The 57,140-nt window shown below is 69.4% G+C and carries 51 protein-coding genes and 1 pseudogene (1 of these 52 running past the window's edge); 28 read left to right on the forward strand and 24 right to left on the reverse strand.

Annotated elements, in window-relative coordinates; all coding sequences use genetic code 11:
* A pseudogene (locus ACXMYJ_RS08420) lies at positions 1-136 on the reverse strand (2-keto-myo-inositol dehydratase); the annotation flags it as partial.
* A complete protein-coding gene (locus ACXMYJ_RS08425; RefSeq protein ID WP_460355354.1) occupies positions 133-1,542 on the reverse strand; it encodes a sugar porter family MFS transporter in 1,410 nt (469 codons plus the stop codon). The gene ACXMYJ_RS08425 and the pseudogene ACXMYJ_RS08420, both read right to left, overlap by 4 nt.
* A 165-nt stretch (positions 1,543-1,707) precedes the next feature.
* Here ACXMYJ_RS08425 and ACXMYJ_RS08430 point away from each other — a divergent pair, with 165 nt between their 5' ends.
* From ACXMYJ_RS08430 to ACXMYJ_RS08455, 6 genes are all read left to right on the forward strand, one after another.
* Positions 1,708-2,754: a LacI family DNA-binding transcriptional regulator gene (locus ACXMYJ_RS08430; RefSeq protein ID WP_460355522.1), complete on the forward strand. Its 1,047-nt coding sequence runs from the start codon at positions 1,708-1,710 to the stop codon at positions 2,752-2,754.
* On the forward strand, positions 2,751-3,329 hold the full coding sequence (locus ACXMYJ_RS08435) for a TetR family transcriptional regulator (RefSeq protein WP_443187579.1): 579 nt from the start codon (positions 2,751-2,753) through the stop codon (positions 3,327-3,329). The genes ACXMYJ_RS08430 and ACXMYJ_RS08435 overlap by 4 nt, the downstream gene beginning before the upstream one ends.
* Before the next feature lie 76 nt (positions 3,330-3,405).
* Complete coding sequence (locus ACXMYJ_RS08440) at positions 3,406-4,647, forward strand: amidohydrolase family protein (protein WP_460355357.1); 1,242 nt, start codon at positions 3,406-3,408, stop codon at positions 4,645-4,647.
* Between the two features lie 95 nt (positions 4,648-4,742).
* The gene (locus ACXMYJ_RS08445; RefSeq protein ID WP_460355360.1) at positions 4,743-5,516 is read left to right on the forward strand and encodes a cobalt-precorrin-4/precorrin-4 C(11)-methyltransferase; all 774 of its coding nucleotides are present in this window, start codon (positions 4,743-4,745) and stop codon (positions 5,514-5,516) included.
* Positions 5,513-6,148, forward strand: a complete 636-nt coding sequence (gene bluB / locus ACXMYJ_RS08450) for a 5,6-dimethylbenzimidazole synthase (RefSeq protein ID WP_460355363.1) — start codon at positions 5,513-5,515, stop codon at positions 6,146-6,148. Before ACXMYJ_RS08445 ends, bluB begins: the two co-directional genes overlap by 4 nt.
* Positions 6,149-6,243: 95 nt before the next feature.
* On the forward strand, positions 6,244-6,540 hold the full coding sequence (locus ACXMYJ_RS08455) for a hypothetical protein (protein ID WP_460355366.1): 297 nt from the start codon (positions 6,244-6,246) through the stop codon (positions 6,538-6,540).
* A gap of 3 nt (positions 6,541-6,543) precedes the next feature.
* On the opposite strand, the gene ACXMYJ_RS08460 is transcribed toward ACXMYJ_RS08455, so the two are convergent.
* From ACXMYJ_RS08460 to ACXMYJ_RS08480, 5 genes are read right to left on the reverse strand one after another with little or no spacing between them, the layout of a single operon-like run.
* Complete coding sequence (locus ACXMYJ_RS08460) at positions 6,544-7,068, reverse strand: bifunctional adenosylcobinamide kinase/adenosylcobinamide-phosphate guanylyltransferase (protein ID WP_460355369.1); 525 nt, start codon at positions 7,066-7,068, stop codon at positions 6,544-6,546.
* Entirely contained in the window at positions 7,065-7,808 is a 744-nt protein-coding gene (locus ACXMYJ_RS08465; protein ID WP_460355372.1) for a cobalt-precorrin-6A reductase, read from the reverse strand. Before ACXMYJ_RS08465 ends, ACXMYJ_RS08460 begins: the two co-directional genes overlap by 4 nt.
* Positions 7,808-9,280, reverse strand: coding sequence for a cobyric acid synthase (locus ACXMYJ_RS08470; RefSeq protein ID WP_460355374.1), 1,473 nt, complete (start codon positions 9,278-9,280; stop codon positions 7,808-7,810). Before ACXMYJ_RS08470 ends, ACXMYJ_RS08465 begins: the two co-directional genes overlap by 1 nt.
* A complete protein-coding gene (cobF, locus tag ACXMYJ_RS08475) occupies positions 9,277-10,041 on the reverse strand; it encodes a precorrin-6A synthase (deacetylating) (protein ID WP_460355377.1) in 765 nt (254 codons plus the stop codon). The genes ACXMYJ_RS08470 and cobF overlap by 4 nt, the downstream gene beginning before the upstream one ends.
* A 23-nt stretch (positions 10,042-10,064) precedes the next feature.
* Positions 10,065-10,934 (reverse strand): LysR family transcriptional regulator ArgP, encoded by an 870-nt coding sequence (locus tag ACXMYJ_RS08480; RefSeq protein WP_460355380.1) that lies wholly within the window; start codon positions 10,932-10,934, stop codon positions 10,065-10,067.
* 54 nt (positions 10,935-10,988) lie between these two features.
* Here ACXMYJ_RS08480 and ACXMYJ_RS08485 point away from each other — a divergent pair, with 54 nt between their 5' ends.
* Positions 10,989-11,222: a hypothetical protein gene (locus ACXMYJ_RS08485; protein ID WP_460355383.1), complete on the forward strand. Its 234-nt coding sequence runs from the start codon at positions 10,989-10,991 to the stop codon at positions 11,220-11,222.
* Positions 11,223-11,281: 59 nt separating this feature from the next.
* On the opposite strand, the gene ACXMYJ_RS08490 is transcribed toward ACXMYJ_RS08485, so the two are convergent.
* Positions 11,282-12,022: a cutinase family protein gene (locus tag ACXMYJ_RS08490; RefSeq protein ID WP_460355386.1), complete on the reverse strand. Its 741-nt coding sequence runs from the start codon at positions 12,020-12,022 to the stop codon at positions 11,282-11,284.
* Between the two features lie 92 nt (positions 12,023-12,114).
* Positions 12,115-13,920, reverse strand: a complete 1,806-nt coding sequence (locus tag ACXMYJ_RS08495) for an alpha/beta hydrolase (protein WP_460355389.1) — start codon at positions 13,918-13,920, stop codon at positions 12,115-12,117.
* Positions 13,921-14,012: 92 nt separating this feature from the next.
* Here ACXMYJ_RS08495 and ACXMYJ_RS08500 point away from each other — a divergent pair, with 92 nt between their 5' ends.
* On the forward strand, positions 14,013-14,693 hold the full coding sequence (locus tag ACXMYJ_RS08500; protein WP_443187568.1) for a TetR/AcrR family transcriptional regulator: 681 nt from the start codon (positions 14,013-14,015) through the stop codon (positions 14,691-14,693).
* Here ACXMYJ_RS08500 and ACXMYJ_RS08505 read toward each other — a convergent pair.
* The 3 genes from ACXMYJ_RS08505 to ACXMYJ_RS08515 all read right to left on the reverse strand — a co-directional run bounded on the left by ACXMYJ_RS08505 (position 14,600) and on the right by ACXMYJ_RS08515 (position 17,534).
* Entirely contained in the window at positions 14,600-15,640 is a 1,041-nt protein-coding gene (locus ACXMYJ_RS08505) for an NAD-dependent epimerase/dehydratase family protein (RefSeq protein ID WP_443187588.1), read from the reverse strand. The two genes, ACXMYJ_RS08500 and ACXMYJ_RS08505, sit on opposite strands and share 94 nt — an antisense overlap.
* 103 nt (positions 15,641-15,743) lie before the next feature.
* Entirely contained in the window at positions 15,744-16,553 is an 810-nt protein-coding gene (locus tag ACXMYJ_RS08510; protein WP_460355393.1) for a DUF5718 family protein, read from the reverse strand.
* 27 nt (positions 16,554-16,580) lie between these two features.
* Positions 16,581-17,534, reverse strand: a complete 954-nt coding sequence (locus ACXMYJ_RS08515; protein WP_460355396.1) for a helix-turn-helix transcriptional regulator — start codon at positions 17,532-17,534, stop codon at positions 16,581-16,583.
* Between the two features lie 150 nt (positions 17,535-17,684).
* Between ACXMYJ_RS08515 and ACXMYJ_RS08520 the strand changes: the two genes are divergently transcribed.
* Positions 17,685-17,825 (forward strand): hypothetical protein, encoded by a 141-nt coding sequence (locus tag ACXMYJ_RS08520; RefSeq protein WP_460355399.1) that lies wholly within the window; start codon positions 17,685-17,687, stop codon positions 17,823-17,825.
* 29 nt (positions 17,826-17,854) lie between these two features.
* Here ACXMYJ_RS08520 and ACXMYJ_RS08525 read toward each other — a convergent pair whose 3' ends face one another.
* Both ACXMYJ_RS08525 and ACXMYJ_RS08530 read right to left on the reverse strand, forming a co-directional pair.
* Entirely contained in the window at positions 17,855-18,151 is a 297-nt protein-coding gene (locus tag ACXMYJ_RS08525; RefSeq protein ID WP_460355401.1) for a DUF3618 domain-containing protein, read from the reverse strand.
* Positions 18,135-18,512 carry a phage holin family protein gene (locus tag ACXMYJ_RS08530; protein WP_460355525.1) on the reverse strand — a complete coding sequence of 126 codons (378 nt, stop codon included), beginning with the start codon at positions 18,510-18,512 and terminating at the stop codon, positions 18,135-18,137. Before ACXMYJ_RS08530 ends, ACXMYJ_RS08525 begins: the two co-directional genes overlap by 17 nt.
* Before the next feature lie 269 nt (positions 18,513-18,781).
* On the opposite strand from ACXMYJ_RS08530, the gene ACXMYJ_RS08535 reads away from it, so the two are divergent.
* The 9 genes from ACXMYJ_RS08535 to ACXMYJ_RS08575 all read left to right on the forward strand — a co-directional run bounded on the left by ACXMYJ_RS08535 (position 18,782) and on the right by ACXMYJ_RS08575 (position 25,996).
* Positions 18,782-19,345 (forward strand): LysE/ArgO family amino acid transporter, encoded by a 564-nt coding sequence (locus ACXMYJ_RS08535; protein ID WP_443187587.1) that lies wholly within the window; start codon positions 18,782-18,784, stop codon positions 19,343-19,345.
* A 51-nt stretch (positions 19,346-19,396) separates the two neighbouring features.
* Positions 19,397-19,921 (forward strand): hypothetical protein, encoded by a 525-nt coding sequence (locus ACXMYJ_RS08540; protein ID WP_443187563.1) that lies wholly within the window; start codon positions 19,397-19,399, stop codon positions 19,919-19,921.
* A gap of 53 nt (positions 19,922-19,974) precedes the next feature.
* Positions 19,975-20,901 (forward strand): ABC transporter substrate-binding protein, encoded by a 927-nt coding sequence (locus ACXMYJ_RS08545; RefSeq protein WP_443187586.1) that lies wholly within the window; start codon positions 19,975-19,977, stop codon positions 20,899-20,901.
* A 14-nt stretch (positions 20,902-20,915) separates the two neighbouring features.
* Positions 20,916-21,602, forward strand: a complete 687-nt coding sequence (locus tag ACXMYJ_RS08550; RefSeq protein ID WP_443187562.1) for a queuosine precursor transporter — start codon at positions 20,916-20,918, stop codon at positions 21,600-21,602.
* 171 nt (positions 21,603-21,773) lie between these two features.
* Positions 21,774-22,517: a 5-oxoprolinase subunit B family protein gene (locus ACXMYJ_RS08555; RefSeq protein WP_460355405.1), complete on the forward strand. Its 744-nt coding sequence runs from the start codon at positions 21,774-21,776 to the stop codon at positions 22,515-22,517.
* Entirely contained in the window at positions 22,514-23,416 is a 903-nt protein-coding gene (locus tag ACXMYJ_RS08560; RefSeq protein WP_460355408.1) for a 5-oxoprolinase/urea amidolyase family protein, read from the forward strand. Before ACXMYJ_RS08555 ends, ACXMYJ_RS08560 begins: the two co-directional genes overlap by 4 nt.
* 75 nt (positions 23,417-23,491) lie before the next feature.
* Positions 23,492-24,034, forward strand: coding sequence for a GNAT family N-acetyltransferase (locus tag ACXMYJ_RS08565; protein WP_260756384.1), 543 nt, complete (start codon positions 23,492-23,494; stop codon positions 24,032-24,034).
* Positions 24,035-24,149: 115 nt separating this feature from the next.
* Positions 24,150-25,292, forward strand: a complete 1,143-nt coding sequence (locus tag ACXMYJ_RS08570; RefSeq protein ID WP_260756383.1) for a uroporphyrinogen-III synthase — start codon at positions 24,150-24,152, stop codon at positions 25,290-25,292.
* Positions 25,289-25,996: a sirohydrochlorin chelatase gene (locus tag ACXMYJ_RS08575; RefSeq protein ID WP_460355412.1), complete on the forward strand. Its 708-nt coding sequence runs from the start codon at positions 25,289-25,291 to the stop codon at positions 25,994-25,996. The genes ACXMYJ_RS08570 and ACXMYJ_RS08575 overlap by 4 nt, the downstream gene beginning before the upstream one ends.
* Positions 25,997-25,999: 3 nt before the next feature.
* On the opposite strand, the gene fdxA is transcribed toward ACXMYJ_RS08575, so the two are convergent.
* The 3 genes from fdxA to nirB form a co-directional block, all read right to left on the reverse strand.
* Entirely contained in the window at positions 26,000-26,353 is a 354-nt protein-coding gene (fdxA, locus tag ACXMYJ_RS08580) for a ferredoxin (RefSeq protein ID WP_443187559.1), read from the reverse strand.
* Positions 26,354-26,494: 141 nt separating this feature from the next.
* Positions 26,495-26,842, reverse strand: coding sequence for a nitrite reductase small subunit NirD (gene nirD, locus ACXMYJ_RS08585; RefSeq protein WP_260756379.1), 348 nt, complete (start codon positions 26,840-26,842; stop codon positions 26,495-26,497).
* 7 nt (positions 26,843-26,849) lie between these two features.
* Positions 26,850-29,408: a nitrite reductase large subunit NirB gene (nirB, locus tag ACXMYJ_RS08590; protein WP_260756378.1), complete on the reverse strand. Its 2,559-nt coding sequence runs from the start codon at positions 29,406-29,408 to the stop codon at positions 26,850-26,852.
* Positions 29,409-29,550: 142 nt separating this feature from the next.
* Here nirB and ACXMYJ_RS08595 point away from each other — a divergent pair, with 142 nt between their 5' ends.
* Complete coding sequence (locus ACXMYJ_RS08595; RefSeq protein ID WP_260756377.1) at positions 29,551-29,982, forward strand: hypothetical protein; 432 nt, start codon at positions 29,551-29,553, stop codon at positions 29,980-29,982.
* Positions 29,983-30,002: 20 nt separating this feature from the next.
* Here ACXMYJ_RS08595 and ACXMYJ_RS08600 read toward each other — a convergent pair whose 3' ends face one another.
* A complete protein-coding gene (locus ACXMYJ_RS08600) occupies positions 30,003-30,761 on the reverse strand; it encodes an isocitrate lyase/PEP mutase family protein (protein WP_460355418.1) in 759 nt (252 codons plus the stop codon).
* A 103-nt stretch (positions 30,762-30,864) separates the two neighbouring features.
* On the opposite strand from ACXMYJ_RS08600, the gene ACXMYJ_RS08605 reads away from it, so the two are divergent.
* The 6 genes from ACXMYJ_RS08605 to ACXMYJ_RS08630 all read left to right on the forward strand — a co-directional run bounded on the left by ACXMYJ_RS08605 (position 30,865) and on the right by ACXMYJ_RS08630 (position 35,502).
* A complete protein-coding gene (locus ACXMYJ_RS08605; RefSeq protein WP_260756375.1) occupies positions 30,865-31,170 on the forward strand; it encodes a hypothetical protein in 306 nt (101 codons plus the stop codon).
* A gap of 61 nt (positions 31,171-31,231) precedes the next feature.
* Positions 31,232-32,053: a hypothetical protein gene (locus ACXMYJ_RS08610; RefSeq protein ID WP_260756374.1), complete on the forward strand. Its 822-nt coding sequence runs from the start codon at positions 31,232-31,234 to the stop codon at positions 32,051-32,053.
* A gap of 33 nt (positions 32,054-32,086) precedes the next feature.
* Entirely contained in the window at positions 32,087-34,009 is a 1,923-nt protein-coding gene (locus ACXMYJ_RS08615; RefSeq protein ID WP_260756373.1) for a fumarate reductase/succinate dehydrogenase flavoprotein subunit, read from the forward strand.
* Between the two features lie 2 nt (positions 34,010-34,011).
* Positions 34,012-34,767 carry a succinate dehydrogenase/fumarate reductase iron-sulfur subunit gene (locus ACXMYJ_RS08620; RefSeq protein WP_443187558.1) on the forward strand — a complete coding sequence of 252 codons (756 nt, stop codon included), beginning with the start codon at positions 34,012-34,014 and terminating at the stop codon, positions 34,765-34,767.
* 60 nt (positions 34,768-34,827) lie between these two features.
* Positions 34,828-35,268 carry a hypothetical protein gene (locus ACXMYJ_RS08625; protein ID WP_443187557.1) on the forward strand — a complete coding sequence of 147 codons (441 nt, stop codon included), beginning with the start codon at positions 34,828-34,830 and terminating at the stop codon, positions 35,266-35,268.
* Positions 35,269-35,340: 72 nt separating this feature from the next.
* Positions 35,341-35,502, forward strand: a complete 162-nt coding sequence (locus ACXMYJ_RS08630) for a hypothetical protein (protein ID WP_260756371.1) — start codon at positions 35,341-35,343, stop codon at positions 35,500-35,502.
* 32 nt (positions 35,503-35,534) lie between these two features.
* Here the strand turns inward: ACXMYJ_RS08630 and ACXMYJ_RS08635 are convergent, their stop codons facing one another.
* A complete protein-coding gene (locus ACXMYJ_RS08635) occupies positions 35,535-36,035 on the reverse strand; it encodes a flavin reductase family protein (RefSeq protein WP_260756370.1) in 501 nt (166 codons plus the stop codon).
* A gap of 147 nt (positions 36,036-36,182) precedes the next feature.
* Between ACXMYJ_RS08635 and ACXMYJ_RS08640 the strand changes: the two genes are divergently transcribed.
* Positions 36,183-36,848, forward strand: a complete 666-nt coding sequence (locus tag ACXMYJ_RS08640) for a GAP family protein (RefSeq protein ID WP_460355424.1) — start codon at positions 36,183-36,185, stop codon at positions 36,846-36,848.
* Positions 36,849-36,851: 3 nt separating this feature from the next.
* On the opposite strand, the gene pe is transcribed toward ACXMYJ_RS08640, so the two are convergent.
* The 4 genes from pe to ACXMYJ_RS08660 all read right to left on the reverse strand — a co-directional run bounded on the left by pe (position 36,852) and on the right by ACXMYJ_RS08660 (position 44,298).
* Positions 36,852-37,979 carry an acyltransferase PE gene (pe, locus tag ACXMYJ_RS08645; protein ID WP_443187555.1) on the reverse strand — a complete coding sequence of 376 codons (1,128 nt, stop codon included), beginning with the start codon at positions 37,977-37,979 and terminating at the stop codon, positions 36,852-36,854.
* A gap of 69 nt (positions 37,980-38,048) precedes the next feature.
* The gene (locus tag ACXMYJ_RS08650) at positions 38,049-39,818 is read right to left on the reverse strand and encodes an AMP-binding protein (RefSeq protein ID WP_460355428.1); all 1,770 of its coding nucleotides are present in this window, start codon (positions 39,816-39,818) and stop codon (positions 38,049-38,051) included.
* Positions 39,819-39,858: 40 nt separating this feature from the next.
* Positions 39,859-42,852, reverse strand: a complete 2,994-nt coding sequence (locus ACXMYJ_RS08655) for an MMPL/RND family transporter (RefSeq protein ID WP_460355430.1) — start codon at positions 42,850-42,852, stop codon at positions 39,859-39,861.
* 24 nt (positions 42,853-42,876) lie between these two features.
* A complete protein-coding gene (locus ACXMYJ_RS08660; protein WP_460355433.1) occupies positions 42,877-44,298 on the reverse strand; it encodes a condensation domain-containing protein in 1,422 nt (473 codons plus the stop codon).
* 236 nt (positions 44,299-44,534) lie between these two features.
* Here ACXMYJ_RS08660 and ACXMYJ_RS08665 point away from each other — a divergent pair, with 236 nt between their 5' ends.
* Entirely contained in the window at positions 44,535-55,484 is a 10,950-nt protein-coding gene (locus ACXMYJ_RS08665) for a type I polyketide synthase (RefSeq protein ID WP_460355436.1), read from the forward strand.
* A 96-nt stretch (positions 55,485-55,580) separates the two neighbouring features.
* Positions 55,581-56,372: an SDR family oxidoreductase gene (locus ACXMYJ_RS08670; protein ID WP_460355439.1), complete on the forward strand. Its 792-nt coding sequence runs from the start codon at positions 55,581-55,583 to the stop codon at positions 56,370-56,372.
* On the opposite strand, the gene ACXMYJ_RS08675 is transcribed toward ACXMYJ_RS08670, so the two are convergent.
* Positions 56,369-57,140 carry the 3' portion of an NAD(P)H-dependent amine dehydrogenase family protein gene (locus ACXMYJ_RS08675; RefSeq protein ID WP_460355442.1) on the reverse strand. 317 nt of this gene lie beyond the right edge of the window, so only the last 772 of its 1,089 coding nucleotides appear in the window; the start codon falls outside the window, past its right edge; the stop codon is at positions 56,369-56,371. The genes ACXMYJ_RS08670 and ACXMYJ_RS08675 overlap by 4 nt on opposite strands.

The following is a 57,140-nucleotide window of genomic DNA, read 5'->3' on the forward strand; positions in this document are numbered from 1 at the left end:
AGGGGCCCAGCTCGATCCACTCATAGCCCGACTCGGCGACCTCGTCGAGGAAACGGGTGTAGGGCGTCTGCTGCGGATCGTCGGGAAACCACACCCCCCACGAATCCGGCGCGGAGCCAACACGAATGCTGCTCATACAGGTGTCCTTTCGATGGTCGATGTCGGGGCGCCCTGGCTTTCCAGACGTTCCTCGAGTTCTTCGAGGGTGGTGCCCTTGGTCTCGGGCACCAGGCGGTGCACGAAGATCCAGGACCCGATGTTCACCAGGACGAAGAGGGCGAAGGTTCCGGTGGACCCGAGTGCGTTGTTCAGCAGCGGGAACAGGAACGAGATGACCGCGTTGGTGCACCACAGCACGAAAACCGCTATGCCCATGGCGAAGCCGCGCACCGACAGCGGGAAGATCTCCGAGAGCAGCAGCCACACACAGGTTCCGATGAACATCTGCACGAAGCCGACGAACAGCACCATGCAGGCGAGGATCACGTAGCTGCGAGTGGTGTTCTCCGGCAACAGGAACACAGCGGCGAGCGCCGCCTGCGATGCGGCCACCCCGGCGAATCCGATGAGCAGCATGGTGCGCCGGCCGATGTAGCCGAGCAGGATGATGCCGATGATCGTGGTGATCACCGACGTGACGCCGACGGCGATGGTCGCGACCAGCGCGGCGCTGACCCCGAGACCGCTCTGCTCGAGGATGGTCGGTGCGTAGTAGTTCACGGTGTTGATTCCGGTGGCCTGCTGCACGATCGCCAGTCCGCACCCGATCAGCACGACGCGGCGGATCCACGGCACATCGCGGATCACAGAGAACGGCGTGCTGGTGCTCTTGAGCATGTGGCTGGTGTGGTCCACCACGATCGCGTACTCGGTCTCGGCCTCGACCGGATTGCGACTGAGCTGCAACACCTTCCGGGCTTCGGGGAGTCGGCCTTTGAGCGCGTACCAGCGCGGGGAATCCGGCAGCACCAGCATCCCGATCAGCAGCGCGACCGCCGGGACGGCGGCCACCGCGAGCATGGTCCGCCATACGTGCGGATCGCGGACGAGGTGGTCGAGCAGCGCGTTGATGGCGAAGGCCAGCATCTGTCCGGTGACGATCATCAGTTCGTTGATCGTGACCATGCGGCCACGCCGCTCGGCCGGCGCCATCTCGGCCAGGTACAGCGGGCACGTCACGGCGGCAGCGCCGACTCCGAGGCCCAGCACGATCCGCGCGGCGACCATGATCTGGACGTTGGGCGCCAGCGCGCAGCCGATCGCGCCGACCAGGAACAGACCCGCGCAGACCAGCAGCGAGCGCTTGCGCCCGATCCGGTCGGCGACCCGTCCGCCGAACAGCGCTCCGAATGCCGCGCCGGGGAACAGCAGCGAGCTGACCACGGTGGCCTCACCGAAGGGCGACAACGCCAGGTCGTCCTTCATGTAGAGCAGGGCGCCGGAGATGACGCCGGTGTCGTAGCCGAACAACAGACCGCCGAGGGTGGCGATGACGGTGAGCTTCGTCAGGAAGCGACCCGACTGATCGCGTGGGGTTGACACAGACACCGGGAACCTCGCTTCGGGAACTAACGCGCGTTAGTAACGCGCGTGAGGTCTACTATGAACCGGGCGGTCCGAATGTGTCAACCGTCACTCGTCGAAAGGACCCCGCTCGTGCCCACACCGCGCCGACGCCCCCCCGGCGCCGCGCCACGCCGGCCCACGATGGCCGACGTCGCCGAACGCGCCGGGGTGTCGCGCACGCTCGTGTCCTTCATCCTGGACGGCAAGCCCGGCGCCAGCGACGAGACGCGGCAGCGGGTGCTCGCGATCGCCGACGAGATCGGCTACCGGCCCGACTCCGCGGCCCGGTTGCTCGCTCAGGGCCGCAGCCGCACCCTGGGCGTGATGAGCGACATCCGGCAGCTGTTCGAGGCCGAACTGATCACCCACATCTATCCGGCCGCCGAACGACTCGGCTACGAGGTGCTGCTGTCGGCGAACCTGCCCGGCCGCACCGAGGCCACTGTCGTCGACTCCCTGCTCAGCCACCGGTGCGGGGCACTGATCCTGCTCGGCCCGAGGTCCGACGAGGACTTCTACGCCCGGCTGGCCGCGCGGGCGCCGGTGGTGGTCGCGTGCCGGCGCCTGACCGGCGTGGACGGCGAGCTGCCGCTGGCCACCGTGCGCACCGATGACGCCAAGGGCATCCGGCAGGCGATCGATTATCTGGTCGGGCTGGGCCACCGCCGTATCCACCACGTCGACGGCGGCAAGGATCCCGGGTCGGCCGACCGGCTGCGCGCATACCGGGGCGCGATGAGCGCGCACGGACTGGCCGACGAGATCGTGGTGATCCCCGGTGCCCACAATGAGGAGGCCGGCGCCGCCGCGGCACACACCATGCTGGCGGCGCCGCGGCTGCCGACCGCGGTGCTGGCCGGCAACGACCGCTGCGCGCTCGGCGTTCTCGACGTCTTCACCCGCGCAGGCGTGGATGTCCCCGGTCGAGTGTCGCTGATGGGATACGACGACAGCCGGCTGTCGGAGAACCCGCGAATCGACCTGACCACCATTCACCAGGATGCGGGCGAGATCGCTCGGCGCTCGGTGGAGCTGGCGATTCAGCTGCTCGTCGAAGGGTCGTCGCGCGCAACCGATGTGGTGCTGGAACCGACGCTGATCGTGCGCGGAACGACCGCGCCGCCGTCGCCGGATCGTCACGGACGGCCCAGCTCGCACTCAGGTGCCGCTGCCACAATCGAGAGATGAACTCCGACGAGCGGCCCAGTCTGCGGGAGCGCAAGAAGACGCGCACCCGCGAGACCGTGCGCCGCGAGGCGTTCCGGCTGTTCGAACGGCACGGCTACGCGCAGACCACCGTCGAACAGATCGCCGAGGCCGCGGAGGTCTCTCCGCGCACGTTCTTCCGGTACTTCCCTACCAAAGAATCGGTGCTGTTCTCCGACGACCTGTTCGCGCCGATCATCGAGGCGTTCCTGGCAGCGCCGGCGGAACTGTCGCCGGTGGCCGCGTACCGGCACGCCGCCGCCGAGGTGTTCGCCGCGATGGCGGGCACGGAATTCGACTACGTGATCGCCCGGCAGCGGCTGCTGTACTCGCTCCCCGAGGCCAAGGGGGCGCTGTGGAACGAGCACGTCAAGGCGATCCGGCGGCTCACGACGGCGATCGCCCAGCGGCTCGACCGGCCTGAGGACGACGACCAGATGCGCGTCACCGCCGGGGCCATCATGGGCGTGTTCATGGCCGCCTCCGACGACGCGCCGATGTCCGGCGAGGCCTTTCTCAACGCACTCGACGTCCTCGACAGGGGCCTGCCGGAGTAGCGGGCCGACACACTTACCGTCGCTATTACAGTAATATCGCCCAGGACGCCCTCGGACGGGCGACCGGAAGGTGACGATGGCAGATTCAACCGGGCAGTTCCGCGATGCGCCGATCTTCGACGCCGACCAGCACATGTACGAGACGCCGGACGCGCTGACCAGATATCTGCCGGAGCGTTATGGCCGGGCTGTGCAGTACGCGCAGTTCGGCCGGCACACCAGGATCGTGATCAACAACCGGGTGTCCGACTTCATCCCGAACCCGACCTTCGAGCGCGTCGCCGCCCCCGGCGCCCACGAGAAGTTCTTCGCCGGCCAGAACTCCGAGGGCCTGACGCTGCGCGAGATGCAGGGCCCGGCGATCGCGGCGCCGGCGGCCACCCGCAACCCCGCTGACCGCGTCGCCGAGCTCGACCGCCAGGGCGTGCGCGAGGCGCTGAACTACCCGACGCTGGCCAGCCTGATCGAGCATGCGACCGCCGACGATCCCGAGCTGACGCTGGCCGTCATCCACGCGCTCAACCAATGGATGGCCGAACACTGGAGTTTCGACCATCAGGGCCGGGTGTTCTCCACGCCGATCATCAACTTGTCCGAGGTCGACGGCGCCCAGCGTGAACTCGAGTACGTGCTGGCCCACGGCGCCAGGGTGGCGCTGATCAAACCCGGCCCGGTCAACGGGCTGCGCGGCTGGCGCTCGCCCGCACTGCCGGAGTTCGACCCCTTCTGGCGCGACGTCGAGGCGGCGGGACTGCCGATCGTGCTGCACGCGAGCTATCCCCCGCTCGATGATTACGTCGGCAGGTGGGAGCCGCCGCACACTCAGAACTTCATGGCGATGAGCGCCTTCCGCTGGATGGTGCTGGGCCACCGCGAGATCGCGGACATGATCACCAGCCTGATCTGCCACGGCACCCTGACCCGCTTCCCGAAGTTGCGCATCGCCAGTGTCGAGAACGGCAGCTCGTGGATCTTCCCGCTGTTCAACGACTTCGAAGAACTCGCCAAGAAGATGCCGCAGAACTTCCCCGAACATCCGTTGGACGTGTTCCGCCGCAACATCTGGGTCAGCCCGTTCTGGGAGGGCTGCGTGTCCGACGTCGTCAACAGCGTCGGCTGGGACAAGGTGATGTTCGGCTCGGATTACCCGCATCCGGAGGGTCTGGCCGAGCCCAAGGGCTTCTGGAAGTACGCCGAGGGCATGAGCGTGCGCCGTACCTACGACTTCATGGGCGACAACGCGCGCCGGTTCATGGGCCTGCCGATCGTCAACCCGGACCCGTCGGCGGCCAACCCTCCGGCGCTGACCACGGCCTGACCCACGATGGTGGGCGCTGGGCACGCTATGAGGGAAACGGCCCCGCAAGACGCCCACAGTCATCGGTCGAGCGCACCCGCCTAGACTCCCCACCGATGAATGACCGTGCGGTGCACTTCGTCGGTGCGGGCCCGGGCGCCGCGGATCTGCTCACCGTGCGCGCCACCCGGTTGCTCGCCGACGCCGGGCTGGTGCTCTATCCCGGAACCTATCTGGACCCCGAGGTGCTGGCCGGCTGCTCGCCGGACGCCGAACTCGTCGACACCGAGCACCTCGACCTGGACGCGATCGTCGAACGGCTCGTCGCCGGTCACCGGGCGGGCCTGCGCGTGGTGCGGCTGGTCTCGGGTGACCCGTCGGTGTTTTCGGCGGTCTCCGAGCAGACGCGGCGGCTCGACGCGGCGGGCGTGCCCTGGGACGTGACGCCCGGGGTCCCGGCCTACGCGGCCGCCGCGGCCTGTGTCGGCCGCGAACTCACCGTGCCGCTGGTCGCGCAGTCGGTGGTGCTGACCAGGACCCAACAGCGTTCCACGGTGATGCCGGAGACCGAGTCGCTCAAGGCTTTTGCCGCCACCCGCGCGACGCTGGTCCTGCACCTCGCGATCACCCAGATCCGGGCGCTGATGGCCGAGATCGAACCCGACTACGGCCCCGACTGCCCGGTGGTGGTGGTGTACCGGGCCTCCCAGCCGCGGGAGCGGGTGCTGCGTGGCACGGTCGCCGACATCGCCGACGCGGTGGAGGAGGCCGGCCTGAGGCAGGCCGCGGTCATTCTGGTGGGCCGGGCGCTGGCGGGCCGGCCCGACCCGCACGCCGGGGAGAGTTACCTGTACGACCCGGCGCGGGACCGGTCGGGAGGTACTCGGTGAACGGCGGTGCGGCAGCGCTGTACGACGTCATCAACCGCCGCCGCGACACCCGCAGGGAGTTCACCGGTGCGCCTGTCGCCGACGACGTGCTGGCGCGGGTGCTGCTCGCCGCGCACGCGGCACCGTCGGTCGGCATGTCGCAGCCCTGGGATTTCATCCTGGTCCGGTCGCCGCAGACCCTGCGGATGTTCCGCGACCACGTCGTGGCCGAGCGGGAGACCTTCGCCGCCGAGTTGTCCGGCGAGCGCGCCGAGACCTTCCGGCGCATCAAGGTCGAAGGGATCTGCGAAGCCGGCCTCGGCGTCGTCGTCGGCTACGACCCGACCCGGGGCGGCCCGCAGGTGCTGGGCCGGCACGCCATCCCCGACGCCGGCCTGTACTCGGTGGTCTGCGCGATCCAGAACCTGTGGCTGGCCGCGACCGCGGAGGGGCTCGGCGTCGGCTGGGTGTCGTTCTACCGCGAGGACTTCCTGCGCTCGCTGCTCGGGATGCCCGACCACGTGCGACCGGTGGCGTGGCTGTGCGTCGGCCCGGTCAGCGACCTGCCCGACGTACCCGACCTGGAACGCTTCGGCTGGCGGGCGCGGTCGTCGCTGGAGGCGGTGCTGCACGAGGAGCGCTACGGGCACTGAGCTTGCGGAGGTGCCGTCCTGCCGAATCCGCTACGCGTTTTGAGACATTCTGGGCGTCACGACCGTTCGCGAGATCTAAATGAGGATTGACTGACATGGGCGGGCCACCCACCACCGAGGACGGACACTACGTCGTGATCGACGGACGCCGTTGGCGAGCAACAGATCCCGCAATACCCGAGGACCGGCGAGCCGAACTCACCCGGATCCTGATGGCGTGGCGGCGCGAAGTGCGCCGCACCAAGGGCACCGAGGAAGAGGCGACGGCCCGCGCCGCCGTCAACACGGTCAAGATCGCGCTGGGCGAGCGGGGTTCGCCGCCGTGGTGGGAGCAGAGCGACGCGCAGCGGCGGGCCCGCTGGGAGGCTCAGGTCCCCGAACCGTCGCGCTGAGCCTCAGAGCTTGAGGACGCGGCCGGCGATCACCAGGTGCACGTCGTCGCACAGCGCCGCGACACGTTGATTGACGGTGCCCAGCAGATCGCGGAACAACACCCCGGACCAGTGCGACGGCACAACGCCGAGGCCGACCTCGTTGGTCACCACGACCACATCCGGTGTCTCGGCCAGAGCGGCGCACAGCGCCGACACCCGAAGGTCGACCGCATCGTGGACCTTATGAGAGTCTTTCTCCCACAAACCTTCTCGATCCAGAACCGCGGTCAGCCAGGTGCCCAGGCAGTCGACCAGAACGGAGCCGTCGGCGTCACGGATCGCGGCGGCGACATCGGCGGTCTCGACGGTCCGCCAGTGCGCGGGACGGCGGGCGCGGTGTAGGGCGACCCGCGCGTCCCAGTCGGGATCGGTGCCGTCGGCGGGACGGCCCGGGGCCAGGTAGGTCACGCGTTCGGCTGCGGCTAGCAGTTCTTCGGCGTGCCGGGACTTTCCGGACCGCACTCCACCGGTGACCAGGATCCTCACGGCGCCACCCGGGGGAGGTTGCGCACCCAGGCCGTGGCGTCGGTGAGGTCGTGCACGGTGGGCACCCCGGCGGCTCGGGGCGGGCGGCGCACCACGACGACGGGTATGCCGAGCCGTTCGGCGGCATCCATCTTGGGCCAGGTGTGTTCTCCCCCGGAGTCTTTGGTGATCAGCACATCGGAGCCGTGCTCCCGCATCAGCTGCAGTTCTCCCCAAAGTTCATAGGGACCACGACTGGTCAGCAGCTGCCAGCGGGCGGGCAGCGTGACGTCCGGGGCCTGCACCACTCGGGCCAACACGGCGTGATCGCGAAGATCGGAGACGAAGCGGGCGATCTCCTGGCGTCCGACGGTCAGAAAGGGCCGGCGCCCAAGCCGCGCCGCGGCGGCGGCGGCCCGCTCGTGGGTGTCGGCCCAGTGCCAGCTGTCACGGCTGCGGTCGGCCCAGCCCGGCCGATCCAGCCGCAGCAGCGGCACGCCGGCCTGGTGGCACGCGGCGGCCGCGTTGGCCGAGATGTTCTTCGCGAACGGGTGCGTCGCGTCGACGACGGCGTCGTAATCGCGCAGCGCCGCGCGCAGGCCGTCGACTCCGCCGAACCCACCGATGCGGACCTCCCCGACCGGGAGCCGGGGCTCGTTGACGCGGCCGGCCAGCGACGTGGTGACCTCCACGCCGTCGGCGCTCAACAGGTGCGCGAGCGCCCGCGCCTCGGAGGTGCCGCCCAGCAACAGGATTCGCATCACGGCGCCCCCGGCGGAAGAAACGGTAGTCCCGACGGTGGACCACTGCCCACGAGGTCGATCAGCGCGTCGACATCGATATGCTGCTCGACGAGATCACCGAGCAGGTCGAGGCGGTGCTCGCGCGCCTTCGGGAACGAGACGCCCGACGGCACCAGACCGAGGACGTCGGCCAGAAACCGCGCGCGCAGCGCATCACCTTCGAACGCGCCGTGCCACATCGTGCCGAACACCTGCCCGCTGCGGGCGCCCCCGAGGAACTCCTCGACACCGGCGCCGCGGGTGATCCGGCCGTGGTGGATCTCGTAGCCGGCCGCCGGCACCCCGCCCCACTGCCCTTCGGGCAGCCGGAGTGCCTTGTCCACAACAAAATTCGTCTCGACATCCAGCAGACCGAGTCCGGCCACCTCGGCGGTGGATCCTTCGACGCCGTGCGGGTCGCGGACCGTCTGGCCCAGCATCTGAAAGCCACCGCAGATGCCGAGCACCGGTTTTCCCGCCGCCACATGGGCCAGTACCGCGCGGTCCAGGCCGCGGGTGCGCAGCCAGGCCAAGTCGGCGATCGTCGAGCGCGTTCCGGGCAGCACCACCAGGTTCGCGTCGGCCAGAGCGCTTGGCTGCGAGGCGAATACGACGTCGAGCCCGGGCTCCAGACCCAGCGCGTCGACGTCGGTGAAGTTGCTGATCCGCGGCAGCCTCACCACCGCGACCCGGCGGGCGCCCGGGCGGGTGGAGCCGCGGTGCGCGAGTTCGAGCGCGTCTTCGGAATCCAGCCAGACGTCAGGGTGCCACGGCAGGGTGCCGAACACCCGACGTCCCGTCAACCGTTCCAGATCGCGCAATCCGGGCTCCAGCAGCGTCTGCTCACCGCGGAACTTGTTCACCACGAAGCCCGCGATCAGCGCCTGATCCTCGGGCGAGAGCAGCGCGACGGTGCCGAAGAACGCCGCGAACACGCCACCGCGGTCGATGTCGCCGACCACGACAGTCGGCAGCCCCGCGTGCCGTGCCAGCCCGAGGTTGACGTAGTCACCTGCGCGCAAATTGATTTCGGTCGGGCTGCCCGCGCCTTCGGCGATGACGACGTCGTAGCGGGCGGCCAGGTCGTCGTAGGCGGCGTGTGCCGCCTCCGCGAGTGGCCGACGGCCGCCCAGCCAGTCCGACGACGACACCTGCCCCCACGGCCGGCCCATCAACACCACGTGGCTGCGGCGGTCGCCACCGGGTTTGAGCAGCACCGGGTTCATCGCGGGCTCGGGGGTGGCGCGCGCGGCGAGTGCCTGCACCCACTGCGCACGGCCAATCTCGGCTGCGCCACCGTCCCCCGCGCAGACCATCGAGTTGTTCGACATGTTCTGGGCCTTGTACGGCGCGACCTTGAACCCGCGTCGCGCGAATGCCCGGCACAGCCCGGTGGTCACCGCGGTCTTTCCGGCGTCGCTGGTGGTGCCGGCGACCAGCAGGCCGGTCACCGGTTGCGCCTGACCAGGAACGCGTCCATCACCCAGCCGTCGTGCGCATCGGCAGCCGCGCGCGCCTCGGCGATCTCGGGCAGCGCGTCGGCCAGCCTGCCTGCGACGAGGCGTTCGCCCGGCGCGCCGAGGTTGGCGCCCCACCAGATCGTCCAGTCGTCCAGACCGGTGAAGTCCACCCGTTCGGGCGGCGGATTGAGCATCGCGACGATGTTGTCCAGCCCGGCGGAGACCGCCTCCTGTAGCCGCCGGCCGGTCGTCACATGAACCGGCCGGCCCACCTCGTGCAGCACGATGCGGTGCCGGGCGGCCAGCAGCTGCGGCGCGCTGATGCCGGGAAGCACGTCGAAATCGACGGCAACCTGCGGGCTCAGCCGGTCACGCACCTTCTCGACCACCCTGATCGTCGAGTCGTACAGCGACGGATCGCCCCAGACCAGGAACGCCGCCGTGCCGCCTCGCTCCCGCAGGACTTCCGCGTACTGGGCGGCGCGGGCGTCGTGCCAGTCGGCGACGGCGGATTCGTAACCGCTGGTGCTCAGGGCCGTGGAGCGGTCCCGGGCGGGGTCGGGCAGCGCCACCAGCTCGGCGCTGCCGTGGCGTTCGACGATCTCGCGGCGCAGCGCGAGCAGGCGGTCGTCCCCGGATTTCTCGGCCGCAAGCACGTAGTCCACGGTGTTCAACGCGGCGGCGACCTCGGGTGTGACGTGCTGGGGACCCATGCCTACACCGAGAATCCGGATCCTGACCGTCGCGCCCATGCAGCGATTGTCCCTGCCCGCGCTCACCGTTCGCGGAGCAGCCCCGCCGCGGCCGCATCGACGGCCGCGGTGACCTGCCGGACGGTCTCGCTGTCGAGCTTCCAGCACTGCCAGTACAGCGGCACGTCGAGATGGGCGTCGGTGATCGGCACGAACGAGCCGTCCAGCAGCTGGACCGGATACATGCCCCAACCGAGCCCGGCGTGCACGGCCGCACCGAAACCCGCGGCGGTGGGCACGAAGTGGGTGGGCCGATCGATGTCGCGGCGAAAGACTTTGTGCACCAACTGGTCCTGCAGCGCGTCGTCGCGATTCCACGCCAGCGACGGCGCCCGGGCGGCAGCCTCGCGGGTGAAGCCGTCCGGAAGGTACCGCCGCACGTAGGCCGCCGAGGCGACCGGCACATAGCGCATCACGCCGAGCGGGTGCACGCGGCAGCCGGCCACGGGTGTGCGCTCGGTGGTCACCGCCCCCATCACCACCCCCTCCCGCAGAAGTCGCGCAGAATGGTCCTGGTCCTCGATGCGCACGTCGAACAGCACCTGCGGCAGCCGGGCGAACACGTCGGTGAACCACGTCGCCATGGAGTCGGCGTTGACCGCCAGCGCGATCCTGGGCAGGTCCGCGCTGCCGCCGCGCATCTCGGCGAGCGCCTCGGCGGCCAGCAGTGCCGTCTGTGCCGCCAGCCGAAGCAGCGGGACACCCGCCGGGGTTGCCACACACGGTTTTTCCCGCAGTACCAGCACCTGGCCGACCCGCTGCTCGAGCGCTTTGATCCGCTGGCTGATCGCCGACGGGGTGACGTGCAGGTGGGCGGCGGCGGCGTCGAAGCTGCCGTATTCGACCACCGCCGACAACGCGGCCAGGTGCGCGGTATCGAGCTGATCGGCCACAGCAGAGATGCTAGCGACAGCGCCGCAGTGACCGAGGTTTTCTAGGCTGCTGTCGTGGTGCCCCTGGACGAGCTGACGGTGCTCCAGGCGCTGGTCTGGCGCTGCATGAGCGCCGCGCCGATCGCCGCGCCGGCGCCGATCCCGGTGGTCTGGGTGGTGTGGAACCGAGCCGGGCTCGGCCGCCAGTCTCAGCGCCTGCTCAAGCAGGCGGTCCGGCGGGGTCAGCGTGGTCAACGATCAGCGCGGCCACGCTGTGGGCGACCCTGGCCGCCGCCACCGCGCCGCTGACCGCGCCGACGCCGACCTCTACGACCGTAAATGCGCGCGCCAGGCCTGACCGCCGTCGGTCAGCCCGCGGTGCCGGACGCGTTGATCACCACGTCGGACCGGTTGTGCGCAGCCAGCCTCGCGGCGACGAATTCGGCCGCCTGCTGTGTCATTCCGGTCTGGACGTACTGGCTGTGCGCGGGGCGGTCGTCGCCGTTGGAGCACACCGGATCGGCACCGTTGCACAGGTCGATCGTCTTCACGCCGTATTGCGGGCTGATCGAGCTCAGCGGCCGGCCGATCTTGGTGGACGGGTTGCCGAACACCGCCACGGCGGCCACATGGTCGGCCACGGGTGCCGGCATGAGGCGCCCGAACCCGAAGGTGGCGTTCGGGTCTGCGGTGATCAGGTCGATCGCCGCCGCGCCCTGAGAGTAGCCGCCGAGCACGATGCCGGTGGCGGGGCAGCTCGCCGCAATCGCCTGGACGTGTGCGCTGGCGTCGTCGGCACCGACCGGGGTGGACTGCAGAAAGTCGTACGAAGCAGGGTAATTCACCGCGTACGTGTCGACGGTGCGGCCGCCCAGTTCGTGACGCAGCGCCGCGACGAAGGCATCGCCGACCCGGCCCAGTCCTGCGGGCTCGGCTGTGCCGCGGGCGAACACCACTTCCACGTCGGGACAGGATTCGCCGGCTTGCGCACTCGCGGCGCCCGGCCCGATGAGGCCGGCGGCGAGCACGCCCCCGGTCCCCGCCATCACCAGGGCGCGGCGGACGGACTTACCGGACACGGCATGGGCGGTCGAACAGCGAGCGGACATAGAGCTCTCCTCGGTCGTGGCCGCCCCCGCGGCGACAACCTATGAAAGCTCCGGGGCCGCCGAGAAAATTCCATCCGGAGCCAACAACCCGCTCAATGGCGGCCGGCACCCACAGCGGCTACCGGGTGACCGGTGATCGGGTCGGCGGATGTCTGGTAACCGCGCAGTGGCTCGTAGACGAAGAGGTGGTGGCCGGCGAAATCGAAGATCGCTGTCAGCAGCGCGTCGAGCAGCGGCGGCCACACCGGGCGGGCGGGCACCCCGAGCGGCAGCACCACCGCGGTTGCCCTGCCCGCCGCTGTTGCGACCGGGATGCTTTGGCCGGGGACGCCGTACACGCCGGCTGCGGTTGTGCCCGAGAACAGATCGTCGACCCAGCCGACCGTGATGTCCGCCGCGGCCTTGATGTTTCGGGGCAGCGAGAACCCACCGACGACGTACTCACCGAACTGCACGACGGGGTTGCCGCCCTCCATGTAGTCGATGTGCAGGCCGCCCTCGAGGCCCACGCCGTTGAAGTGGTCCGGGCGGGCGAGTCGAAGCTTGTCGGCCATGTCCCCTCCGCGGCTCCAGAAGTACCGCTCCGAGGAGATCAGGTAGACCGGCCGGTCGTTGTCGCCGCGCAGTTTGGCCAGCGCATCGCTGACCAGACGTGACCCCGCCGGCTCCACTCCGTCGAGCATGACGACCCCGGCGAGGTCCTCGATGGCGTCGTTGTCGGCCAGGAAGCCGGCGACGCTGGTGACCAGCGTGCCGCCGGCCGAATGGCCCACCAATACGAACCTGTTCGGCAACCCGATGTCATATCCGGCTGCGGCCGAGGCGCTTTCAACCAGCGCGCCGCGGTCCCCGACGAACAGCTCGGCGACGGCGCGGTGCATCGTGGACCCGCCCACCCACGCGGCGTCGGGAGCGAAGAAGTTCGATGTCAGAGACGGCGCCACCACGATGGCGTTGGTGCGCTCGGCGAGCCGGGCGATGGTGTGGCTGTACATCGGGCCACTGGCCAGGAAACCGTGCTGGAAGTACACCAGGCGCGTGGATTCGTTTACCGTCTCCGGGAAGTACCAGTCGGCCTGCACGCTGCGGCCGGCTCCGATCGGCAGGTCCAGTCGGGATGTCCGCACCGTCACGGTGCTGTTCGGCGGCAGCACCGGCGGGCCGTCGATGAGGTGGATGAAGCCCACGAGCACGTTGAGCACCAGCGACCCGACGACGTTGAGCAATGACGGCGCGCGTGCGGGTGACGTCGCAGCAGCGGCGCTCATCCGCACCGACGTGGTGGCGGCCGTCACGCGCTCGTCCGACTCGGGGTTCAGCGTTGCGGCAGGTGCGGGCTCGGCGACCTCGGCGGCATCAGCCACGACCGTCTCGATGATGTCCTCGCCGGCCGGCTCAACGGTGCCGTCGACCGGATCCGCGGTCTCGAGGTCGTCCGCGACACCGGTCTCGGGGCTGGCCTCGGAACCGGTGTCGGGCCCGGTCTCCAGCGCGCTGGAACCGCTGTCGCCGAGTGTGATTCGGTCCAGTCCGGCAGTCTCTTTCTCGATGTCGCCCTGTCGGCCGGTTCCCGGCTCGGCCGCAGGTTCGGGCTCGTCGGTCTCGTCGACCGGTTCCGACTCCTCGACCTCCTCGACCTCGTCGACCGGTTCGGGTGCGTCGGCCCCGTCCACCGCGTCGAGCCTGTCCATCTCGTCGAGCCTGTCCACCTCGTCGGCCGTGCCGACCGCTCCTGCGTCGTCGGTGTCACCGCCCTGATCGGTTTCGGCAGCCGACGGCGTCCCCGTGCCACCGTCGACCGGCATCGCCCAGGCAGCGGGTACACCAACGAGAACCGCGCCCGACATCGAGGCGGCCACTAGTCCGGTGCCGAACAGAACGGTCCAGCGGCTTCCCATACGCCCCCCGCTATAAATAGACATTAGTCAATGTTTGTCTATTTATAGCCGCGGCCCGCGACGGGCACAAGAGCGGGCATACTGGGCACGCAATGGTTGAACTCGATGCGCAGGCGCCGACCGGCCGTCCGCGCGGCCGGCCGGTCGGCGGCGGTAACACCTCGGAGCAGGCCCGGGCGGTGCTGATGGACGCCGCAGAGCGCTCGATTCTGCGCCGCGGATATCAGGCCTCGACGATGGAGGTCATTGCCCGGGAGGCGGGCTACTCCCGCGCGGCAATGTACCGGCACTTCCCGAACCGGCAACATCTCCTCGAGGCGCTGGTGGCACGCAAAACGCGCAAACACCAGCGCGAGATCGTTCACCGGCTTCCCGAGAATGCCTCCATGACAGAGCTTTTGGTCGAGGGGCTGGTGATCGTGGCGACCGAGTTGATCCATGACCCGCTGTTGCAGACGCTGTCCGAGCAGACCGACGACGGCACCGTCGCGCACCTGGTGGCCACCGCGGCGCAACTCCCCGAACTGGTCGAGCACCTCGTGGCCGAGATGGGAAGCGGTGATGGGATTCTCCGCCCCGGCCTGCGGCCCGGTGACGTCGGGCAGTTCCTGATCACGACCGCGCTCACCATGCTTCTCGGAGTGATCCCGGGCCTCGACGATCCGCAGACCGCTCGGCGCTACGTGCGGACGTTCGTGCTACCGGCGATCCTGGCCGACCCGCCGGCCCCCGACGAGGTCTTCTCAGCGCTCACGCGCTGCCGTTCGACGTAGTTCTCGGCCGCCCGCGCGATGAAGTGTTCGGTGGGTCCGGGACGCCACCCCAACTCGCGGGTCGCCTTCGCATGGCTGGCCGGTGACGTGAAGGCCAACAGGAAGGCGCTCTGCCTGCTGATCGGAACCTGCACGCGCAGAAGCGATCCCACCATGTCGGACAGGTAGGCGAAGGCGTACACGACCGCCATCGGCACGCCGATCCGGGGGCGTCGAGCACCCACCGCGTCGGCCGCGGTGATGAGCAGTTCCCGGTGGGTCATGAAGCGTTCGGAAGCGATGTAACGCTCACCGACCCTGCCCCGCACCGCGGCTCGCAGCATCGCGTCGGCGGCGTCGTCGATGCCCACCACCTCAGAACCCACCCCCCGGACGTAGAACGGAAGCTTGCCGAGCGCCGCGAGTTGGACGAACATGCCCTGACGCGGCTGAAAGTCCGGCGGTCCGTACGGATTCGACACGTTCACCACGACCGCGGGCACCCCGCGATCCGCGGCGTAGGACAGCACCAGTTGTTCGGCGGCGCGCCTGGACTCGATGTAGCTTCCGGCGCGGTCGGCCCAGTTGAACGGTGTGTCCTCGTCGACGGTCTCGCCGTGAACCCCGACGGCGATGGTGCCGATCGTGCTCAGGAACACGAACCGCTTCAGATCCGCGACGGCGGCGACCTCGAGCACCGCGCGCAGACCCTCGACGTTGGTCGCGAACAGCGGGGCCGGGTCCCGCAGTTCGGCTCTGGTGTCGACGATGCAGTAGTAGACGACGTCGCGGTCGGCCATCGCGGCGGCAGCCGTCGCGCCATCGAACGGATCACCGTAGATCCGTTCAACGTCGAGACCGTCGATCCCCTTGGTGGAACTGGATTTCCGCAGCAGCACCCGGACGTCGGCGCCGCCGGCGGCGAGATGGCGGACCACACACGCCCCGACGTTGCCGCTCGCTCCCATCACCAGCGCCCGCTGGTCCCCCACATTCACGTCGTCGCTGGTCACAGCGACACGATAACGGAGCTGGCTACGGTAACAGCGACAGTTCGGGTCGAATGGTGGGTTACCGCACCCGTTGCCGCAGTTCGGAAGCGGCGTCGGACGAGGTGTCGTACACCCGCACGATGGCCTCGTCGCCCTGCTTGAGGTAGGTGTTCTCGCCCAGCGGGGTGTAGCGTGTGGCGCCGATACCGATCAGAACGTGCTCGGGGTGCCCGCTGGCGACCATCAGCGCGCCGACGTCTTCGAGCGGGGTGTCCGGCGAGCCCTTCTGGTTGGCCAGCCGTTCCACGATCCAGTCGAGCAGTACCTCGCCGTAGTACGAGTAGCCGATCAGCGGACTGTCGACGCCGTAGTCGTGCTCCTGCCCGTCACTGTTGAGGTGGCAGACCAGGCGCAGGGTGGCTGTCGGACCGTCCGGGGTTAGGTCGCTGATGTCGAAGAACTCCGCGGCGACGCCCTTGGACGACGGACCCCAGTTCTTCTTGTGGCTGATCTTCGGCGCCCCCGGCCGCCGGATCGAGCAGTCGTTGAACGCCCCCAGCGCGAACGGCTCGAGAGTCGCGACGGTGTCGCCGTTCCAGACCACGCGGCAGGCCAGTCCGACCTCCGGTTCGATCTGCAGGTTCAGCGGGCCCGAGAACTCCGGGCTGTCGCCCGGCAGCACGATCTCGTCGTTGGACAGCGGGAACTCGCCGAGAAACGTGTCGGAACCCGGGGCGTACCACGGGAAGATCCCCTTCGGGGCAATGCCCTCACTGGTGACGTTCACGAAATCGGCGGCCTCGCCCGCCTGCTCGAGGTGGCCCGCGAAGTTGCCCGCGACCCCGAAACCGAACCAGTTGCGCATCTCGCTCAGCGGGATATCGATCACGCCCAGCAGCGTACGCGCCGGCAAATGTCAGGCTGCGAGCGTGGTTTCCGGACAGACGCCGTAGCGGCTCCGGTAGTACACGGTGAACGCCTCGACCACACCGAACCCCCACCGCGCCGCAATGTCGGCCACGGTGGCGGTGTCGGGAGCGTTGACCACGAGGTCGCGGTGGGCGTAATGCAGTCGCACCTTACGCAGGTAGGCCTGCGGGGTGCAGTTCAGGTGCGCAGCGAACAGCGCATGCACCGACTGCGGGGTCACGCGGGCGGCGGCGGCGATGTCGGCCAGTGAGATGTCGGTGTCGGCGTGGTCGTCGATGAAGGCCAGCGCCCGCTCCAGCGCCTGCGGGCCGGCGCCATCGGCGCGGGGCGCGACGGTCGCGGTGCTCGGAAATGCGGCCAGCACGCAACCGGCCAGATAGCGCAGCAGCGGCCCGGTCACCAGCGGTTGTGCCACCGCGTGCGCGTTGGCACCGACCTCGAGCCGCAGGTGCGCCATCACGTCGGCGACGTGGCGATTCGCCTCTTCCGAGAGCGGCCTCATCGAGGTCAGGTCGACCGGCGCGGCGTGGCCGTCGGTGCGTCCGGCGGCCACATGTCCCAGCAGGCCGCGGTCCAGCACGATCATGTCGTAGCGAGCGCGGTCGATGCCGCCACAGATCCGTTCACCGCAGCGGCCACCGAACGCGACCACGCTGCCGGCGCCGTACCGCTCGACGGGCCGACCGGGCAGGCAGCCCCCCAGCAGACCAGAGCGCACCCGGCACAGCATCACGCCGTCCGAGGGATCCATGTCGGCCCTCACGTGGAAGTTGAACTCCGCGTCGTCCAAGGTCAGCGCTCCGACGCTGGTCCGGAACACCCTCGTGCGGCCGCCCGGCACCTCCGGAGCGGACACCAGCCGCATGGCCGAATAGGCCGCACTCAAGGCCTCCTCTGCCGCGCCGATGTCATCGGCGTCGACGAGCACCGCCTCGCTCACCAAACTTCTCCCACCCCTACAGGCCTGCCGATCGACCGGCAGCCGTTGTCATCTTCGCACCCGGGTACCCGTTTCGGCGACTCCCAGCAAACTCGCTGACTGGGCTGCGGCGGACCTGGGTACTGGAGAACGCAGAGGAAGGGAGTGGAGATGACCGGTGACAGTGCGTCGGAGAAGAAGACCGAGGAACCGCAGGGCGGAAGGCCGGGGCCGGAGGATCACGGCCGAGAGGGTGGGATGGCGACCCGGGAAATCGCGCCGGAGCTCACCGAGCCCGACGGTAAGGAGTGACGTCGGTGTGTGGTGGGGCGCGGTCAGCGTCAGCGGCGACGGCGGCGCCAGATCACCAGACCGACGCCGACCAGCACCGCGACCAGAACCCCGACGGGGACAGCGGGGCGTGATTTCGCCCGATGGGCCACGTCGTGCCCGCGCTGGGTGACCGACTCCTTGGCCTCGGCGACCGCCTGCTGGGCCCGCCCTTTGACGTCGAGTTTGTCCGACAGCGCCCCGACGGTCTCGCCCAGTTCGGCGCGCGTCTGCTCGATGTCAGCCTGGAGTTCACCGATGTCGGCGTCAGGGCCCGGCTCGGGCCGCGGGTCAGGTCCTGTTGCCATGGCGGGCATCCTTGATCTCGTCGATGTCGGTCTTGACGCTGTCGAGAGTCTCCGCGGCCGGGGGCGGGACCTGTTCGGCCTGCTTTTTGCTGACCAGCGCCGCGATCCCGGCGGCGGCGAACAGAACCACTGCGACGATGACCGCCGACAACCAGACCGGCAGCACCAGCGCCAGTGCCGCCACTGCCGCGGCGACCAGCGTCGCCAGCCCCAGGATGGCCAGCAACGCCGCCGCACCCACCATGCCCGCACCCACGCCGGCGTGCTTGGCGGATTCCTTCATCTCTTTTTGCGCCAGCCGCATCTCGTCCCGAACGAGCCGGGATGTCTGCTGGGAGAGTTGGCTGACCAATTCCCCCATCGAGGGGTCCGCCTTGGAATGTGTCACCGCGAGTCACCTCCATCACGCGTCGGTGGACGTTGAGCGTCGGGTGCCCGTTGCGTCGACACTGAAACGCGACAGACCGGGGTTGCCGCCGCCGCAGGGCACCTCGGTGGCAACATTTCACTGATATTCAGTAAATCTAATGACGATGAAGAATCATTAGCTTTACTGCATACCCCCCGCTCCCTAACGTGAGGCGGGTGAACCCCGCCTACCTCGTCGTGCTCAGCGGCTTCGCCACCACCATGGCGCTTATCGCCGCGATCGGCGCGCAGAACGCGTTCGTGCTGCGCCAGGGCATCCGCGGTGAGCACGTGCTGCCGGTCGTGGCCATCTGCACGGTGTCGGACCTGCTGCTGATCGCTGCCGGCATCGCCGGTTTCGGCGCGTTGATCGCCGCGCATCCCGACATCGTCACCGTCACCAGGTTCGGCGGGGCCGCGTTCCTGATCGGCTACGGACTGCTGGCCGCCCGGCGCGCCCTCAAGCCCGGTGCGCTCACCCCGGCCGACGCCGCCCCCGCGCGGCTGGGTGCGGTGCTGGCCACCTGCCTGGCGATGACTTTCCTCAACCCGCACGTCTATCTGGACACCGTCATCCTGCTCGGCGCGCTGGCCAACGAGCATCAGGAAAGCAAGTGGCTGTTCGGCATCGGCGCGGTGAGCGCGAGCGCGGTTTGGTTCACGGGGCTGGGGTTCGGCGCGACCCGGCTCCGCCACCTGTTCGCGTCGCCGAAGACCTGGCGGTTGCTCGATGGCGCGATCGCGCTCACCATGTTCGTCCTGGGTGTCACGCTGGTCCTGCGGTGAGCGGCGCGCGAAAAGTATCGCCATGTAACGCGAGGCGTTAGCCTCGTCGATGTGTCTGTTGTGCAGGTAGTCAAGATCGCGGCGATGAACGCGCTCATCGGCGGCGCCGCGCTGGCTGCCGCAACCCAGGCCGGCGCCCAGCCCGGACCGGTGGATCCGGCGCTGCCGCCGGCGCCGCCCGCCGTGGCCGCGCCGGCACCCGTTCCCGGTGCCCCCGCCCCCGGCGCAGCCGCGCCGGTCTTCGCCTACACCCCCGGCGTCCCGACCGGCGGCGACAACGTCCCGCCGCCCGCGCCGCCGCCGGTGGGTGCACCGGTCATTCCACCGGTGCCCAACGCGAATTTCGGCAACACCGGCCAGCTCGACTTTCTGCGCGAGTTGTGGAACATGCGCAACTCCGCCGAGTTCTTCCAGTCGGTCGGTCCCGGCTCCCTGGATCCGGCGACCTGGCAGCCGCCCACCCCGTACGGCACTCCCCCGCCGCCTCCGGTAGCCGCGCCCGGCTCGCCCCCGCCTCCGGCGTCGGCGCCGCCGCCGGTGTGGCCACCCGTTCCGGTGCCCGCGCAGGTCCCGTAACTTCCAGGTCGGCTAGTTAAGGTTGCCGGGTGGTGTCCCGGCGCGGGTTTCTGATGATGACAGCCGGCGCGGCGGCGTTGCTGACCGCGTGCGGTTCGGAGGAGCCGGGCGCGGTCGCTTCGGACGGCTCGGTGACCGTCCGGCACGCGTTCGGTCAGACGAAGATCCCGAAACCGCCGACCCGGGTGGTCAGCGCCGGCCTGACCGACGCGGACGACCTGCTGGCCCTGGGCGTCGTCCCGGTCGCGGTGACCGACTGGTTCGGCGGCGAACCGTTCGCGGTGTGGCCGTGGGCGCAGCCGCGGCTCGCCGGCGCACAGCCGGTCGTGCTGTCGCTCGCCGACGGGATCCAGGTGGAACAGATCGCAGGGCTGGCACCGGATCTGATCGTCGCGACCGACGCCGGCCTGGATCAGGACACGTACACCCGGCTGTCGGAGATCGCACCGACCATCCCGCAGTCCGGATCGGAGGCGTTCTTCGAGCCCTGGCGCGACCGCGCCGGCGCGATCGGGCAGGCGGTGTTCCGCCACGACGACATGCAGAAGCTCATCGCCGATGTCGACGCGACGTTCAGCGCGGTCAAGGACGGCCACCCGCAGTTCGCCGGGAAGCGGGCACTGCTGCTCGGTGGGACGCTGTTTCGGGACGGCGTGCAGGTCAGCGGCCCGCCCTGGCGGCACGAGTTCCTGACCCAGATGGGTTTGACCGTCATCGAGACACCGAGTGCGTCGATCGCCCGGGATCAGATCGCGGCCGTGCTCGACGAGGCCGACGTGCTGGTCTGGCTCACCGAGAGCGACGAGGAACAGGCAGCGCTGCTGGCGGACCCAACCATCGCGGGCCTCGACGCGACCGCGCGGCAGCGGCACGTGTTCACCGGCAAGGAGCTGTCCGGCGCCATCGCATATGCGTCGACGCTGTCCTATCCGGTGGTCGCTGAGCGGCTACCGCCGATGCTGGTCGCCGCGCTGAGCTGAGGTCTAATGGGTCGGTGACTGACCCGAACGTCGACCAGAACGTCTCCTTCGCGCGCGTCGGTTCCGCCTACTATCCGGTCCTCGTCGCCGTGTTCACCGCGCTGGTGATCATCTCCAACCTCACCGCGACCAAGGGCGTGGAGTTCGGGCCGATCATCACCGACGGCGGCTTCATCGTGTTCCCCCTGACCTACGTGATCGGCGACGTGCTGTCTGAGGTGTACGGCTTCAAGGCGGCCCGACGGGCCATCTACACCGGCTTCGCGATGAACATCCTTGCCGCTCTTGCTCTCTGGGTGACCATCTATCTGCCCGCTGCAGACTTCTACGAGAATCAGGAGCACTTCGAGAACATCGCGCACTCCTACACCGGGCTGATCATCGCCGGGCTGGCCGGGTTCATCGTCGGGCAGACGCTCAACGCGTGGTCGCTGGTGCTGATCAAGGAACGCACCAAGGAGAAGCATCTGTGGGCGCGGCTGGTCGGGTCGACGTTCATCGGGCAACTCGGCGACACCGTGGTGTTCTGCGCGATCGCGGCCAGCGTCATCGGTATCACGACGTTCGGCGACTTCCTCACCTACACCGCCCAGGGCTGGCTGTACAAAACGGCCGTCGAGGTGGTGCTGCTGCCGGTCACCTATCGCGTGATCGCGTACATCAAGCGCCGCGAGCCGACCTACCAGCCGGTGCCAGCCTGACCCGGTTCCGGTCGACGAAACTGCATTCCAGCAGCGGAAGTTCGAGTGGCAGCCTGCTGGAATGCGCGTTCGGCGAGTGGATCTTGAGCCTTCGGTAAGGACGCTCTGGCAAGGCTCAGAGAGCTTCGGTGCGGGGGAGCTTTCGAAGCTACTCGACGGTAACGTTGCGTTATGAGCGTCACTGCGGATGCGATACACACGGTGCGCCACGATGGCGTGCGAAGAATTCTGGATTACGGCGATCGGGCGCTGCTCCTCGAGTTCGACGGCAGCGCCGAGGTTCTGGCATGGACCGAGGCCGTACGGGCAGCCGGGCTGCCGGGTGTGGAGGACATCGTCCCCGCCGCGCGGACCGTGCTGGTGAAGCTGGCCGGCCCCCGCTACCAAGCCCCCACCCGTCAACGGTTGTCCAAGGTGACGCCGACTCAGCAGGCCCTGGCCGAGGCGACGACACCGCACACCGCGGACATCGTCATCGACGTCGTCTACGACGGTGAGGATCTCGACGAGGTGGCCCGGCTGACCGGGCTGAGCCGTGACGAGGTCGTCGCTGCGCACACCGGGCGGCTGTGGCGCGTCGGATTCAGCGGATTCGCGCCGGGTTTCGCGTACCTGGTCGGTGGGGACGAACGGCTCGCGGTGCCCCGCCGGGCCGAACCGCGCACCAGGGTGCCGGTCGGCTCGGTCGGGCTGGCCGGCGAGTTCAGCGGCATCTACCCGCGCGAGTCCCCCGGCGGCTGGCAGTTGATCGGCCGTACCTCGGCGGTGCTGTGGGACGCCGACCGGGAGAACCCGGCGCTGCTGACGCCGGGAATGTGGGTCCGGTTTCAGACCGCGGACGCGAGGAGCAAAACAGGTGAAGCGGACGCGAGGAGCAAAACAGGTGATGCGGACGTGAGGGAGGCGGCGTCATGAGCACCGTGACGTTGGAGATCCTGCAACCCGGGCCGCTCGCCCTCGTCGAGGACCTCGGCCGTCCCGGCTTGTCCCACCTCGGCGTGACCCGTTCCGGTGCAGCCGACCGGCGCGCACACACGCTGGCCAACCGTCTGGTCGCCAATCCCGACGACCGGGCGACGGTTGAGGTCACGATGGGCGGGTTCACCGCACGTGTGCACGGCGGCAACGGTGAAGGAGTCGCGATCGCCGTGACCGGTGCCGACGCCGACCCGGCCGTCGACGGAGTTCCCTTCGGCAGCAACAGCATTCACTACGCCCACGACGGCGAGGTGATCTCGCTCGGCTCACCCCGTTCGGGGTTGCGCTCGTATCTGGCGGTCCGCGGCGGCATCGACGTCGAGCCCGTCCTCGGGTCCCGCAGCTACGACGTGATGGCGGCGGTGGGCCCGCTGCCGCTGAAGCGTGGTGACGTGCTGACCGTCGGCGCGCACACCGACGACTTCCCCGAACTCGACCAGGCGCCGGTCGCGGCGATCGCCGACGACGTCCTCGAGCTGCGGGTGGTGCCGGGTCCGCGCGACGACTGGTTCGTCGACCCCGATGTGCTCGTCCGCACCAACTGGCAGGTCACCAACCGCAGCGACCGCGTCGGCATGCGACTGGTCGGCATGCCGCTGGACTACCGGTGGCCGGATCGGCAGCTGCCCAGCGAGGGCGCCACCCGCGGCGCCATCCAGATCCCGCCCAACGGCTTCCCGGTCATCCTCGGTCCCGACCATCCCGTCACCGGCGGCTACCCGGTGATTGGCGTGGTCGTCGACGAGGACATCGACAAGGTGGCGCAGGCACGCGCCGGGCAGACCGTGCGCTTGCACTGGTCGCGGCCCCGTCGCCCGTTCGACGACGACGGCTGAGCCGTCCATTAGGCACGACGGCTGAGCCGTCCATTAGGCGACGCCGGCCGAGCCGTCGCTGGTAGAACCACAGGTGTGCGCGCACGCCTGGTCCATACCTCCGATCTCGACGACGAGACCCGCGAGGACGCCCGCCGGATGGTCATCGATGCGTTCGACGGCGACTTCGCCGACGAGGACTGGGAGCACGCGCTCGGCGGTATGCATGCGCTGATCTCGCAACGCGGCGAGGTGATCGGGCACGCGGCCGTCGTGCAGCGCCGCCTCTACGTCGGCGACCGGGCACTGCGGTGCGGCTACGTCGAAGGCCTGGCCGTCCGGGAGGACCGTCGCGGAAGGGGCCTGGGCCACGCGCTGATGGACGGTGTGGAGCAAGTGGTGCGCGGTGCCTACCACCTGGGCGCGCTGAGCACGACCGCGCTCGGCAAGCCTTTGTACACGGTGCGCGGCTGGCTGCCGTGGCGCGGCCCGACCTCGGTGCTGGCCCCGGACGGCCCGGCCCGCACACCCGGGGACGACGGCGCGTTGTACGTGCTGCCGGGGGACCTGCCACCGTCGATGGTGCTGGATCCCGACGCTCCGATCGCGTGCGACTGGCGCAACGGCGACCTCTGGTGACCTCACAGGGGCACCCGGTCCGCGGTGAACGGAATTTCACGCTCTGAGCGGGGGTGACACGGCTGCGCAACGGCCGGTTAATCACACCGAAACACGGCCTGAATAGACAGGTGGCATGAGTGAGCCGGACTGGGCGCCGCTCACCGGATTCCGGGTTGCGGTGACCTCCGCGCGGCGCGCCGACGAATTGAGCGCGCTGCTGCGGCGCCGTGGTGCGACTGTGACGAGCGCCGCCGCGATCGAGATGGTGCCGCTGCCCGACGACGACGAATTGCGTCAGCACACCCGCGCGCTGATCGAAACCCCGCCCGACATCGTCATCGCGACCACCGGCATCGGCTTCCGCGGCTGGGTCGCCGCCGCTGATGGCTGGGGTATGGCCACCGAGCTCACCACCGCGTTGAGCAACGCCCGCATCGTGTCGCGCGGACCGAAGGCGACGGGAGCCCTACGCGCGGCGGGACTGCCCGAGGAGTGGTCGCCGGAATCGGAATCCTCCCGCGAACTGCTGCACTACCTGCTTGAGGGCGGCATCGCCGGCGCACGCATCGCGGTGCAGCTGCACGGGGCGACCGCCGAATGGGACCCCTTCCCCGAGTTCCTCGACGAGTTGCGCGCCGCGGGTGCCGAAGTGGTGCCTATCCGCGTGTACCGCTGGCACCCGGCACCGCGCAACGGTGAGTTCGACCAGTTGGTGGCCGGCATCGCGGAGCAGAAGTTCGACGCGGTCAGTTTCACCTCGGCACCCGCGGTGGCGTCGGTGTTGCTGCGCGCCACCGAGATGGGCCTGGAGGCCGAGGTGCTCTCGGCGCTGCGCACCGGCGTGCACGCGATGTGCGTCGGCCCCGTCACCGCCCGTCCGCTGGTGCGGCTAGGGGTGCCGACCTCGGCGCCGGAGCGAATGCGGTTGGGCGCGTTGGCACGTCACATCACCGACGAACTGCCGCTGCTGCAGGCACGTACCGTGCGGGTGGCCGGGCACCTGTTAGAGATCCGCGGCACCTGCGTGCTGGTCGACGGCGCGGTCAAGGCGCTCTCGCCGGCGGCGATGGCGACGATCCGGGCGCTGGCACTGCGACCGGGCGCGGTGGTCTCGCGAGTCGACCTGCTGCGCGCGCTGCCGGGCAGCAGCACCGACACCCACGCCGTCGAGACGGCCGTGCTGCGCCTGCGAACGGCGCTGGGAGACAAGAAGATGGTGTCGACGGTGGTCAAGCGCGGCTACCGATTGCCGGTCGACGAGGTGGTCGCGTCATGAACCTGGTCCTGGTCGCGCACGGCACCCGCAAGCAGAGCGGGGTCGCGTTGATCGCCGACCTTGCCGCGCAGGTGTCGGCGACACTGGAGCGCCCGGTGCGCGTGGCGTTCGTCGACGTGCTGGGCCCCACGCCGGCCGAGGTGCTCGGCACCGTCCGGCGCGAGCCGACCGTGCTGGTGCCCGCGTTTCTCGCCAGCGGCTATCACGTCCGCGTCGACATCCCGGCTCACATCGCGACAAGTGGTCACGGCGATGTCGTCGTCACCCGGGCGCTCGGGCCCGATCCCGCACTGATCCGGGTGCTGGTCGACCGTCTTGTCGAGTCGGGTTGGCGAACCGATGATTCGGTGATCCTGGCCGCGGCGGGCACATCCGACCGGCGGGCGATGCGCGATCTGCACACCACCGCCACGTGGCTGTCGGCCACGCTCGGCACGCGGGTGGAACTGGCCTTCGCTGCCACCGGGGAACCTCGGATCGCCGACGCGGTGACCGCACTGCGGCGGCCCGGCGGACGGGTGGCGGTCGCCTCATACCTGTTGTCCGACGGGTTGTTTCAGGACCGGCTCCGCGCGAGCGGGGCCGATGTGGTGACCGATCCGCTGGGCACCCATCCCGGCATCACTCGGTTGATCGCCAACCGTTTCCGGCGGGCAGGGTTCGACTCCGAGTGCGCGCCTGCCTTAACGCAATTTCGGCGATGAGTGTCAGGGGTGCGGAGTCGACGACGGCGGCAGCGCCGCCACCAGCGGGGTGTCGGCCCCGACCCGGCCCAGCTTCGACGCACCGCCCGGATCGCCGAGCGGCGCGTCGCGGCCGGGCAGCGTCGAGGTGAAGAATGCGGCGTTGTCCTCCAGGAACGCCAGCTCCTCGTCGGGCAGGTCGGTCTCGTAGTAGATCGCATCGACCCGGCACGCGATGCGGCACGCCCCGCAGTCCACGCACTCGTTCGGGTTGATGTACATCGCGCGATCGCCCTCGTAGATGCAGTCGGCCGGGCACTCCTGCACGCACGACTTGTCGACGATGTCCACACACGCGCTACCGATCACGTAGGTCATGCCGTCGAGGTTAGAAAACCGGCGCGGGCAGGACAGGGGCCGAAAGTCCCTACTTGATCACGACGAGATTGCGATCTGCGCGGCCAAAAGCGCGAAAAGGCCGCGTGGAATGCGATTTCGCGGGATACAGGCACGCCGGGATCAGGAGCCGATCTGGACGTCTCCGTCGGGGGTGATCCTCGTCTCGTATACCGGCAGACAGTGGTCGGGGTCGTCGAGGCAGCTGCCGTCGTCGAACGCGAACGCCTGCTTCTTGATCGGCGACTGCACCACCGCCCGGCCCGCCCGGTCGCCCACGATGCCGCGCGACATCACCGCCGCGCCGCAGAACGGGTCGATGTTGCCGATGGCGTGCAGGGTCCCGTCGTCCAGGCGGAACAGCGCGGCTTGAGCGCCGCCGGGCAGCAGCACACCGACGCCGCGGTTCGGGATCAGGAAGTCGTACCGGCAGGCCGTGGTCCAGACCTGAACATCGTTGAGCAGAGTCATCTTCGGGCTACCTTCCCACCTTCGGCATACCAATGTGTGTTGTGCTCGGCGCCGGAACCATGCGGCCGGCGTTCTCTATGAACGCGACCGTGGGGTCAGGCACGTCGGGGGCGTTGACGAACGACACGAACCGCGCCAGCTTGTCGGGATCCTCCAGCACGCCTTTCCATTCGCACGCGTAACCCGAGACGTGGCGGGCGATCGCATCCTCGAACTCGGCGGCCAGACCCAGCGAGTCGTCGCAGATCACCTCGCGCAGATGCTCCAGACCTTTCTCCTCGACCCAGGGTGCGGTGCGTTGCAGACGATCCGCGGTGCGGATGTAGAACATCAGGAAACGGTCGATGTAGCGGATCAGCGTCTCGTCGTCGAGGTCGCCGGCCAGCAGTTCGGCATGCCGCGGTGTCATTCCGCCGTTGCCGCCGACATACAGGTTCCAGCCGGTCTCGGTGGCGATGACGCCGACGTCCTTGCCGCGGGCCTCCGCGCATTCGCGCGCGCACCCGGACACGCCCATCTTGATCTTGTGCGGGGCGCGCAGCCCGCGGTAGCGCAGTTCCAGGTTGATCGCCATCTGCACCGAATCCTGTTGGCCGTAGCGGCACCAGTCGCTGCCGACGCAGCTCTTCACGGTGCGTAACGATTTGCCATAGGCGTGACCGGATTCCATGCCCCCGTCGACGAGCCGGCGCCAGATCTCGGGCAGCTGGTCGACGCGCGCGCCGAACATGTCGATGCGCTGGCCGCCGGTGATCTTGGTGTACAACCCGAAATCCCTTGCGATCTCCCCGATCAGGATCAGGTGTTCGGGGGTGATGTCACCGCCGGGCACCCGCGGCACCACTGAATAGCTGCCGTTGCGCTGGATGTTGGCCAGGAAATGGTCGTTCGAGTCCTGCAGGGAGGCCTGTTCGCCGTCGAGGATGTGGTCCGAACTGGTCGAGGCCAGGATCGACGCGACCGTGGGTTTGCAGATGTCGCAGCCCCTGCCGGTGCCGAACCTCTCGATCAGCCCCGAGAAGGTGCGGATCTCGGTGGCGCTGATGAGCTCGAACATCTCGGCACGCGATTGAGAGAAGTGCTCGCACAACGACTTCGACTGCTCGACGCCCTCGGCCTCGAGGAGCTGCTTGAGCAGCGGTACGCACGACCCGCACGAGGTGCCGGCCAGTGTGCACTTCTTCAGCGCGGGCACGTCGCAGCAGCCGGACGCGATCGCCTCCGTGAGGTCGCCCTTGGTGACGTTGTTGCACGAACAGATCTGGGCGCCGTCGGGCAGGGCTCCGACGCCGAGCCCGCCGCCGTCGGTCCCCGACGGGGCGATCAGCGCCAGCGGCGCGCCGGGCAGGGGTTCGCCCACCATCGGCCGCAGCAGCCCGTAGGAGGAGGCGTCACCGACCAGGATGCCGCCGAGCAGGGTTTTCGCGTCGTCGGAGAGCACGAGTTTGGCGTAGGTCTGGTTCACCGCGTCGTTGACCACCACGTCGAGGCAGTCCGGCGTGGTGCCCATCGCATCGCCGAAGCTGGCGACGTCGACACCGAGCAGTTTGAGCTTGGTCGACATGTCGGCCTCGGGGAACTCCGCCCCGCCGCCCAGCAGCCGGTCGGCGACCACTTCGGCACTGGTGTACCCGGGCCCGACCAACCCGTAGCAGCGGCCCTCGATCGCGGCCACCTCGCCGATCGCGTAGATCGCGGGATCGCTGGTGGCACAGGTCACGTCGGTCAGCACGCCGCCGCGGTCGGCGATCGCCAGGCCGGCCTCGCGCGCGAGCTCGTCCCGCGGCCGGACCCCGGCGGCGAACACCACGACGCGGGCGTCGATGGCCGTCCCGTCGCTGAGCATCACCCGCACGGAATCGTCCTCTTCACTGCGCCGCAGCGGCCGGTTGCGCTGCGCGGGCCTGATGGACTCGGTGCCCACGTCGGTGTGCACGGTGATGCCGAGGTCGGCGATCATCCGGCCCAGCAGCGCCCCGCCGGCCTCGTCGAGCTGCTGGGACATCAGCCGCGACGAGCGCTCCACCACGTGTGCCTGTAACCCGAAGCCGCGCAACGCATTCGCTGCCTCCAGCCCCAACAGGCCACCGCCGATCACGACTCCGACCGGCGCGCCGTTGCTTTCGCGGGTGCGCACGGCGTCGGCGTAGATGGCGTCGAGGTCGTCGAGGGTCCGGTAGACGTGGCAGGACGGCAGATCGCGTCCGGGGATCGGCGGCACGAACGCGTAGGAACCGGTGGCCAGCACCAGCGCGTCGTAGTGGACTCGGGTGCCGTCAGCGGTGGTGACGGTCCTTTCCGTGCGGTCGATTCCTGTCACCCGGTGACCCAGCCGGACGTCGACGAGGTCGTCGCCGGAGTAGTCGTTGCCCGGCAGCGCCAGCCGGGCACGCTCCCAGTGCTCTGTGTAGCCGGTCAGCCCGACCCGGTCGTAGGCCGCGTCGAGTTCCTCGGCCAGCACGGTCACCCGCCACGCGTTCGCGGTGTCGCGCGACCGCAGCGCCTCGACGAACCGGTGGCCGACCATGCCGTGACCGACGACCACGACGTGCGAAGTAGAGCTCATGACGGCCACGGTAGGGAGCCGATATTGCCACCGTGTCGCCTCGTGTGAAGCGTCCGTCACGGGGTGCTCACGTCGGCGCCGCGAACCTTGTGAGCCGGTTCGCCGGGGCCCACAAGGACCCCGCCGGTACTGTGCTGTCTCCATGACCACCCCGCTGGCCGTCGACACCGCTCTGACCGTGCTCGCCGCCGGGCTGATCTTCCTGTGGGCACTGGTGCTGGGCATCTGGAAGTACCGGCAGATGGCCACCAGCCCCGACCACCTGGCCCACCCGTACGTCGACATCGCCCACCGCGCGGCGCTGCTGTACGCGTTCGCGACGATGCTGCTGGCGGTGTTCGTCGAACTCAGCGCTTGGCCGACGTGGGTCAACCTGGCCTCGGCGGCGGTGGTGGTCGCGTTCTTCGTGCTCGCGATAGCCACCTACGTGATGCACGGGATGCGGCGCGACACCACCAACCAATTCGAACGCGTCGACACCACCGTGCGGGTGGCGATGGCCGCGCTGATCGTCGGCGAGATCGGCGGCACGGCCGTGCTGGTCGCGGGCTTCGTTGCCGCCCAGTTCTTTTAAGAACTTCAGATGCCGCCCGATCAGACCCAGCGGGCCAGGATCTCCTTGGACCGCTCGGCCAGCGCCGCCTGCCAGAACGGACCGAAGCTGATCCGCGCCACCCCCAGCGGCCCGTAGGACGCCGGGTCGGACCGATCCGGGCTCGCAATCGCGTTCACCGGCAGCGGCAGCTCCGAAGTCAACCGCCTCATCACCTCCGGCGGATGCACCCCGACCGGGTACAGCACGTCGGCCCCCGCGGCGGCGGCCTCCGTGAGCCGCGCGATCGCGCGGTCCGCCCGGTCGGACTCGTCGCCGTCCTGGCGCAGGAACAGGTCGGTGCGGGCATTCACCACGACACGCACCCCGGCGGCGTCCGCGGCCGCCCGCAGCGCCCCGACCAGTTCGGCGTGCTCTCGCGACGACCGCAACCGCCCGCCGTCGCTGTGCACGGTGTCCTCGATGTTCAGCCCCACCGCTCCGACCGACAGCAGCCCGTCGATCAGCCGGGCCGGCTCCTCGGCGTAGCCGGACTCGATGTCGACCGACACCGGGACGTCGACCGCGGCGGTGATCTGCGCGACCCGGGTCAGCAGGTCGTCGAACGTCATGCCCTCGTTGTCGGCCTTGCCGACCGAATCGGCGACCGGATGGCTGCCCACGGTCAGCGCCGCGAAGCCGGCGCCGGTGGCCAGCCGCGCCGACCAGGCGTCCCACACCGTCGGCAGCACCACCGGGTTGCCCGGCTGATGCAGCGCGAGCAACGCATCCGCCCGGGTCTTCAACTCGTCAACGGTCACGACCTCTCCTCATTAGTGATCTGTCTCACGCTTTGCATCGGTGATTTAGCTAGCATCGGTTGCGTACTGTGATCCATGACACCCTTCAGCCCAAGGAGGTCGCTTGTCCACCACCAGCACCACCACCGAACTCGCCCAGCTCCACGATCTGATCGGGAGCCTCCGGCGTTGCGTCACGTCGCTGGCTTCGCGATACGGGGACAGCCCAGCCACCCGTCGCATTGTCAATGACGCCGAGCGCATTCTCAACGACATCGACCGGTTGGACATCGACGCCGAGGAACTGGAACTCGCCCGCGGGGTCAGCCGGCACCATCACGTCGCCGAGCGGATCCCGATCCCGGACACGCAGTACGACACCGATTTCTGGCGTGGTGTCGACGACGAGGGCCTCGGCGGAACCCACTGAGCCTCGCGTGCCGCCTTCGGGCGGCACGCGCGTCGGGACACAACTTCATCGAAAGGTAACCGTGAGCGCACCCACCGCCGACCGCAGAGCGACCGGCGTCTTCTCGCCTGGCCGTGCCCAGATTCCGCAGCGCACGCTTCGGACCGACCGGTGGTGGATGTCGCCGCTGATCGTGAACCTGGGCTTCGCCGCGTTCATCATCTACGCGACGGTGCGGGCGTTCATGCAGAGGTGGTACTACGTCGAGGAGTACGGATACCTCACGCCGTTCTACTCGCCGTGTGTGTCGACCGGCTGCATCCCGGAGGCCAGCCACTTCGGCCAGTTCCTGCCCGACTGGCCGATCCTGCCGTACGCGGCGCTGTCCCTGCCGTTCCTGCTGCTGTTCCGGCTCACGTGTTACTACTACCGCGGCGCCTACTACCGGTCGGTGTGGCAGTCGCCGACGGCGTGCGCGGTGGCCGAGCCGCATGCCAAGTACACCGGCGAAACGCGCATGCCCCTGATCATCCAGAACACCCACCGCTACTTCTTCTACATCGCCGCGATCATCTCGGTGATCAACACCTACGACGCGATCATCGCGTTCCACAAGCCCGGCGGCGGTTTCGGTTTCGGTCTGGGCAACCTCGTGCTGCTGATCAACGTGATTCTGCTCTGGACCTACACGTTGTCGTGCCACTCCTGCCGGCACATCGCGGGCGGCCGTCTCAAGCACTTCTCCAAACATCCGGTGCGGTACTGGATGTGGACGCAGATCAGCAGGCTCAACGTCCGGCACAAGACGTACGCGTGGATCACGCTGGGCACGCTGATGTTCACGGACTTCTACGTCATGGCCGTCTCCGCGGGATGGTTCCCCGACCCCAGATTCATCGGCTGACAACTTAATTCGGAAACACAGTGAGGATTGTGAATGGGTGACCTGGAACGGCACGAGTACGACGTCGTCGTGATCGGGGCCGGCGGCGCCGGGCTGCGCGCGGTGATCGAGGCAAGGGAGCGGGGTCTACGCGTCGCCGTGGTGACCAAGTCGCTGTTCGGCAAGGCCCACACCGTGATGGCCGAAGGTGGCTGCGCGGCCGCCATGCGTAACGTCAACACCAAGGACAGCTGGCAGGTGCACTTCGGTGACACGATGCGCGGCGGCAAGTTCCTCAACAACTGGCGCATGGCCGAACTGCACGCTCAGGAAGCACCCGACCGGGTCTGGGAGCTGGAAACCTACGGTGCGCTGTTCGACCGCACCAAGGACGGCCGGATCAGCCAGCGCAACTTCGGCGGGCACACCTACCCGCGGCTGGCCCACGTCGGTGACCGCACAGGCCTGGAGATCATCCGCACGCTGCAGCAGAAGATCGTGTCGCTGCAGCAGGAGGACAAGCGCGAGCTGGGCGACTATGACGCCAGGATCCGGGTGTTCCACGAAGCCTCGATCACGGAGATCATCAAAGACGGCGACCGCGTGGCCGGCGCGTTCGGTTACTACCGCGAGACCGGCAAGTTCGTGCTGTTCGAGGCTCCGGCGATCGTGCTGGCCACCGGTGGCATCGGCAAGTCGTACAAGGTGTCGTCGAACTCCTGGGAATACACCGGCGACGGGCACGCACTGGCGCTGCGCGCCGGCTCGGGGCTGATCAACATGGAGTTCATCCAGTTCCATCCCACCGGCATGGTCTGGCCACTGTCGGTGAAGGGCATCCTCGTCACCGAAGGTGTGCGCGGCGACGGCGGGGTTCTGAAGAACTCCGAGGGCAAGCGCTTCATGTTCGACTACATCCCGGACGTGTTCAAGGGTCAGTACGCCGAGACCGAAGAAGAAGCCGACCAGTGGCTCAAGGACAACGACTCCGCGCGGCGCACCCCTGATCTGCTGCCGCGCGACGAGGTGGCCCGTGCGATCAACGAAGAGGTGAAGGCGGGCCGCGGAACCCCGCACGGCGGTGTGTACCTCGACATCGCGTCGCGCATGCCCGCCGAGGAGATCAAGCGTCGGCTGCCGTCGATGTACCACCAGTTCATCGAGCTGGCCGAGGTCGACATCACCAAGGACGAGATGGAAGTCGGCCCGACCTGTCACTACGTGATGGGCGGTATCGAGGTCGACCCGGACAGCGCCGGCGCCGCCACGCCGGGGCTGTTCGCCGCGGGCGAGTGCTCCGGCGGCATGCACGGCTCCAACCGACTCGGCGGCAACTCGTTGTCGGACCTGCTGGTGTTCGGCCGCCGTGCCGGACTCGGGGCCGCCGACTACGTCCGGGCGCTGGACAACCGGCCGACGGTCTCGGATGCGGCGCTGGAGCGGGCCGAGAAGCTCGCGCTGTCGCCGTTCGAACCCAAGGACAACGCCGAGAACCCCTACACGCTGCACGCCGAACTCCAGGAGTCGATGAACGACCTGGCCGGCATCATCCGCAAGCAGAACGAACTCGAAGAGGCGCTGGTAAGGATCGCCGAGTTGAAGAAGCGCTACCAGAACGTGGTCGTCGAGGGTGGCCGCATCTTCAACCCGGGCTGGCATCTGGCCATCGACATGCGCAACATGCTGCTGGTCAGTGAGTGCGTGGCCAAGGCGGCGCTGCAGCGCACCGAGAGCCGAGGTGGGCACACCCGCGACGACTTCCCGCAGATGGACCCGAACTGGCGTAGAAAGCTGCTGGTCTGCAAGACCGTCGGCGGCGGGGACGAGCCTGGTGACCCGGTGATCCCGGACATCTCGGTCGAGGTCGAGCTGCAGCCGCCGATGCGGCCGGATCTGCTCGCCACGTTCGAGCTTTCGGAGCTGGAAAAGTACTTCACCCCCGAAGAATTGGCCGAGTACCCGCAACGGAAGGGCTGATCATGGCTGCCTACAACGCACAGCTTCGGGTCTGGCGCGGCGACGACACCGGTGGCGGGCTGCAGGACTACACCGTCGAGGTCAACGAGGGCGAAGTGGTGCTCGACATCATCCACCGGCTGCAGGCCACCCAGACCCCGGATCTTGCGGTGCGGTGGAACTGCAAGGCCGGCAAGTGCGGATCGTGTTCGGCGGAGATCAACGGCCGTCCGCGGTTGATGTGCATGACCCGGATGTCGACGTTCGGTGAAAACGAGGTTGTCACCGTCACGCCGCTGCGCACCTTCCCGGTGATGCGCGACCTGGTCACCGACGTGTCGTTCAACTACGAGAAGGCCAGGGAGATCCCCGCTTTCGCTCCACCGAAAGATCTGCAGCCGGGTGAGTACCGGATGGCCCAGGAGGACGTGAACCGCTCGCAGGAGTTCCGCAAGTGCATCGAGTGCTTCCTGTGCCAGAACGTGTGCCACGTGATCCGTGATCACGAGGAGAACAAGCAGGCGTACGCGGGTCCGCGATATCTGATGCGGCAGGCTGAGCTGGACATGCATCCGCTCGACACCCACGACGGCCGCGCCCAGGAAGCCCAGGACGAGAACGGGCTGGGACTCTGCAACATCACCAAGTGCTGCACCGAGGTGTGCCCCGAACACATCAAGATCACCGACAATGCGCTGATCCCGATGAAGGAACGCGTCGCCGACCGCAAGTACGACCCGCTGGTGTGGCTGGGCGACAAGCTGTTCCGGCGGCGATGAGCGCTTGCGCGAAGAGCAGAAGACCGCGATGAGCGCTTGCGCGAAGAGCAGAAGACCGCGATGAACACGCTCGAGGGCGCATCGGACGCCGTCGTCCGTTCTTTGCGGACCGAAAACAGTTGCGTCGTCGCGGGATCTGTGGCGACCCACAGCAGTGCTGTCGTGGCCGGCTCCGTCGCGACCGCGGGGAGCGCCGGGGTGGCGGGGTCGATCGCGACCGTGGGCAGCGCGGCCGTCGCCAACTCCATCGCCACGGCGGGCAGCGCGGCGATCGCCCAGTCGATCGCGACCGCGGGCAGCGCGGCCGTCGCCAACAGCATCCTGGTGGTGCTGTCGATCGCGTGCTCGAAATGCCTGGCGTGCCTGGCCTGTGTCGCCTGCGTCCGTTGCAAGGTGTGCGTGGGCTGCGTCGACTGCGAGGACTGCATCGGCTGCGTGGGCTGCGTGAACTGCTCCGGCCTGCGCAACGCGGTGGGGCTGCGGGACGTGCACGCCGCCTGATCCGTGGTGCATCTCCAGGTTCCGGGGGTACCCTTCGGCTAAGCAGCCAATCATCGACGAAAGGCAGCTCCGATGTCGCTTCGCGAGCCTTGCAGCATCAACGAAATTCGCACCGCGATCCGCGAAATCAGCATCCGCGCCGAACTGGCCCGCAAGGAGGGCCGATCCGCCGATGCCGCCGAACTCGACCAGCGCGTCCGGCACTACCGGGACGAACTCGCCGCCCGTCCCTGACCCGCGGGCGCCGACCGCCGGGCTGCGTCCCGTCAGGCGTCCAGCCGGCGGAACGTGCTGCGGTGGAACACGATCGGCGGCACCTCGGGATTCACCGTGATGTCGCTGACCTGCAGCACCACGATGGTGTGATCCCCGGCCGGCACCAGTTGTTCGATCCTGCTCTCCAGCCACACGCTGGTGCCGTGGATGAACACCGCGCCTCGCTCGGTCGACGCCGTCTCCAGCCCGGCGAACCGATCACCGGTCTTGGCGGCCAGCGTGCGCGCGGCCGTGTCGTGGGCCTCGCCGAGCACGCTGATCCCTAAGTAAGGCAGATCCTTGAGCTTGGGCCAGGTCGTCGACGAGTTCTGCACACAGAACGACACCAGCGGCGGGTCGAGTGAGACCGGCACGAAGGTGCTCGCCGCCAGACCCACGCGCACACCGTCCACCTCGGCCGCGACGGCGATGACTCCGGACGGGAAATGCCCGAACGCGTCGCGCAGCGCGGTCGGGTCGAGCTTGTCGTCCGGATGGGTTTCTGAGCTCATCGTCCCCCATCCTCCCACGCGCCGGTGCGTCGCGGCCACGTCGGGGTGACGGCAAAACGGCCGGTCACAGCGTGACGAGCAGGCAAGCGTTGCAATCGGTCTGAACGTAAGTCGGGTTCGGGTGTCGGCGCGGTAACGTCGCCCCTCATGTGGTTCCCGCTCCTGCTGATGGCCGTCGCGGTGAGCCTGGAGCCGTTCCGGATCGGGATGACGGTGCTGATGATCAACCGGCCGCGGCCGGCCCTGCAGCTGCTCGCGCTCCTCGGTGGCGGTTTCGCCATGGGCACCGCGGTGGGGGTGGTCGTGCTGTTCGTGCTGCGCCCGGCGCTGGACTCGGCGCATTTCACGCTGCCGAGGGTGCAGATCGTGGTCGGAGCGATCCTGCTGCTCAACGCCGCACTGGTGGCCGTCGGGGTGCTTGGCGGGGGCCGCGGCGACGGCAGCTCCGGGGGACGTTTCGCGCCGCTGGCGATCCGGGCCCGCCGACTGCTGGAGGGCCGCTCCCTGTGGACGGCGGGCGTCGCGGGACTGGGCCTGGCGCTGCCCTCGGTGGACTATCTGGCCGCGCTGGCGCTGATCGTCGCCTCGGGAGCCGCGGCCGGGGTGCAGTTCGGCGCGCTGATCGCGTTCAACGTGGTGGCGCTCGCGCTGGTGGAGATCCCACTGCTGTGCCATCTGATCGCCCCGGACCGTACCCGCGCGGCGCTGTCGGCGCTGTACGGGTGGCTGCGGGCGCAGGGCCGCCGCGGAGTGTCCGTGCTGCTGGCCGCGGTCGGCGGGGTGCTGCTCGCGGTCGGGCTCACCGCTCTCTAGCGGTTACGGCGGGTTGTTGAGCACGTACTGCAGCCCGGACAGCAACTGCGAGACCGGGTCCGCGCCGCCGCCGAACGCGGCCTGGGTGGCCGGAGCGGTGACCTCGGCCGGATCGTAGCCGTTGACCGGATCGACCGTGACGGGTGCGGTCAGCGGGTCGTCGTGCCGTGAATAGCCGGAATCCACGTACGGCTTGAGCACCCGGTCGAGCTCGATCAGCGTGTCCTTTGGGACGCCGAGGTACTTGAACGGCAGCACGAGCGGAAGATGCTCCTCGGGGATCAGGTACGTCGTGGTCTTCGCGCCCCGGGAGTTGACGGTGGTCCTGATGTTCTGTGGCGGCACCATGCTCGGCTTGGTGAACGCGACCGCGGTGTGCCCGGTGGCCAGGCCGACGATCGCGTTGGCTACCGAGATCCAGTTGTCGGGCCGGTCGGGCCAGTCGGCGATGCTGTCGTACGCGGACACAAACTGGTAGGTGTCGTACTGACTTTCCACCGGTGGCGGGATCCGGTAGTCGAGCGAGGGGACGACGCTGCCGACCGGGAAGTTCTGGGTCAGGAAGCTCTCGCCGAACGCGTGCCGCGCCACCGGGTCGCCGTACATCGCGAAGCTCAACTGGTCCGGGGGCGGAGCGGCCGGGTCGTAGGCGAGCCGGGCCTGCACGTCGTTGAGGACCATCGCGCCCTCGGACAGTCCGATCGCGGTGCCACGCCCGCCCTGCCGGATCGCGGCGATGGTGTCGGGCGAGCCCACGTCGACCGACTCACCGACGCTGGGGCCGTCGAGCCCGAGTCCGGGCGCAACGCGGTCCCCGAATGCACCGATGCCCGGGAACAGCCGTTCCAGCGTGTGGCCCTGCACCTGACCGGCGGGATAGTCGACGATCTGCCGGTCGAGACCCGGGAACCAGTCCGCGCCCGTGCGCATGATGTATTCGTCGTACGGGATACCGAGCACGTGTGCGCCGCCCAGCGCGTAGGCCCGGCCCGGCGTGCCGATCGGCGGGGCGGTACCCGCGACGGGCGGTGTGGGTGGCGGGTTCTCGTCGGCGGATGCGATACCGAACCCGAGACATCCTGCGGCGCCCAGGGTGGTCAGCGCGGTGCCGAACGCGAGTAGTCGCTTCATGTGTCGGTCACACACCCCCGCCCGTTCGACTGCCCTGCCCCGAGACCTTACTCCGCAAACTCATGCCCCTCAGGCGTCCAGCCGGACGAACTGGTCCTGGCGGTACTGCTCGGCGCATGCGGCGCGGCGGATCTTGCCGCTCGTGGTGGTGGGGATCGACCCGGACGGCACCAGCACGAGATCGGCGACGCTGAGGCCGTGGGCGTTGGAGATCGCGGCGGTGACCTCACTCTTGACCTCACCGAGCCGGCGGGTGGCGTGCTCGTCGCGGTCGGCGGGCTGCTTGAGTTCGATCACGGTGACCAGCTCCTCTGTGCTGCGCACCGGCACCGAGATCGCGGCGACCCGGCCGCGGGTGATCGCCTGCACCGTGGCCTCGATGTCCTCCGGATAGTGGTTGCGGCCGCGGATGATCAGCAGATCCTTGATCCGGCCCACGATGAACAGTCCTCCGTCGTGGAGGAAGCCCAGATCGCCGGTGCGCAGCCAGGGCGCGTCGGCGGTACCCGGCGACGGGTCGACGATCGCGGCGCCGAAGACGTCCTGTCCGGCGGGCGGTTCGCGCCAGTAGCCCTCGGCGACGTTGTCGCCGTGCACCCAGATCTCACCGATGACGTCCGGCGGGCATTCGCGGCGGGTCTCGGGGTCGACGATGCGCAGCGACGGGGACGCCGGCACCTGGTACTCGACCAGAGCGGTGACCTTTCCGGCGGACGGGCCGCGCCGGGGCGCGCACGGCAGCACCCGGCCCGCACCCAGTTCGGCGGCGTCGAAGTACGACGCGGGCGCGGCCTCGTTCCAGGTGCTCGTCGCGACGAACACCGTCGCCTCGGCCAGACCGTAGGCCGGGCGCATCATGTGGTCACGGAAATTGAAGTGCGCGAACCGATCCACGAAGCGGTGCAGCGTCGCCGGCTCGACGCGTTCGGCGCCGCTGATGATGCCCACCACCCCGCCCAGGTCCAGTCCGGCCAGATCGTCGTCGCTGGTCTTGCGGGCCGCCAGGTCGAACGCGAAGTTCGGGGCGGAGGACCACGCGTGCGGGTTCTCGGCCAGCGCGCGCACCCAGCGGGCCGGCCGCTCCAGAAATGCGACCGGGCTGGTCAGCTCGGCGCGGCGGCCGCACAGGATCGGTGCGCACACACCCAGCACCAGGCCCATGTCGTGGTAGAAGGGCAGCCACGACACGAGCGTGGCGTCCGGCGGCAGCGGGGCCCGCGCGAAGAAACTGCGCATCAGCTGCTCGAAGTTCACCGTCAGGTTGCGGTGCGAGATCATCACGCCGGTCGGCCGACGGGTGGAGCCAGAGCTGTACTGCAGGTAGGCGATGCTCGGAATATCCTGCAGTGCAACGGTTTCGACGGTTTCGAGGGCGTTGGCGGCGACGGCGGCTAGAGCCGGGGCGTCGACCTCGACGACGGTCGGCGCCGCCTGCCGCGGTGACCGGGTGAGGTGGTCGGCCACGTCATCGGCGACCGCCGCGGTGGTCAGCACGACCGCCGGTTCGGTGTCGGCGAGGATCGGCCCCAGCCGGTCGTCGGTGGATCCGCGGTGCGGCAGCGGCAGCGGGACCGCGACCAGCCCGGCCTGCATGGCGCCGAGGAACCCCAGGATGTAGTCCAGCCCCTGTGGGGCCAGGATCACGGCGCGGTCACCGACCGCGCCGTGGCGGCGGATCGCCGCGGCCACGGCGATGGTGCGCCGGGCCAGCTGCGACCACGTCAGGCTCTCGGGCACCCCGCCCGGATCGTCGAGATAGTCGGTGAAGGTGAAGGCGATGTCGTCGGGGCGCATGCTGGCGCGTCCGTGCAGCATCGACAGGATGGTCGACGAGGTCACATCGGGTCCGCGGCCGGCACGAGTCGTAGTTTCACACACCTCACCCATGCGCACCGACCCGGTCGTTTCGGGGCTCGGTCACCCGCGACGGCCACCAGTTCGCACGCCCGACCAGGGCGGCGATGGCCGGCACCGTGATGGTGCGGACCACGAAGGTGTCCAGCAGGATCCCGACCCCGATCACGAAACCGCCCTGGACGACGATGCCGATGCTGGCGAACAGCAGCCCTGCCATGGAAGCGGCGAAGATCAGCCCCGCCGCGGTGATCACCCCGCCGGTGGAACTCAGGGTGCGGATCACGCCGTAGCGCACGCTGTGCGGGGACTCGTCGCGCAGCCGCGACACGAACAGCATGTTGTAGTCGGCGCCCACCGCGACGAGCACCACGAACGCCAACGGCGGCACGCTCCAGTGCAATTGCTGTCCGAGCAGCATCTGGAACACCAGCACCCCGATGCCGATCGCCGCGAAGTACGACACCACGACCGAACCGACCAGATACAGCGGGGCGATGACCGACCTCAGCAGCACGGCCAACGTCAACAGCACCACGATCAGGGTGACGATGATGATGAACCGGATGTCGCGTTCGTAGTAGTCGCGGGTGTCGCGCAGCGCGGCGGGGAAGCCGCCCATCGAGATCGTCGCGTCGGCCAGGGTGGTGTTCGGCTGTGCGCCCCGGGCGATGTCGCTGATGGCGTTGACCTGATCCATCGCATCGGGGCTGAACGGGTTGAGCTCGGTCTGCACCAGGTACCGCACCGAGTGGCCGTCCGGGGAGATGAACGCCTCGGCGGCCTTCTGGAACTCCACCGCGCCCAGCACCTCGGCCGGGATGTTGAACCCGGCCATCGACGAGGCCGCCGCGTCGTTGCGCATCGTCAGCAGGAACGTCGACGCCTGGTCCAGGCCGGCGGCCATCACCTTCACCTGCTCGACGAGTTCGTCGACACCGCCGGCCACCTGCCGGCTCCCGCTGGCCAGCCGGTCGGCGCCCTGCCGGACATCGCGCAGACCGGTCTGCGCGCCGCTCGGCGAGTCCAGGCCCAGCTCGTCGACGGCTTTGACGATGTTGGTCATCGCGGAGTTCAGCGTCGCGACCGTCGCGTTCAGCGACTGCCGGTCGTCCAGCCCCTCCAGATCTCCGGCCAGGGTGTTGATCCGCTCGAGCCGGCCGTCCTCGCGCGCGTCCATCAGCCGCTGGAACTGCATGCGGGTGTTGACGCACGACGGGTTCGCGTCGCAGACCGCGTTGCCGTTCAGCGCCATCAGGACCGGGCCGATCCAGCCGAACATGTCCCGCACCGCGGCGACGTTGATGCCCATCGACAGCCCGAGCTCGTTGACGCTCTGAACCAGCTTGGCCGCGGTCTCGACGTCGCGGACCAGCCGCTCGCCGCCGTACTCGACGCGCACCTTGGTGACCGCGTCGAGCAGCGTCTGCAGGCTCGGTGCGATCCTGTCGACCTGGGCGCGTACGTCCCCGAGGGTGTCGGCCAGCGTGGTGGCGCCGTCGGCCAGCGTGTTGAGGTCGTCGGTGCGCTCGCCGATCTGGGCCGAGCCCGCGGCCAACCGGTCCCCGACGATGCCGGCCTGGAAGGTGGCCCGGAACTCGGCCGGGACCTCGCCGAGCGGCCGGGTGACACCGCTGACCAGCCCGATGTCCGGCAGTTGCGCGATACGCGAGGCCATCTGCTCCAGATCCGCCAGTGCCTGCGGGCTGCGAAGGTCGCGCGGCGACTGCACCAGGATGTACTGCGGGATGGACTGGCTGATCGGGAAGTGCCGCTCCAGCGCGGCGTAGCCGATCGAGCTCGGCGCCGACGCCGAGACCGCTTTGCGGTCGTCGTAGTTGAACTGCGCGAAGATCGCACAGCCCGCCAGCAGCAGGAGCACCAGGACGCTGGCGACCAGATGCGGCACCGGCCGGCGCACGATCCGGATACCGGACCGCCGCCACCACTGCGTGGTGAGTTCCCGGCGCGGCTTGACCCAGCCGCGCGGCCCCGCCAGCACGAGGATCGCGGGCAGCAGCGTCATCCCGGCCAGATACGCGACGCCGACGCCGATCGCCGCCGCCACCCCGATCGTCTTGAACACGCCCATCTGCGCGAAGTTCATGACCAGGAAGGTGATGCCCACGGTCGCCGCGGAGGCGGTGATGACCTTGCCGATGGAGACCATCGCCGACTTCACCGCGTCGTCGAAATCGGCGCCCGACCGCAGGAAGTCGTGATAGCGGCTGATCATGAACACCGCGTAGTCGGTGCCCGCCCCGGCCATGATCGCGCTCAGGAACACGATGGACTGGTTGGACACCCCCGAGCCGGTCAGCTCCGAGTACCCGGCCACCACGCCCTGGGCGATCAACAGCGACGACCCGATGGTCACCAGCGGCAGCAGCATGGTGACCGCGCTGCGGTACACCAGCAGCAGCACACCCAGCACCAGCACCGCGATCGCGATCTCGATGGGCAGTCGGTCCTGTTCACCGGCGACGGTGAGGTCGGCGACCGTGGCCGCGGGACCGGTCAGATGCACCTCCAGGGGCCCGTCGCCGAGGTGGTGTTCGACGACGTCGGCGACCCGGTTGAAGGAGTCGAACGCCCGCGGGGTGCCGAGCTCCCCTTCCAGACTGACCGGCAGCACCCAGGTGGTCTTGTCCTCACTGGTCAGGAACTGACGCAGCTGGGGGGTGCTGATGAAGTCCTGCACCGACACCACGTCGGTGACGTGGTCGCGCAGTGCGTCGACCACCTCGCGGTAGGTGACCTCGTCGGCAGGCTCCAGGCCGCCCTCGTTGATGAACGCGACGACGAGCAGGTTGTCCGAGCCCGGCTCCTGGAACGCCTCGGCCATCTTGCGGGCCGTGACGCTCGAGGGCGCGTCGGCGGGCAGGATCACCAGCGGGTGCCGCTCGGCCATCTCGCCCAGCGACGGGAACGACATCGGCAGCGCAAGGGCCAGCGCGACCCAGACCCCGATCACCGCCCAGGGCCACCGCACCACCACATCGGCTACCCGCCGCCGCATATCGCCCTCACTCCCGCTGTCACGCTAAGCGACGCGCCCCCAGTGCCCGGTGTCGGCGACGAGCGCGCACACGGACTTCATCGCCAGCAGGTAACGGGTGACAGATTTCCTGGCGACCGGATTGTCGGGATGCATGATCGCCATGGCCGTGCCTTCGCCGTAGCGGAAGATGTACACGGTCAGCTGATAAGAGAATCGGCCGTCCGGATAGATGCCGATATTGTTCGCCAGGCCCATCTCACCGGCGGCAAGAATGGCGTTGAGCGGGGCAGCGCCGCCGTGCAGGAAATTCGACACCGGAAAATTGGGCTCCGGCCATTTCAGCCACGGCGCCAACTCCAGTACCCGGTAATACGGCACCTTGGCCATGTTCAGATTCGAGTCGAATGCGGTCTGCGCCGACCACGCGGCTTCGGCGAACGACGCCGCGCCGATCGGAATGGTGATCGGGATCAGCCCGGTGAACCAGCCCTGAGTCATGAAATTGTCCGACGCCGAACGCGAATCCCGGGGTGTCAGGCCGTAATACGTCAACGCGCCGGTCAGCTCGTGCTCCACCTGGGCCAGGCCTGCGAACAGGCCGCCGACGAACCGCGCTCCTGCGGCGGTGCAGGCGGCTTCGAAGCGTTCGGTCTGCGCCGCGTCCAGCAGCATCTCCGACGTCATGTCGCTGCGGACCGAATCCAGCGGATTGCCCAACGGAAGCGGGAATTCGGGGAATCCGCCATTATTGTTCTCGGCGAATTCGATCCAGGCCTGCACCTCGGGCGAATCCAGGGTCAATTCCGAGGTGTGTGCGCGCTCCCTGACGCAGAAATCGTCGAAACTGCCGGCATCGGGAAGTGTCAGCGCCTGACCGCCGCCGCTGAGCGCCGAATACATGCCGTTCGCCTCCAGCATGGTGGTGCCGATCAGCGTGGCGTCCCCGTGGACGTGGTCCATGGCGGCGAAGAATGTGAAATGCCCGTCGTTCTGAATCACCCCGAACGTGAAACAGCCCCATTCCAGTGGGCTCGGAATGGCCACCACGTGGTCGCGGATCTGATCGACAGTCATGGTGCCGTGATCGACGGGCACGAACTCGATGTCGGCGGGGTCTTCAAGCGCATGCCGGACGAAGCCCCCGTCCTCACCGGGCGCGAACCAGCTACGGAAAGTGTCGTGGCGGCGCAGGTAGGCGTTCACCGCATGGTCCATCGCCGCGATGTCGCACTGGCCGGGCACCTCGCAGCTGGCGATGATCTGGCGGGAGAACGTCAGCCCGGCGGTGGTGCGCTCAGAGTAATTGCGCAGATGCTGGCCCTGCATGTAGCTGACCGGCACGGTGCTGCGCGGCGCCTGCCGTGCCTTGTCCAGCGCCGCGGCCGTCGGATGCCAGGACGTGACAGCCCCTGAGCTGAGCGACCATTCGTCAAGTGCGCCAACCGTGATCTTGCCGATGCGCAAGACTTGACCCTCCCGATACTTCCCGCCCGACCGCCTCAAGATCAAGGAATCGGCCCGTTGCCGGATCAACATACTCCGGCCCGGCCCGTGGTTGCCGGCCTAGGGCATATCCCCTGCCGGCAACCGCACACTGTGCGGGGGTCCGTGCCATAGTGTCCGACGGGGGAAGTGGGTCTTCACGCGCGACAGGTGTCCGCAGGGTCGCATTTCACCGTCGATGCAAGGAGGTCAGCGGCATGGATTCCGGTGGACAACGGAACGACCCGGCCCCACGGTTCGCGATCATCGGCTACGCCGCGCGGTTTCCCGGCGCCGCGGACGCCGACGAGTACTGGGACGTGCTGCGCGAGGGTCGCGACGCGATCTCGGAGGTGCCGGGCGACCGCTGGGACGTCGACGAGTTCTTCGACCCGGACCCCGCTACCCCCGGCAAGGTGGTGACCCGCCGCGCGGGCTTCGTCGACGACGCCACCGGCTTCGACGCGCCGTTCTTCGGCATGTCGACCCGCGAGGTCCGTCTGATGGACCCGCAGCACCGCATGCTGCTGGAGACCGCCTGGCGTGCCGTCGAGCACGCGGGCATCGCGCCGACCTCGCTGGCCGACAGCGACACCGGCGTGTTCGTCGGGCTGGCCACCCACGACTACCTGGGGATGGCCTCCGACGAGCTGACCTATCCCGAGATCGAGGCCTACATGGCCATCGGGACCTCCAACGCGGCCGCTGCGGGCCGGATCAGCTACCGGCTGGGGCTGCAGGGACCCGCCGTCGCCGTCGACACGGCGTGCAGCTCGTCGTTGGTGGCGATTCACCAGGCCTGCCAGGCGCTGCGCCTCGGCGAATGCGACCTCGCGCTGGCCGGCGGCGCGAACGTGCTGCTCACCCCGGCCACCATGATCACGTTCTCCAGCGCGCACATGCTCGCCCCCGACGGCCGGTGCAAGACCTTCGACGCGTCCGCCGACGGCTACGTGCGCGGCGAGGGCTGCGGCGTCATCGTGATCAAGCGCCTCGAGGACGCCTTGGCCGACGGTGACCGGATCCGCGCGGTGATCCGCGGCAGCGCGGTGAACCAGGACGGCGCGTCGGGCGGCCTGACCGTGCCCAATGGTGTTGCGCAGCAGCGGGTTATCGCCGACGCGCTTCGACGCGCCGGCGTCGAGCCCGGCGAGGTGGGCTACCTGGAGGCGCACGGCACCGGCACCTCGCTGGGCGACCCGATCGAGGTCCAGGCCGCGGGTGCGGTGCTCGGGAGCGGACGCGAACCGGGACGTCCGCTGCTGATCGGTTCGGCGAAGACCAACATCGGGCACCTGGAGGCCGCGGCGGGCATCGCCGGCGTGCTGAAGGTCGTGCTGGCGCTGGAACACGCGACGCTGCCCAAACACCTGAACTTCCAGACCCCGTCGCCGCACATCCCGTGGGACCGGCTCGCCGTGGAGGTGGTCACCGAGACCATGCCGTGGGAGACCGACGGCAGGCCCCGCATCGCCGGGGTCAGTTCGTTCGGTTTCGCCGGCACCAATGCCCACGTCATCCTCGAAGAGGCGCCGGATCAGACCACCGGACCCGCGCCGGTACCCGAACCGGAGCGGTTCGGGGTGCTGCCGCTGTCGGCGCGCACTCCCGCCGCGTTGGTGGCGCTGGCCGGGCGGTACCGCAGCTGGCTGCAGGACCATCCGGAGGCCACCCTGGCCGACGTGTGTTTCACCGCCGGCGCGGCGCGGGCGCACCTGGAGCACCGGGCCGCCGTGGTGGCCGACTCGCGGGACTCCGCGGTGGATCTGCTCGGCGCGCTGGCCGACGACCGCCCGGCCCCCGGCCTGGTGCGGGGTGAGTCCTACGAGGCGCCGAAGACGGCGTGGCTGTTCACCGGTCAGGGCAGCCAGTATCCGGGCATGGCCCGCGAGCTGTTCGACACCGAGCCGGTGTTCGCCGACACCGTGCGTCAGTGCGCGGATGCCGTCGCCGATGTGCTCGAAAAGCCGCTTCTGGAGGTGATTTTCGCGGCCGACAGCCCGGAGGCCGAAGAGGCGCTGCAGCAGACGAGTTACGCCCAGCCGGCGCTGTTCGCGGTGGAGATGGGTCTGGCCCGGCTCTGGCAGTCCTGGGGTCTGGAACCGGACGTAGTGCTCGGGCACAGCGTCGGCCAGTACTCGGCCGCCTGCGTCGCCGGGGTGTTCAGCCTCACCGACGGTGCCCTGCTGATGGCCGAACGCGGACGGCTCTTCGGTAGCCTGCCCGCCGGCGGCCGCATGGTCGCGGTGTTCACCGCGGCCGACCGTGTCGAGGCCGTGACCGACGAGTTCCCCAGCCTCTCGGTCGCCGCCTACAACGGCGCCAACACCGTATTGTCCGGTCCTGCCACGGATCTGGAGCAGGCGGTGGCACGCCTGGCCGCCGACGGCGTGCGGTGCGACTGGCTGGACACCAGCCACGCATTCCACTCGGCACTGCTCGACCCGATCCTCGACGAATTCGAGTCCTACGCGCAGCAGTTCACTTTCGCTGCGCCGCAGCGCATTCTGATCGACAACCGCACCGGCGCGGCGCTGGGCCGCAGCGTCCGACTCGACGGCGCCTACTGGCGCAGGCACGCCCGGCAGCCGGTGCAGTTCGCCGCGAGCGTGCGCACGCTGGCAGAGCTGAACTGCAAGACGCTTGTGGAGATCGGACCGCGCCCGGTGCTGACCGCCGCGGCGCTCGGCGCCTGGCCCGACCCGGCCACCAGCCCGCGCGTGATCGCGTCGTTGCGGCGCAACACCGCAGACCACCGCCAGATCACCGAAGCGCTCGCCGACGCCTACGTGATGGGCCACCTGCCCGACTTCGGGGCAATGCGCCGCCCGCACGCGCGCAAACTCGACCTGCCGACCTACCCGTTCGAGCATCGCCAGTACTGGTTCTCCGAGAACCGGGACCGTCCCGAGGCGGCGCGGTTCTCCGCCGCGCGCACCGAGACCGTCCGCCTGCTCGAGGACGGCCACATCGACGAACTCGCGACACTGCTGGGCAGCCCGGCCCCCGACGACCACACCGTCGATGTACTGAACAGGCTTGCCGCACAACATAATCAGCAACGCGCCGGGCAATCCGTGGCCGACGACCGCTACCACATCCGCTGGGACATCGCCGCGGTCGCGTCCTCCCGGGACACCGCCACGTGGATCCTGGTCGGCGAGGAGAACGAGACAGTCCGGCCGCTGCTCGACGCGCTGTCTGCGCGTGGCCACCAGCACAGCTTCGTCGCGCCTCCGATGTCCGACGCGGAGGAGACCAAACTCGTCGACGCATTCCGCGCGGCCGCAACCGAGGATTCGCCGCTGCGGATCCTGCACGTCGCGGCGCTGGACGCCGACACCGCACCGTCGATGCGCTCGCTGCTGCGGATGCAGCACCGCATCCTCGGCGGCACCCGCCGCCTGTTCCGCGCCGCGGCCGCAGCCGAACTACGCACCCCCATCTGGCTGGTGACCCGCGGCGGCCAACGTGTCCTCGACGCCGACTCGGTCGCACCCGATCAGACCGCGCTGTGGGGCTTCGGCCGCGCCGCAGCGCTGGAGCTGCCGCAGTTGTGGGGCGGGCTGGCGGATCTGGGCGAAGGCTCTGCCGAGGAATGGCACCGTCTGCTCGACCAGGTGTCGGCCGTGCCCGACACCGCGCTCAGGGAAGACCAGGTGGCGCTGCGCGGCCAGGCGCTCTACGTGCCCCGGCTCGTCCGCCGGACCACAGCGCCGGGCGGGCAGCCGCTGCACCTGCGCGGCGACGCCACCTACCTGGTGACCGGCGGCCTGGGTTCGATCGGTCTCGAGATCGCCGGATACCTTGCCACGCACGGCGCCCGGCATCTGGTGCTGACCAGCCGCCGCGCCCCCGGTGAGGAGGCGCAGCGCCGCATCGACGCGCTGAGCGAACAGCACGCCTGTGAGGTGCGCGTGTTCACCGCCGACGTCGCCGACGCGCACGACGTCGCCCGGCTGCTGGGCACGATCGCCGCCGAACTGCCGCCGCTGGCCGGCATCGTGCACGCGGCAGGGGAGGTCGGCACCACTGCGCTGAGCACCCTGGACGACGCCGAGGTGGACCGCGTGTTCGCCGGGAAGGTCTGGGGGGCCTGGCACCTGAGCGAAGCCGCGGCCGATCTGCGGCTGGACTTCTTCCTCAGCACCTCCTCGATCGCGTCGGTGTGGGGCGGCTTCGGCCAGACCGCCTACGGCGCGGCCAACGCGTTCCTCGACGGGCTGGCATGGCGCCTGCGCGAACAGGGCATCACCGGGTTCAGCGTCAACTTCGGCCCGTGGTCGGTGGGCATGGCCGATGCGCAGTCCCGGGCGCGGCTGGACCAGCGCGGCATCCGGACGCTGTCCCCCGCCGACGCACTGGCGGGCCTGGCCGATGTCGCCACGTCGGCCGACAGCGTGCAGGGAGTCGTGGCGCGCATCGACTGGGCCCGGTTTCTGCCGCTCTACCAGCAGACCGGGCGTCGGGCGTTCCTCGCCGAGCTCGAGCGCGAGGTGCCCGACGCGGTACCGGTACTGACCCCTTCCGGGACCACACCGCTGGTCGAGCGACTCACCAATGCGCCTGTGCAGCAACGCCGCAAGCTGCTCACCGACTATCTGCGCGACGCGGTCGCCGAGATCACCCGTGTCGATGCCGCCGAGATCCGGGAGGAAGCCGGGTTTTTCGACCTGGGCATGGACTCGTTGATGGCGGTCGAACTGCGGCGCCGCATCGAGCAGGGCGTGGGCAAGGACATCCCCGCCACGCTGGCGATGGACCATCCCCGGCTCTCGGACGTGGCTGATTACCTGCTCGGTGAGGTTCTCGGACTCGCCGAGCAGACCAAGGCGGCGCCGCTGCCGGTCACCGCGGTGGCGCGCACCGACGACCCCATCGCGATCGTCGCGGTGTCGTGCAGATTCCCGGGTGCGCCCGACCCGGAGGCGTTCTGGGAGGTGCTGGCCGGCGGGGTCGACGCGATCCGGGAGGTTCCCGAGGACCGGTTCGACATCGACGAGTACTACGACCCCGACCCGGACGCGGCCGGAAAGACCTACACCCGCTTCGGCGGATTCCTGGACGGCATCGACGGATTCGATCCCGAGTTCTTCGGCATCTCCCCGCGCGAGGCGGTCTGGATCGAACCCCAGCAGCGGCTGATGCTCGAAACCGTCTGGGAGGGCTTGGAGCGAGCCGGGTACGCCCCGGCCGCGTTGCGCGGCAGCAGAACCGGCGTATTCGTCGGTGTCGCCGCCAACGAGTACGCGCACCTGTTGTCCGCGGAATCGATTGACAAGATCGAACCCCACTTCATCACCGGCAACGCGCTCAACGCGATCTCGGGCCGCGTCGCGTTCGCGCTGGGTCTGGAAGGCCCCGCGGTGGCGGTCGACACCGCGTGCAGTTCGGCGCTGGTCGCCGTGCACCAGGCCTGCCAGGCGCTGAAGTCCGGTGACTGCGACATGGCACTGGCCGGCGGTGTGAACGTGCTGCTGAGCCCGGTCACGGTGGTCGCCGCGTCCCGCGCACGGATGCTCTCGCCGGTCGGCCGGTGCAAGACCTTCGACGCGTCGGCCGACGGCTATGTGCGCAGCGAAGGTTGCGGCATCCTGGTCCTCAAGCGGCTCAGCGACGCCGAGCGTGACGGCGACCGGATCTGCGCGGTCATCCCGGCCAGCGCGGTCAACCAGGACGGCGCGTCCAGCGGTCTGACCGTGCCCAACGGCGGTGCGCAGCAACGGCTCATCGCTGCCACGCTGGCTCGGGCCGGGCTGAGCGGCGGCGACGTCGACTATCTGGAGGCGCACGGCACCGGCACCCCGCTGGGAGATCCCATCGAGGTCGCAGCAGCAGCCGCCGCCTACGGCGCCGCCCGCGACGCGGACCGGCCGCTGCTGATGGGATCGGTCAAGAGCAACATCGGGCACACCGAATCCGCCTCCGGCGCAGCGGGTCTGATCAAGGTCGTGTTGTCCCTCCAGCACCAGGTGCTGCCGAAGAGCCTGCACTTCGACAACCCGTCACCGCACATCCCGTGGGACACACTGCCGGTGCGTGTCGTCGCCGAGCCGACACCCTGGGAGACCGACGGACGGCCCCGCCGCGCCGGGGTCAGCTCCTTCGGGTTCACCGGCACCAACGCGCACGTCCTCGTCGAGGAGGCGCCCGCCCAGCCCGCACCCGTCATCGACGACGAGCAGCCGGGCACCACCGAGCAGGCACCGGTTCACGTGCTGCCACTGTCGGCGCGGTCTCCGGAGGCTCTGGTGAGCCTGGCGCAGCGCTACCAGTCCTGGCTCTGCGCCCATCCGGAGGCCGACCTGGCCGACGTGTGCCTGACCGCCGGAACGGGCCGTTCCCACTTCGAGCAGCGCGCCGCGCTGGTGGTGGATTCGGTCGACGCGGCCCGGCAGGGACTGGCCGAGCTGGCCGAGAACCGGCTGCGCCCGGGCGTCGTCCGCGGCGAGCACACCCATCGGCCGGTGACGGCGTGGCTGTTCACCGGCCAGGGTAGCCAGTACCCCGGCATGGCGCGCGAATTGTTCGACACCGAGCCGGTTTTCGCCGAGACGGTGACGGCGTGCGTGGAGGCCGTCGCAGACATCCTGCCGCTGCCGCTGACCGAGGTCGTGTTCGCCACCGACCGGGAGACCGGCGGAAAGGCCGGAGAACGGTTGCGGCACACGTCGTTCGCGCAGCCGGCGCTGTTCGCCGTGGAGATGGGCCTGGCCCGGCTGTGGCAGTCGTGGGGAATCGAACCCGACGTGGTACTGGGACACAGTGTCGGCCAGTACGCCGCCGCGTGCGTGGCCGGCGTGTTCAGCCTCACCGACGGTTCGCGGCTGATGGCCGAACGCGGCCGGATGTTCGGCAGCCTCCCCACCGGCGGCCGGATGGTGGCGGTGTTCACCGACGCCACCCGCGTCGAACAGGCCGCCGTGTTCGCGCGGGTGTCGGTGGCCGCCTACAACGGACCCAACACCGTGCTCTCCGGCCCGGCTGAGGAGCTGGAACAGATCGTCTCCCGGTTCAGCGAGGACGGGATCCGCTGCACCTGGCTGGAGACCAGCCACGCCTTCCACTCCGAGCTGCTGGATCCTGTGCTCGACGAATTCGAGGCCTACGCCTCGCGATTGGAATACGCCACGCCGACCATGCCGCTGGTGTGCAACCGCACCGGGACGGTGCTGACGGCCCAGACCCCGCTCGACGCGCAGTACTGGCGCAAGCATTCCCGCCAGCCCGTGCAGTTCGCGGAGAGCGTGCGGACGGTGGCGGCACTGGGCGCCACCGTGCTGATGGAGATCGGACCGCAACCGGTGCTCACCGGCGCCGCGGTGCAGGTATGGCCGGAGCACCTGGCCGCGCCGCGGGCGATCGTGTCCCTGCGTAAGGGCATCGATGATCGGCGGCAGATCTCCGACGCGCTCGCCGCGGCCTACGTCGGCGGTCACCGGCCCGATTTCGCTCTGCTGCACCGCCGCCCGTCCCGCCGGCCGGTACTGCCCACCTACCCCTTCCAGCGCCGCCGGTTCTGGCCGAGGACGAGCGGGCTCGCCGTCGACGGCGGGACCGGTGCCGCGGCGTCGGGGATCCTGGGCGGCGCCAAGGATCTGGCCTCGGGTGACACCGTCTACACCAGCAGGCTGTCGGTCAGATCGCAGCCATGGCTGTCCGACCACGTCATCTACGGCACCGTCGTGGTTCCCGGCGCGACGTACGCGGCGATGGCGTTGGCCGCCGTCGGCACCCCGGCACGCGCCAGGGACGTCTTCTTCTACGAGCCGATCATCCTGCCGGAGAAGACTTCCCGTGAGGTGCAGCTGACCCTGCGCCCGCTGACCGATGCCGGGTCGTGGACGTTCCAGGTGCACAGCCGGCCCTACGGCGTCCGCGACGCCGAGTGGTCGTTGAACGCCGAGGGCACCGTCGCGGCCGGCATGGGCGACGACGAACCGGTCGGGCAGGACTCCGACCCGGTCGACGAGGCCATCGAGCGCCTGGAACGCATGCGCCCCCAGGAGCTGTTCGAAACGTTCGCCGACCTGGAGCTGGCCTGGGGACCGACCTGGTCGGGCTCGCTGAAGTCGCTGTGGCTCGGCGACGGTGAGGCGATCGGCGACATCCTCGTCGGTGAGGAACTCGCCGAACAGTTGGCCACCGAACCGATGCACCCGGTGCTGATGGACCTGTGCACCGGCGTCGCGTTCCCGGCGTTCCCGGCGCTGCTGGCCGCCGAGCAGGGTGTCAGCGACCTGTTCCTGCCGTTGAGGTACGGGCAGGTTGTGCTGCGCGACAAGATGCCGCGCCGGTTCTACTGCCGCGCCCGGTGGCACGCCGCGGCGCTGGACAACGAAACCCAGGTGTTCGACCTCGATTTCGTCGACCGGGACGGTCGCATCCTCGGCGGCATCCGCGAGTTCACCGTCAAGCGCGCCCCGCGGGAGGCGCTGCTGCGCGGCCTCGGCGGTGACGCCACCCGGCTGCTCTACACCCTGGGCTGGCACGAGGTGCCCGCGCCGGCCGATGCCGGCGCACCGGCCGGCACCTGGCTGATCGCCGGATTCGACGAGCTGGCCTCCGCCGTTCCCGGCTGTATCGCGTGGCACCGCGACACCGATACCGAACCGCTGGGCGAGGTGCTGAGCCAGGCACACGCGAAGGGTGTGCCGTTCTCCGGTGTCGTGTGGCGCAGCAGCGCGGCGAGCGCCGGTGAGTCCAGTGCCGACGTTCAGGCGCGGATCGAGGCCGAGATCGGTCACCTGCTCAGCGCGGTGCACACGCTGCAACGCGGCGCACAGGACGGCGGCGTGAAGCTGCCCGGCGGGCTGTGGGTCGTCACCGAGCGGGCCGTGGCCTGTGAATCCGGTGAGCCGGTCGACCCCGTGCAGGCCGCACTATGGGGCTTCGGACGCACCACGGCCAACGAGGAACCCGGCCTGCGGTGGCGGCTGGTCGACTGCGACGGTTCACCGGAAGCGGTGCGTGCGCTGGCCGGCCTGCTGGCAGCACCGGTCGACGAGCCGGAACTCGCAGTGCGCCAAGGGAAGTTGCTGGCGTCCCGGCTGTTGCCGTGGTCGCGCAGCGGCCACCTCACGGTGCCGCGCTCCGCGGACTTCGTGCTGGCTCCGACCGAGCGCGGCGCGATCGACAACCTGCGGCTCACCGAGACCGAAGTTCCGCCGCCTGCCGAAGGTTACGTGCAGGTGCGCGTCGAGGCCGCGGGGTTGAACTTCCGCGACGTGCTCAACGTGCTGGGGCTGTACCCGGGCGACCCGGGACCGATCGGCGGCGACTTCGCCGGTACGGTGACCCAACTCGGCAGCGGCGTCACCGGACTCGACGTGGGCCAGCGGGTCTACGGGTTCATGCAGGGCGCGTTCTCCAGCCGCTTCAACGTCCCGGCGCAACTGCTGGCGCCGATCCCCGACGGGGTCGGCGCGGTGGAGGCGGCCACCATCCCCGCCGCAGCGTTGACCACCCGGCTGGCGTTCGACTGGGCGCAGCTGAAACCGGGTGACCGGGTGCTCATCCACGCCGCCAGCGGCGGGGTCGGACTGGCCGCCATCCAGATGGCCCAGCAGCACGGCGCGACCGTGTTCGCCACCGCCAGCACCTACAAGCGGGCGACCCTGCACAGGATGGGTGTGCAGTACGTCTACGATTCGCGCAGCACCGATTTCGCCGACCAGATCCTGGACGACACCGACGGCGCCGGCGTGGATGTGGTGCTCAACAGCCTGACCAACGAAGGGTTCATCGAGGCCACGGTGCGGGCCACCGCGCGCAACGGTCGCTTCGCCGAGATCGCCAAACGCGACATCTGGACACCCGAGCAGATGGCTGCCGCCCGGCCCGACATCTCCTACGAGATCGTCGCACTCGACGTCACCACGCTGCAGGATCCGGAACGCATCCGCACGCTGCTGACCGAGGTGTCCGACGGCCTGGAGCGGGGCGAGTGGCGGCCGCTGCCCGCCGAGGTCTACCCGTTGACCGAGGCCCGGGCCGCGTTCCGCCGTATGCAGCAGGCCCGCCACATCGGCAAGATCGTGTGCCAGATTCCCGCGCCGCTGCAGCCGCGGGCCGACCGCAGCTACCTGATCACCGGCGGTCTCGGCGCGATCGGTCTGCACACCGCGGCGCATCTGGCCCACCTGGGAGCCGGCGACCTCGTGCTCACGTCCCGGCGTGCACCCGACACCGACGCACAGCAGGTGATCGACGAGATCGTCGACCGCCACAAGTGCCGCGTACACGTGTTCACCGCCGACGTCGGGGACGAACACGAGGTGGCGACGCTGCTGGAGAGGATCCGCGCCGAACTGCCGCCGTTGGCGGGCGTGGCACATCTGGCCGGTGTGCTCGATGATGCGCTGCTCGCTGCGCAGGATCTGGACCGCTTCCGGAAGACGCTGGCGCCCAAAGCTTTCGGCGCTGATCACCTGGACCGCCTGACGCGGGAGGACGACCTGGACTTCTTCATCGTGTCGTCGTCGGTGTCCAGCGTGTTCGGGTCCCCCGGCCAGGCCAACTACGCGACGGCCAACGCGTTCCTCGACGGCCTCGTCGCGCAGCGGCGCGCGCACGGCCTGCCAGCCACCGGCGTGAACTTCGGCCCCTGGGCGCAGGGGGGCATGGCGTCCTCCGACGCGGCGACGGCGAACATCACCGCTCAAGGTTTGATCCCGTTGGAGCCGTCGGCGGCGCTGAGCGCGCTGGCCGAAGTCGTCGCCAACGGAACCGGTCAGGCCGCGGTGCTCAAGGCCAACTGGCAGCGCGCGGCGAAGGTGCTCGGCAGTTCCCGGCCCCCGATCCTCGACCTGGTACTGCCCCGCCCGGAGGGCGAGGTGACCGGGGACAGCGAGTTGCTGCGGCAGCTGCAGGAGATCCCGGTGCCGCAGCGCGCCGGTTTCGTGACCGAGTTCCTGCAGCGCGAGGTGCAGAACTTCCTGCGGTTGGCGCAGCCACCCGCGGCGTCCAGCCGGTTCCTGGACCTCGGCACGGACTCGTTGATGGCCATCGAGCTGCGCAACCGGTTGCACAGTCAGTTCGGCGGCGCGTTCACGATCAACGCGACCGCGGTGTTCGACTACCCGACCATCGGCGGGTTGGCCGAGTATCTGGTGGGCCAGCTGCCGGACGCGGAGACGGAGCCGGGTCCGGCACCGGAGCAGGACTGAGACACCGCATCGCCACAGTGCGCACCTGGCCTGGTCGGGTTCGCACTGTGCCCTGAATTGCGCTGTGTGGCAGTTGAATTGACCGAAGGAGCAGGCATGACGAAATCAGTGTTCATCACCGGAGCGGCGACCGGGATCGGGCGTGCGACAGCGCTGCTTCTGGCCCAGCGCGGGTACCTCGTCGGCGGCTACGACATCGACGAGGACGGCGTAGGGCTACTCGCCGCGGACATCTCCGCGGTCGGCGGCAGGTCGGTGGTCGGGCACCTCGACGTCACCGACGCCGACGAGGTGGCGCAGCGGCTGGCGGAGTTCGTCGACGCCGCGGGAGGCCGGCTCGACGTGCTCATCAACAACGCGGGCCTGCTCAACGCCGGTCGTTTCGAGGAGATCCCGCTGCCGGTGCACCACCGTGAGATCGAGGTGAACGTCAAGGGCGTGGTCAACGGATTGCACGCCGCGTTCCCGTACCTGAAGAGCACCCGCGACGCGGTGGTGGTGAACCTGGCGTCGGCGTCGGCGATCTACGGCCAGGCCGAGCTGGCCAACTACAGCGCCACGAAGTTCTTCGTCCGCGCCATCACCGAGGCGCTCAACCTCGAATGGGGACGCCATGGGATCCGCGTGATCGACATGTGGCCGCTGTACGTGAACACCGCGATGACCAAGGACGTCACGACCGGCACCACCCAGTCGCTCGGCATCCGGCTGACCGCGCAGGACATCGCGACCGACATCGTCGCCGCCGTCGAGGCCACCTGGCCTCGCCGGCTCGTCGCGCAGGTGCACTTCCCAGTGGGTGTACAGGCCAAGGCCCTGGCGCTGGGGGCGCGGTTCTCCCCGGCCTGGCTCACCCGGCTGGTGAACAAGGGACTGGCGGGAGGCTAACTCCAGCGGGTGGCTTCCACGTCCGGCGGCAGCGGCGGGTGCAGTGGCAAGTCCAGACCGTCGTAGACGCCGGGCTTCTGGCCGGACAACCAGCTGATCGCCCCGAGCAGCCGGTTGGCCGCGGTGGCGTTGCCGCCGTCGGCGCGGGTGCCGCCGGGCACATCGGCGCGCGTCACGATGGTCAGTTGCGGGTCTCCGTCGACGATGACGCGATGATCACCCACTCCCTGATCGGGTTGCGGCCAGTGCGGCGCGCACGCCGGATCGATGCGGGTGATGTGCTCGACGACGACACGCTGCCTGCCGCCGGCCCAGCCGATCACGCGGAGATAGAACGCCCCCTGGGTGCCCTTCTCGAAGTGACCCATGACGTTGTGGACGGGCTCCTCCAGCGGTAGCCGCTCGACCTCCTCGGTGATCTCGTCGATCTCCAGGCCCAGCCCGCGTCCGATCAGCCGGATGTTGCCGCCCCACACCATCGTCGGGATGCCCGGCAGCAGCATCATCGGGGTCTCGTCCATCGACCCGCCGAAACCGCAGGACACCCGCACCGCGTAGGGCTGGTCGTAGGTCGAGTAGTCGAAGATCTCCTGGCAGGTGATGGTGTTGATCCCGGTGCACAGCCCGGCCGCGGTGACCGCGAGCGCGTCGTTGGCCCAGCCCGGGTCGACGCCGCTGACCAGCAGGGCGGCGCCGCCGTCGGCCGCGGCCGCGGTGAGCCGCTCCAGCCACTCCGGCGGTGCGGAGCGGGGGTCGTAGAGCGAATAC

This window comes from Mycobacterium sp. ZZG (assembly GCF_054786995.1).

What these genes read in the sequence shown, in the direction of transcription:
- ACXMYJ_RS08525 (WP_460355401.1), bottom strand. Translation starts at nt 18,151, where the DNA reads ATGGCAACAGGACCTGACCCGCGGCCCGAGCCGGGCCCTGACGCCGAC.
- ACXMYJ_RS08445 (WP_460355360.1), top strand. Translation starts at nt 4,743, where the DNA reads ATGAATGACCGTGCGGTGCACTTCGTCGGTGCGGGCCCGGGCGCCGCG.
- ACXMYJ_RS08670 (WP_460355439.1), top strand. Translation starts at nt 55,581, where the DNA reads ATGACGAAATCAGTGTTCATCACCGGAGCGGCGACCGGGATCGGGCGT.
- fdxA (WP_443187559.1), bottom strand. Translation starts at nt 26,353, where the DNA reads ATGACCTACGTGATCGGTAGCGCGTGTGTGGACATCGTCGACAAGTCG.
- ACXMYJ_RS08655 (WP_460355430.1), bottom strand. Translation starts at nt 42,852, where the DNA reads ATGCGGCGGCGGGTAGCCGATGTGGTGGTGCGGTGGCCCTGGGCGGTG.
- ACXMYJ_RS08500 (WP_443187568.1), top strand. Translation starts at nt 14,013, where the DNA reads ATGGTTGAACTCGATGCGCAGGCGCCGACCGGCCGTCCGCGCGGCCGG.
- ACXMYJ_RS08635 (WP_260756370.1), bottom strand. Translation starts at nt 36,035, where the DNA reads ATGAGCTCAGAAACCCATCCGGACGACAAGCTCGACCCGACCGCGCTG.
- ACXMYJ_RS08435 (WP_443187579.1), top strand. Translation starts at nt 2,751, where the DNA reads ATGAACTCCGACGAGCGGCCCAGTCTGCGGGAGCGCAAGAAGACGCGC.
- ACXMYJ_RS08570 (WP_260756383.1), top strand. Translation starts at nt 24,150, where the DNA reads ATGAGTGAGCCGGACTGGGCGCCGCTCACCGGATTCCGGGTTGCGGTG.
- ACXMYJ_RS08430 (WP_460355522.1), top strand. Translation starts at nt 1,708, where the DNA reads ATGGCCGACGTCGCCGAACGCGCCGGGGTGTCGCGCACGCTCGTGTCC.
- ACXMYJ_RS08560 (WP_460355408.1), top strand. Translation starts at nt 22,514, where the DNA reads ATGAGCACCGTGACGTTGGAGATCCTGCAACCCGGGCCGCTCGCCCTC.
- ACXMYJ_RS08630 (WP_260756371.1), top strand. Translation starts at nt 35,341, where the DNA reads ATGTCGCTTCGCGAGCCTTGCAGCATCAACGAAATTCGCACCGCGATC.
- ACXMYJ_RS08520 (WP_460355399.1), top strand. Translation starts at nt 17,685, where the DNA reads ATGACCGGTGACAGTGCGTCGGAGAAGAAGACCGAGGAACCGCAGGGC.
- ACXMYJ_RS08555 (WP_460355405.1), top strand. Translation starts at nt 21,774, where the DNA reads ATGAGCGTCACTGCGGATGCGATACACACGGTGCGCCACGATGGCGTG.
- ACXMYJ_RS08535 (WP_443187587.1), top strand. Translation starts at nt 18,782, where the DNA reads ATGGCGCTTATCGCCGCGATCGGCGCGCAGAACGCGTTCGTGCTGCGC.
- ACXMYJ_RS08505 (WP_443187588.1), bottom strand. Translation starts at nt 15,640, where the DNA reads ATGGGAGCGAGCGGCAACGTCGGGGCGTGTGTGGTCCGCCATCTCGCC.
- ACXMYJ_RS08615 (WP_260756373.1), top strand. Translation starts at nt 32,087, where the DNA reads ATGGGTGACCTGGAACGGCACGAGTACGACGTCGTCGTGATCGGGGCC.
- nirD (WP_260756379.1), bottom strand. Translation starts at nt 26,842, where the DNA reads ATGACTCTGCTCAACGATGTTCAGGTCTGGACCACGGCCTGCCGGTAC.
- ACXMYJ_RS08530 (WP_460355525.1), bottom strand. Translation starts at nt 18,512, where the DNA reads ATGGGGGAATTGGTCAGCCAACTCTCCCAGCAGACATCCCGGCTCGTT.
- ACXMYJ_RS08465 (WP_460355372.1), bottom strand. Translation starts at nt 7,808, where the DNA reads ATGCGAATCCTGTTGCTGGGCGGCACCTCCGAGGCGCGGGCGCTCGCG.
- ACXMYJ_RS08665 (WP_460355436.1), top strand. Translation starts at nt 44,535, where the DNA reads ATGGATTCCGGTGGACAACGGAACGACCCGGCCCCACGGTTCGCGATC.
- ACXMYJ_RS08495 (WP_460355389.1), bottom strand. Translation starts at nt 13,920, where the DNA reads ATGGGAAGCCGCTGGACCGTTCTGTTCGGCACCGGACTAGTGGCCGCC.
- ACXMYJ_RS08640 (WP_460355424.1), top strand. Translation starts at nt 36,183, where the DNA reads ATGTGGTTCCCGCTCCTGCTGATGGCCGTCGCGGTGAGCCTGGAGCCG.
- ACXMYJ_RS08545 (WP_443187586.1), top strand. Translation starts at nt 19,975, where the DNA reads ATGATGACAGCCGGCGCGGCGGCGTTGCTGACCGCGTGCGGTTCGGAG.
- ACXMYJ_RS08440 (WP_460355357.1), top strand. Translation starts at nt 3,406, where the DNA reads ATGGCAGATTCAACCGGGCAGTTCCGCGATGCGCCGATCTTCGACGCC.
- ACXMYJ_RS08625 (WP_443187557.1), top strand. Translation starts at nt 34,828, where the DNA reads ATGAACACGCTCGAGGGCGCATCGGACGCCGTCGTCCGTTCTTTGCGG.
- nirB (WP_260756378.1), bottom strand. Translation starts at nt 29,408, where the DNA reads ATGAGCTCTACTTCGCACGTCGTGGTCGTCGGTCACGGCATGGTCGGC.
- ACXMYJ_RS08490 (WP_460355386.1), bottom strand. Translation starts at nt 12,022, where the DNA reads ATGTCCGCTCGCTGTTCGACCGCCCATGCCGTGTCCGGTAAGTCCGTC.
- ACXMYJ_RS08595 (WP_260756377.1), top strand. Translation starts at nt 29,551, where the DNA reads ATGACCACCCCGCTGGCCGTCGACACCGCTCTGACCGTGCTCGCCGCC.
- ACXMYJ_RS08620 (WP_443187558.1), top strand. Translation starts at nt 34,012, where the DNA reads ATGGCTGCCTACAACGCACAGCTTCGGGTCTGGCGCGGCGACGACACC.
- pe (WP_443187555.1), bottom strand. Translation starts at nt 37,979, where the DNA reads ATGAAGCGACTACTCGCGTTCGGCACCGCGCTGACCACCCTGGGCGCC.
- ACXMYJ_RS08575 (WP_460355412.1), top strand. Translation starts at nt 25,289, where the DNA reads ATGAACCTGGTCCTGGTCGCGCACGGCACCCGCAAGCAGAGCGGGGTC.
- ACXMYJ_RS08455 (WP_460355366.1), top strand. Translation starts at nt 6,244, where the DNA reads ATGGGCGGGCCACCCACCACCGAGGACGGACACTACGTCGTGATCGAC.
- cobF (WP_460355377.1), bottom strand. Translation starts at nt 10,041, where the DNA reads ATGGGCGCGACGGTCAGGATCCGGATTCTCGGTGTAGGCATGGGTCCC.